58 protein-coding genes, 4 tRNA genes and 1 pseudogene (1 of these 63 cut by a window edge) are annotated in these 55,360 nt (G+C 63.6%); 53 read left to right on the forward strand and 10 right to left on the reverse strand.

Going from position 1 to position 55,360, the window contains the following annotated elements; translation table 11 throughout:
* Window positions 1-887: 887 nt before the first annotated feature.
* Complete coding sequence (locus AC1DKY_RS20080) at window positions 888-1,235, reverse strand: DUF2069 domain-containing protein (protein ID WP_441605581.1); 348 nt, start codon at window positions 1,233-1,235, stop codon at window positions 888-890.
* Window positions 1,232-1,834: an NAD(P)H:quinone oxidoreductase gene (gene wrbA / locus AC1DKY_RS20085; protein ID WP_441605580.1), complete on the reverse strand. Its 603-nt coding sequence runs from the start codon at window positions 1,832-1,834 to the stop codon at window positions 1,232-1,234. Before wrbA ends, AC1DKY_RS20080 begins: the two co-directional genes overlap by 4 nt.
* 126 nt (window positions 1,835-1,960) lie before the next feature.
* On the opposite strand from wrbA, the gene AC1DKY_RS20090 reads away from it, so the two are divergent.
* From AC1DKY_RS20090 to AC1DKY_RS20100, 3 genes are read left to right on the forward strand one after another with little or no spacing between them, the layout of a single operon-like run.
* On the forward strand, window positions 1,961-3,235 hold the full coding sequence (locus AC1DKY_RS20090) for a YihY family inner membrane protein (RefSeq protein WP_441605579.1): 1,275 nt from the start codon (window positions 1,961-1,963) through the stop codon (window positions 3,233-3,235).
* On the forward strand, window positions 3,232-3,711 hold the full coding sequence (locus AC1DKY_RS20095; protein ID WP_441605578.1) for a TlpA family protein disulfide reductase: 480 nt from the start codon (window positions 3,232-3,234) through the stop codon (window positions 3,709-3,711). The genes AC1DKY_RS20090 and AC1DKY_RS20095 overlap by 4 nt, the downstream gene beginning before the upstream one ends.
* A 2-nt stretch (window positions 3,712-3,713) precedes the next feature.
* A complete protein-coding gene (locus AC1DKY_RS20100; RefSeq protein ID WP_441605577.1) occupies window positions 3,714-3,980 on the forward strand; it encodes an acylphosphatase in 267 nt (88 codons plus the stop codon).
* 4 nt (window positions 3,981-3,984) lie between these two features.
* Here the strand turns inward: AC1DKY_RS20100 and AC1DKY_RS20105 are convergent, their stop codons facing one another.
* A complete protein-coding gene (locus AC1DKY_RS20105; RefSeq protein ID WP_441605576.1) occupies window positions 3,985-6,807 on the reverse strand; it encodes an EAL domain-containing protein in 2,823 nt (940 codons plus the stop codon).
* A gap of 208 nt (window positions 6,808-7,015) precedes the next feature.
* Here AC1DKY_RS20105 and AC1DKY_RS20110 point away from each other — a divergent pair, with 208 nt between their 5' ends.
* A complete protein-coding gene (locus AC1DKY_RS20110) occupies window positions 7,016-7,516 on the forward strand; it encodes a VOC family protein (RefSeq protein WP_441605575.1) in 501 nt (166 codons plus the stop codon).
* A 3-nt stretch (window positions 7,517-7,519) separates the two neighbouring features.
* On the opposite strand, the gene ppk2 is transcribed toward AC1DKY_RS20110, so the two are convergent.
* The 4 genes from ppk2 to hemA form a co-directional block, all read right to left on the reverse strand.
* The gene (ppk2, locus tag AC1DKY_RS20115; RefSeq protein ID WP_441605574.1) at window positions 7,520-8,299 is read right to left on the reverse strand and encodes a polyphosphate kinase 2; all 780 of its coding nucleotides are present in this window, start codon (window positions 8,297-8,299) and stop codon (window positions 7,520-7,522) included.
* A 93-nt stretch (window positions 8,300-8,392) separates the two neighbouring features.
* A complete protein-coding gene (locus AC1DKY_RS20120) occupies window positions 8,393-10,498 on the reverse strand; it encodes an O-linked N-acetylglucosamine transferase, SPINDLY family protein (RefSeq protein ID WP_441605573.1) in 2,106 nt (701 codons plus the stop codon).
* Window positions 10,499-10,556: 58 nt separating this feature from the next.
* Window positions 10,557-11,636, reverse strand: coding sequence for a peptide chain release factor 1 (gene prfA, locus AC1DKY_RS20125; RefSeq protein ID WP_441605572.1), 1,080 nt, complete (start codon window positions 11,634-11,636; stop codon window positions 10,557-10,559).
* Between the two features lie 68 nt (window positions 11,637-11,704).
* Complete coding sequence (gene hemA, locus AC1DKY_RS20130) at window positions 11,705-12,979, reverse strand: glutamyl-tRNA reductase (RefSeq protein ID WP_441605571.1); 1,275 nt, start codon at window positions 12,977-12,979, stop codon at window positions 11,705-11,707.
* Window positions 12,980-13,088: 109 nt separating this feature from the next.
* Between hemA and AC1DKY_RS20135 the strand changes: the two genes are divergently transcribed.
* The 8 genes from AC1DKY_RS20135 (at window position 13,089) to ychF (ending at window position 20,617) form a co-directional block, all read left to right on the forward strand.
* The gene (locus tag AC1DKY_RS20135; protein ID WP_441605570.1) at window positions 13,089-14,828 is read left to right on the forward strand and encodes a tetratricopeptide repeat protein; all 1,740 of its coding nucleotides are present in this window, start codon (window positions 13,089-13,091) and stop codon (window positions 14,826-14,828) included.
* Entirely contained in the window at window positions 14,825-15,454 is a 630-nt protein-coding gene (lolB, locus tag AC1DKY_RS20140) for a lipoprotein insertase outer membrane protein LolB (RefSeq protein ID WP_441605569.1), read from the forward strand. The genes AC1DKY_RS20135 and lolB overlap by 4 nt, the downstream gene beginning before the upstream one ends.
* 108 nt (window positions 15,455-15,562) lie before the next feature.
* Window positions 15,563-16,957, forward strand: coding sequence for a 4-(cytidine 5'-diphospho)-2-C-methyl-D-erythritol kinase (gene ispE / locus AC1DKY_RS20145; RefSeq protein ID WP_441605568.1), 1,395 nt, complete (start codon window positions 15,563-15,565; stop codon window positions 16,955-16,957).
* 16 nt (window positions 16,958-16,973) lie between these two features.
* Window positions 16,974-17,050: transfer RNA gene (locus tag AC1DKY_RS20150), tRNA-Gln, on the forward strand.
* Between the two features lie 53 nt (window positions 17,051-17,103).
* Window positions 17,104-18,042: a ribose-phosphate diphosphokinase gene (locus tag AC1DKY_RS20155; RefSeq protein WP_441605582.1), complete on the forward strand. Its 939-nt coding sequence runs from the start codon at window positions 17,104-17,106 to the stop codon at window positions 18,040-18,042.
* A 105-nt stretch (window positions 18,043-18,147) separates the two neighbouring features.
* Window positions 18,148-18,792: a 50S ribosomal protein L25/general stress protein Ctc gene (locus AC1DKY_RS20160; RefSeq protein WP_441605567.1), complete on the forward strand. Its 645-nt coding sequence runs from the start codon at window positions 18,148-18,150 to the stop codon at window positions 18,790-18,792.
* Between the two features lie 44 nt (window positions 18,793-18,836).
* The gene (pth, locus tag AC1DKY_RS20165; RefSeq protein WP_441605566.1) at window positions 18,837-19,418 is read left to right on the forward strand and encodes an aminoacyl-tRNA hydrolase; all 582 of its coding nucleotides are present in this window, start codon (window positions 18,837-18,839) and stop codon (window positions 19,416-19,418) included.
* A 107-nt stretch (window positions 19,419-19,525) separates the two neighbouring features.
* Window positions 19,526-20,617, forward strand: coding sequence for a redox-regulated ATPase YchF (gene ychF / locus AC1DKY_RS20170; RefSeq protein ID WP_441605565.1), 1,092 nt, complete (start codon window positions 19,526-19,528; stop codon window positions 20,615-20,617).
* Window positions 20,618-20,741: 124 nt separating this feature from the next.
* Here the strand turns inward: ychF and AC1DKY_RS20175 are convergent, their stop codons facing one another.
* A complete protein-coding gene (locus AC1DKY_RS20175) occupies window positions 20,742-23,687 on the reverse strand; it encodes a TonB-dependent receptor domain-containing protein (protein ID WP_441605564.1) in 2,946 nt (981 codons plus the stop codon).
* Between the two features lie 219 nt (window positions 23,688-23,906).
* Between AC1DKY_RS20175 and AC1DKY_RS20180 the strand changes: the two genes are divergently transcribed.
* The 38 genes and pseudogenes from AC1DKY_RS20180 to AC1DKY_RS20365 all read left to right on the forward strand — a co-directional run bounded on the left by AC1DKY_RS20180 (window position 23,907) and on the right by AC1DKY_RS20365 (window position 47,346).
* Window positions 23,907-24,386, forward strand: coding sequence for a GNAT family N-acetyltransferase (locus AC1DKY_RS20180; RefSeq protein WP_441605563.1), 480 nt, complete (start codon window positions 23,907-23,909; stop codon window positions 24,384-24,386).
* A gap of 75 nt (window positions 24,387-24,461) precedes the next feature.
* Window positions 24,462-24,950, forward strand: coding sequence for an acyl-CoA thioesterase (locus AC1DKY_RS20185; RefSeq protein WP_441605562.1), 489 nt, complete (start codon window positions 24,462-24,464; stop codon window positions 24,948-24,950).
* Window positions 24,951-25,054: 104 nt separating this feature from the next.
* Window positions 25,055-25,140: transfer RNA gene (locus tag AC1DKY_RS20190), tRNA-Tyr, on the forward strand.
* A gap of 17 nt (window positions 25,141-25,157) precedes the next feature.
* A tRNA-Gly gene (locus tag AC1DKY_RS20195) sits at window positions 25,158-25,231 on the forward strand.
* 29 nt (window positions 25,232-25,260) lie between these two features.
* Window positions 25,261-25,336: transfer RNA gene (locus AC1DKY_RS20200), tRNA-Thr, on the forward strand.
* Window positions 25,337-25,401: 65 nt separating this feature from the next.
* Window positions 25,402-26,407 (forward strand): annotated as a pseudogene (locus tag AC1DKY_RS20205) (elongation factor Tu).
* Between the two features lie 665 nt (window positions 26,408-27,072).
* Window positions 27,073-27,384 (forward strand): 30S ribosomal protein S10, encoded by a 312-nt coding sequence (gene rpsJ, locus AC1DKY_RS20210; protein ID WP_017461875.1) that lies wholly within the window; start codon window positions 27,073-27,075, stop codon window positions 27,382-27,384.
* A gap of 20 nt (window positions 27,385-27,404) precedes the next feature.
* Window positions 27,405-28,046 carry a 50S ribosomal protein L3 gene (gene rplC, locus AC1DKY_RS20215; protein ID WP_046972913.1) on the forward strand — a complete coding sequence of 214 codons (642 nt, stop codon included), beginning with the start codon at window positions 27,405-27,407 and terminating at the stop codon, window positions 28,044-28,046.
* Window positions 28,047-28,057: 11 nt separating this feature from the next.
* On the forward strand, window positions 28,058-28,660 hold the full coding sequence (gene rplD, locus AC1DKY_RS20220) for a 50S ribosomal protein L4 (protein ID WP_204634037.1): 603 nt from the start codon (window positions 28,058-28,060) through the stop codon (window positions 28,658-28,660).
* Window positions 28,657-28,950 carry a 50S ribosomal protein L23 gene (gene rplW / locus AC1DKY_RS20225; protein ID WP_046972911.1) on the forward strand — a complete coding sequence of 98 codons (294 nt, stop codon included), beginning with the start codon at window positions 28,657-28,659 and terminating at the stop codon, window positions 28,948-28,950. The genes rplD and rplW overlap by 4 nt, the downstream gene beginning before the upstream one ends.
* Before the next feature lie 18 nt (window positions 28,951-28,968).
* Complete coding sequence (rplB, locus tag AC1DKY_RS20230) at window positions 28,969-29,790, forward strand: 50S ribosomal protein L2 (protein WP_046972910.1); 822 nt, start codon at window positions 28,969-28,971, stop codon at window positions 29,788-29,790.
* A 12-nt stretch (window positions 29,791-29,802) separates the two neighbouring features.
* Entirely contained in the window at window positions 29,803-30,075 is a 273-nt protein-coding gene (rpsS, locus tag AC1DKY_RS20235) for a 30S ribosomal protein S19 (RefSeq protein ID WP_046972909.1), read from the forward strand.
* A complete protein-coding gene (gene rplV / locus AC1DKY_RS20240) occupies window positions 30,075-30,410 on the forward strand; it encodes a 50S ribosomal protein L22 (protein WP_046972908.1) in 336 nt (111 codons plus the stop codon). Before rpsS ends, rplV begins: the two co-directional genes overlap by 1 nt.
* Window positions 30,411-30,424: 14 nt before the next feature.
* Window positions 30,425-31,174, forward strand: coding sequence for a 30S ribosomal protein S3 (rpsC, locus tag AC1DKY_RS20245; protein ID WP_121881668.1), 750 nt, complete (start codon window positions 30,425-30,427; stop codon window positions 31,172-31,174).
* Between the two features lie 11 nt (window positions 31,175-31,185).
* The gene (gene rplP, locus AC1DKY_RS20250; RefSeq protein ID WP_019464892.1) at window positions 31,186-31,599 is read left to right on the forward strand and encodes a 50S ribosomal protein L16; all 414 of its coding nucleotides are present in this window, start codon (window positions 31,186-31,188) and stop codon (window positions 31,597-31,599) included.
* 1 nt (window position 31,600) lies between these two features.
* Window positions 31,601-31,786 carry a 50S ribosomal protein L29 gene (gene rpmC, locus AC1DKY_RS20255; RefSeq protein WP_046972906.1) on the forward strand — a complete coding sequence of 62 codons (186 nt, stop codon included), beginning with the start codon at window positions 31,601-31,603 and terminating at the stop codon, window positions 31,784-31,786.
* Window positions 31,787-31,798: 12 nt separating this feature from the next.
* Entirely contained in the window at window positions 31,799-32,059 is a 261-nt protein-coding gene (gene rpsQ / locus AC1DKY_RS20260; RefSeq protein WP_038620426.1) for a 30S ribosomal protein S17, read from the forward strand.
* A 14-nt stretch (window positions 32,060-32,073) separates the two neighbouring features.
* Complete coding sequence (gene rplN, locus AC1DKY_RS20265; protein WP_038620422.1) at window positions 32,074-32,442, forward strand: 50S ribosomal protein L14; 369 nt, start codon at window positions 32,074-32,076, stop codon at window positions 32,440-32,442.
* A 14-nt stretch (window positions 32,443-32,456) separates the two neighbouring features.
* Complete coding sequence (gene rplX / locus AC1DKY_RS20270) at window positions 32,457-32,771, forward strand: 50S ribosomal protein L24 (RefSeq protein ID WP_441605431.1); 315 nt, start codon at window positions 32,457-32,459, stop codon at window positions 32,769-32,771.
* Between the two features lie 10 nt (window positions 32,772-32,781).
* Complete coding sequence (rplE, locus tag AC1DKY_RS20275; RefSeq protein WP_441605432.1) at window positions 32,782-33,324, forward strand: 50S ribosomal protein L5; 543 nt, start codon at window positions 32,782-32,784, stop codon at window positions 33,322-33,324.
* 22 nt (window positions 33,325-33,346) lie between these two features.
* Window positions 33,347-33,652: a 30S ribosomal protein S14 gene (rpsN, locus tag AC1DKY_RS20280; RefSeq protein ID WP_441605433.1), complete on the forward strand. Its 306-nt coding sequence runs from the start codon at window positions 33,347-33,349 to the stop codon at window positions 33,650-33,652.
* Window positions 33,653-33,871: 219 nt separating this feature from the next.
* Window positions 33,872-34,267, forward strand: coding sequence for a 30S ribosomal protein S8 (gene rpsH, locus AC1DKY_RS20285; RefSeq protein ID WP_441605434.1), 396 nt, complete (start codon window positions 33,872-33,874; stop codon window positions 34,265-34,267).
* Between the two features lie 10 nt (window positions 34,268-34,277).
* Window positions 34,278-34,805: a 50S ribosomal protein L6 gene (rplF, locus tag AC1DKY_RS20290; protein WP_441605435.1), complete on the forward strand. Its 528-nt coding sequence runs from the start codon at window positions 34,278-34,280 to the stop codon at window positions 34,803-34,805.
* 83 nt (window positions 34,806-34,888) lie between these two features.
* Window positions 34,889-35,248: a 50S ribosomal protein L18 gene (gene rplR / locus AC1DKY_RS20295; RefSeq protein WP_441605436.1), complete on the forward strand. Its 360-nt coding sequence runs from the start codon at window positions 34,889-34,891 to the stop codon at window positions 35,246-35,248.
* 117 nt (window positions 35,249-35,365) lie between these two features.
* Window positions 35,366-35,875 (forward strand): 30S ribosomal protein S5, encoded by a 510-nt coding sequence (rpsE, locus tag AC1DKY_RS20300; RefSeq protein WP_046972899.1) that lies wholly within the window; start codon window positions 35,366-35,368, stop codon window positions 35,873-35,875.
* Entirely contained in the window at window positions 35,868-36,065 is a 198-nt protein-coding gene (gene rpmD / locus AC1DKY_RS20305; RefSeq protein WP_046972898.1) for a 50S ribosomal protein L30, read from the forward strand. Before rpsE ends, rpmD begins: the two co-directional genes overlap by 8 nt.
* Window positions 36,065-36,502: a 50S ribosomal protein L15 gene (rplO, locus tag AC1DKY_RS20310; protein ID WP_199045596.1), complete on the forward strand. Its 438-nt coding sequence runs from the start codon at window positions 36,065-36,067 to the stop codon at window positions 36,500-36,502. Before rpmD ends, rplO begins: the two co-directional genes overlap by 1 nt.
* A gap of 4 nt (window positions 36,503-36,506) precedes the next feature.
* Entirely contained in the window at window positions 36,507-37,832 is a 1,326-nt protein-coding gene (gene secY / locus AC1DKY_RS20315) for a preprotein translocase subunit SecY (RefSeq protein ID WP_441605437.1), read from the forward strand.
* 137 nt (window positions 37,833-37,969) lie between these two features.
* On the forward strand, window positions 37,970-38,326 hold the full coding sequence (rpsM, locus tag AC1DKY_RS20320; protein WP_046972895.1) for a 30S ribosomal protein S13: 357 nt from the start codon (window positions 37,970-37,972) through the stop codon (window positions 38,324-38,326).
* A 12-nt stretch (window positions 38,327-38,338) separates the two neighbouring features.
* Window positions 38,339-38,725, forward strand: coding sequence for a 30S ribosomal protein S11 (rpsK, locus tag AC1DKY_RS20325; RefSeq protein WP_007513384.1), 387 nt, complete (start codon window positions 38,339-38,341; stop codon window positions 38,723-38,725).
* 11 nt (window positions 38,726-38,736) lie between these two features.
* Window positions 38,737-39,363: a 30S ribosomal protein S4 gene (rpsD, locus tag AC1DKY_RS20330; RefSeq protein ID WP_046972894.1), complete on the forward strand. Its 627-nt coding sequence runs from the start codon at window positions 38,737-38,739 to the stop codon at window positions 39,361-39,363.
* A 16-nt stretch (window positions 39,364-39,379) separates the two neighbouring features.
* Window positions 39,380-40,378 carry a DNA-directed RNA polymerase subunit alpha gene (locus AC1DKY_RS20335; protein WP_441605438.1) on the forward strand — a complete coding sequence of 333 codons (999 nt, stop codon included), beginning with the start codon at window positions 39,380-39,382 and terminating at the stop codon, window positions 40,376-40,378.
* Window positions 40,379-40,680: 302 nt separating this feature from the next.
* Complete coding sequence (rplQ, locus tag AC1DKY_RS20340) at window positions 40,681-41,061, forward strand: 50S ribosomal protein L17 (RefSeq protein ID WP_121881660.1); 381 nt, start codon at window positions 40,681-40,683, stop codon at window positions 41,059-41,061.
* Between the two features lie 265 nt (window positions 41,062-41,326).
* Window positions 41,327-41,824, forward strand: a complete 498-nt coding sequence (locus AC1DKY_RS20345; protein WP_441605439.1) for a disulfide bond formation protein B — start codon at window positions 41,327-41,329, stop codon at window positions 41,822-41,824.
* Window positions 41,825-41,839: 15 nt separating this feature from the next.
* Window positions 41,840-43,225: a class II 3-deoxy-7-phosphoheptulonate synthase gene (locus tag AC1DKY_RS20350; protein WP_441605440.1), complete on the forward strand. Its 1,386-nt coding sequence runs from the start codon at window positions 41,840-41,842 to the stop codon at window positions 43,223-43,225.
* 232 nt (window positions 43,226-43,457) lie between these two features.
* On the forward strand, window positions 43,458-45,140 hold the full coding sequence (locus tag AC1DKY_RS20355) for an MASE1 domain-containing protein (protein ID WP_441605441.1): 1,683 nt from the start codon (window positions 43,458-43,460) through the stop codon (window positions 45,138-45,140).
* 221 nt (window positions 45,141-45,361) lie between these two features.
* A complete protein-coding gene (locus AC1DKY_RS20360) occupies window positions 45,362-46,066 on the forward strand; it encodes a c-type cytochrome (RefSeq protein ID WP_441605459.1) in 705 nt (234 codons plus the stop codon).
* Entirely contained in the window at window positions 46,063-47,346 is a 1,284-nt protein-coding gene (locus tag AC1DKY_RS20365) for a c-type cytochrome (RefSeq protein WP_441605442.1), read from the forward strand. Before AC1DKY_RS20360 ends, AC1DKY_RS20365 begins: the two co-directional genes overlap by 4 nt.
* Before the next feature lie 15 nt (window positions 47,347-47,361).
* Here the strand turns inward: AC1DKY_RS20365 and AC1DKY_RS20370 are convergent, their stop codons facing one another.
* Window positions 47,362-48,342, reverse strand: coding sequence for an NAD-dependent epimerase/dehydratase family protein (locus AC1DKY_RS20370; RefSeq protein ID WP_441605443.1), 981 nt, complete (start codon window positions 48,340-48,342; stop codon window positions 47,362-47,364).
* A gap of 90 nt (window positions 48,343-48,432) precedes the next feature.
* Here AC1DKY_RS20370 and AC1DKY_RS20375 point away from each other — a divergent pair, with 90 nt between their 5' ends.
* Window positions 48,433-49,326, forward strand: a complete 894-nt coding sequence (locus AC1DKY_RS20375) for a LysR family transcriptional regulator (RefSeq protein ID WP_441605444.1) — start codon at window positions 48,433-48,435, stop codon at window positions 49,324-49,326.
* Here AC1DKY_RS20375 and AC1DKY_RS20380 read toward each other — a convergent pair.
* Window positions 49,323-49,832, reverse strand: a complete 510-nt coding sequence (locus AC1DKY_RS20380; RefSeq protein WP_441605445.1) for a mismatch-specific DNA-glycosylase — start codon at window positions 49,830-49,832, stop codon at window positions 49,323-49,325. The two genes, AC1DKY_RS20375 and AC1DKY_RS20380, sit on opposite strands and share 4 nt — an antisense overlap.
* 168 nt (window positions 49,833-50,000) lie before the next feature.
* Between AC1DKY_RS20380 and rng the strand changes: the two genes are divergently transcribed.
* A complete protein-coding gene (rng, locus tag AC1DKY_RS20385; RefSeq protein ID WP_441605446.1) occupies window positions 50,001-51,488 on the forward strand; it encodes a ribonuclease G in 1,488 nt (495 codons plus the stop codon).
* A gap of 51 nt (window positions 51,489-51,539) precedes the next feature.
* Window positions 51,540-55,360, forward strand: partial view of a YhdP family protein gene (locus tag AC1DKY_RS20390; protein WP_441605447.1) — the 5' portion only. It continues 73 nt past the right edge of the window; only the first 3,821 of its 3,894 coding nucleotides appear in the window; the start codon lies at window positions 51,540-51,542; its stop codon lies beyond the right edge, outside the window.

Here is a 55,360-nt window from a genome sequence, read left to right on the forward strand (position 1 = left end):
GGCGGGCGTTTCGATCGGCTGCCGCCGCTCGAGTCACTTTTCTTTTGCTGGCCCAAAAGATCCCACGGGACTAGCTTCGCGTCGAAAGTAACCCAAAGAAAATGGCCTGATAACGCCCGCAGCATCGTGTTGGGATAAGCCCGAACGCTTGAGGTGCGTCGTGGTGGGACAACCTCCGAGGGTACACAGGGGGTAGTTCAAAGCGCTGCGCAACGCGCCCGAATCGCTGAGGACTTARAGCGGGGCCTCGCTTCGCATCGGCTTTGGGCATCGCTCATTTTCTCTCCAACGCCCGCTTGTCTGTGGGAGCGCACCCTGTGCGCGACAGCCACGCTGSGGTGTACCGCTCCGTAGGTTTGTCGCGCACAGGGTGCGCTCCCACAGACGAGCCGACCGGCAAGATTGATCCGCCATCCACGGACCTGCGYCCYCCTTGTAGGAGCGCACTTGTGCGCGACCGCACCACCTGGATGTACCGCTCCGTCGGCTGGTCGCGCACAAGTGCGCTCCTACAAAAAACACGCCCGGCGATGCCGCGCAACCCGACCGCGCACATGGAGGGCCACAGGTCCGGAAGGCGTGCCATCCGGGGTGCCGTTTCTTTTGCCTACTTTTCTTCACTCCTGGCATCCTGCCCCCCGCCCTTGGGGCTGGCTTCACCGTTCGCACGCGCTCCTGCGCATGCGTGGGCAAGCAAAGAAAAGTAACTCGAGCGGCGGCAGCGGCACGAACGCCCGCGGCAGGCGAGCCAGATCGCGCAGCCGCGCCAAGCGGAGACTGGCGAATCGGGGTGACCAGCCATTCGGCTGTGGAAAGGTGCCTCCGGCGTCCGGCGGGACGACAAGCCAAGCAGAGGCAGGCTCAAACGGAAGACAAGGCGCGCGTACTTACGCCGACCGCCGCCTCTTCACCCCCGCCCCCAACACCCCAATCAACGTCAACGTAAACACGATCTCCAGCCATCCCAGCCAACGCTCCCCAGGCGCACTCCAGGCCTCACTCACGCCATGGCAGAAATAGAACAGGCTGAGAATCCCGACCCACAGCAAGGCGCGACGCACGTCGCCAACAGCGAGCAGCGGCAGCAGCAAGGGGATCACCGTGATGGCGAGCACCAGCATCGGCGGCATGCTCTGCGCCGGAAACAGCCAGCCATGCCACACCAACTGGAGCAGCGTGAGCGCAGCCCAGGCGACCAGGCCCACGCGATAGTTGGCAGTCAGCGGCGTCGTCATGCAGCCGAGCCCAGGCGCCGCGCCACATCCGCCAGGCGGCGTCCCAGTGCGCGGGCGAGTTCGCGTTCGTGTTCGCTGATGGCGTTGTCGCCCTTGGCGCCGGACACGTGGCTCGCACCGTAGGGCGTACCGCCGCTCTGGGTGGAGGTGAGTGCGGGCTCGGTGTACGGCAGGCCCACCAGCAGCATGCCGTGGTGGAGCAGGGGCAGGGCCATGCTGAGCAGGGTGGATTCCTGGCCGCCATGCATGGTGCTGGTCGCGGTGAAGACGGCGGCAGGCTTGCCGGCGAGCACGCCGCTGGCCCATTCCGCGCCGGTGGAGTCGAGGAAGTACTTCAGCGGTGCGGCCATGTTGCCGAAGCGGGTCGGGCTGCCCAGCGCAAGGCCGGCGCATTCGGCCAGGTCGTCGCGGGTCACGTACGGTGCGCCTTCCTCCGGCTCCGGCGGCTGCGCCAGTTCGGTGACGGGCGCCACCGGCGGCACCTGGCGTAGCCGGGCGCGCATGCCGGGAATCTCCTCCACGCCACGCGCGATCAGTCGCGCGAGCTGGGCGGTGTGGCCGGAGCGGCTGTAGTAGAGGACCAGGATGTCTTGGCTCATGGCGTTGGGCGTGAGTGTCTCGATCGGTTAGTGTAACGGGCGTTCAAGCCCCTGTTGCCGCCTTGTTCACGCACCTGCATGAGCGATCGCGCCACCATAGAGCGTTCGACGTTGAAAGGAGTCACCATGGCCTTGCGTTTCGATCGCGACCGCTTGCGGAGCTTCAGCCGGTTCCTGTGGCAGCGGTTCATCGACGACAAGTGCTTCGAGACCGCCGGCGCACTGTCCTACACCACCCTGGTATCGCTGGTGCCCTTGATCGTGGCATCGCTGGCGATCTTTGCGGCCTTTCCCGCCTTTGCCGACGCACGCAGCACGCTGATCAGTTTCGCCTTCGACAATTTCATGCCGGCCGCCGGCGTACGCGTGCAGGAATACCTGGACGGTTTCGCCAACAACGCCAGCCAGCTCACTGGCATCAGCGTGCTGGTGATGTTCTTCAGTGCGTTGTCGATGATGGTCAGCGTCGAAGACCGCATGAACCGCATCTGGCGCGTGCAGCGACAACGCGGCTGGGTATCGCGCCTGCTGCTTTACTGGGCCGCGCTGACACTGGGCCCGATCCTGATCGTCGGCGGCATTGCGGTGGCGTCGTTTGCTACCGCGTTGCCCATGCTCAGCGATGCCGCGAACACGCTCAACCTGAAGGTACGAGTGGTGGCGGTGTTGCCCTTCGTAGTCACCTTCCTCACCCTGATGTTGATCTACATGGTGGTGCCCAACCGCCGCGTGCATTGGCGCAATGCTGCCATTGGCGCCCTGATGGGCGCGATCTTGTTCGAACTGGCGCGCTGGGGTTTCGCGCGCTTCATCCATCACGCGCACACCTATCAACAGGTGTATGGCGTACTGGCGGCGCTGCCGATCTTCCTGCTGTGGATCTACCTCTCGTGGGTGATCGTGATCCTTTGCGCGTCGATTGCGGCGGCCGTGTCTGCTTTCGATTATCTGCCGCCTTCGCAATTTCTTCCCGAACAAGCGGCCTTCCTGGGCCTGCTGGTGGTGCTGGGACATTTCATCGAGGCGCAGCGGGAAGGGCGCAAGATCAATCCCGATACGGTGCGCGCCTGTGAGCCGCGGCTGCATCGCTCCTCCATCGTGAATTATTTCGGCGACCTGCAGCGCGCGAAACTGATCCAGGGCGAAGTGGGCGCCGGCTGGCTGCTCACGCACAGTCTCGACAGCACTGACCTGATGCGCGTATATGCTCATTGCAGCTACCGCGTGCCATTGCATCCGGCCCAGGAAGCGAGCGTGAACGATTTGCGCCTGCCCGCGCACTTACTAGCGTTACTCGATGAGGCGGCGCAATCGCTGGAAGGCGTGCTGCACACCTCATTGCACCATGCTTATCCGCTGGGCCAATCGGCCTCGAATTTATCCAAGGACACATCGCGATGAAGTTGTTGAAAACGCTCGCCGTCATGGGTGGCTTGCTGGCCATGGCGGGCGCGGCGCATGCCGCCATGCCCGAGCAGCCCTCGATCAAGCTGACCACACTCGACGGCAAGCCCTACGATCTGGCTTCCCAGCGCGGCAAGTGGGTGATCGTCAATTACTGGGCCACCTGGTGCGTGCCGTGCATCAAGGAGATGCCGGACATTTCCAAGTTCGTCAGCGTGCACAAGGACAAGGTCAGCGCCATTGGCCTGGCGTACGACGATAGCGACCCGGCCGACATCAAGGCGTTCATCGCCAAGCATCCGGTGAGCTACCCGGTGGCCCAGGTCACCATGGACAAGCCGCTGAAGGATTTCGATGAGCCGCGCGGCCTGCCCACGACGTGGCTGATCGGTCCGGACGGCAAGGTCGCCAAGCGTTTCGTCGGCACCGTCAACGAAGCCTCGCTGGGCCAGGCCATCAACCTGGGTAAATGACCATGGCGGCCGTGCGCTTCTTCGTCAAAGGTCGGGTGCAGGGCGTGTTCTATCGCGCCAGCACCCGCGAACAGGCGATGGCGCTCGGCTTGTCCGGCTACGCCAGGAATCTGGAGGACGGGCGCGTCGAAGTGGTCGCCATCGGCGCGCCACCGTGCATCGAAAAACTGGAGCGATGGCTGTGGCAAGGCCCGTCCAGCGCGCAGGTCGACGAAGTCATTCGCGAAGCCTGCGAGGAACTGGACATCGAAGGCTTCCGCACGCGCTGATCGCTCACGCGTTGAACGCGGTAGGCGCGACTCCGCTCTCCTGCAGAAACGGGCGCGGCACGGACAGCACGAAGCCCTGCGCAAAATCGATGCCGAGCCGGTGCACGGCTGCGAGCAGTTCCGGCGTGCCGACGCATTCGGCAATCGTCTGCTTGCCGGTGACATGACCGATATTGTTGATCGCCTCGACCATCGCGTGGTCGATCGGGTCGTCGATCATGTCTTTGACAAAGCTGCCCTCGATCTTCACGAAGTCGACGGGCAGATGCTTGAGATAGGTGAACGAGGACATGCCGGCGCCAAAATCATCGAGCGAGAAGTAGCAGCCCAGCGCCCGCATCTCGTGGATGAAGGCGGTGGCGCGCGACAAACTCGAAATGGCGGCCGTTTCGGTGATCTCGAAACAGATCGACGAGGGTGCAATATCGAAGGCGATGAATTGCTGGCGCAGGAACACGGCAAAGCCGTCCTCGCACAGCGATGTGCCCGAAAGATTGATGGCGCATTGCGATGGAATATCGGGCAGTCCGCGATCCGTGGCATCGCGTAGCGCGGCAAATGCCGACTGCACGACCCAGCGATCGATGGACGGCATCAGGCCGTAGCGCTCGGCCGCGGGAATGAAGGCGCGCGGCGGGATCAGCTGGCCGTCTTCGCCCACCATGCGCAGCAGCAGTTCCACGTGGCGATGCGGGCTATGGCGACGCAGGTCGACGATGTCCTGTGCGTAGAGTCGAAAGCGGTGACTCGCCAACGCGGCCTGGATGCGGCTCACCCAGCACATCTCGGTCTGGCGCACGGCAACTTCGTCGTCGTCCAGATGATAGGTCTGCACGCGGTTGCGGCCTTTCTCCTTGGCCAGATGGCAGGCGGCATCGGCTGCGCCGAGGATGTCTTCGCGGGGCAGGCGCTGGTCGGCGCTCAGGCTGACCAGGCCGATGCTTGCGGTGGTGGCGAAACTGCGCTCACCGAACGCGAAATGCAGATCGCCGATCGCCACCCGCAGGCTCTCCGCCATGTTCAATGCGGCGTCCGCATCGCAGTCTTCCAGCAGCACCACGAACTCGTCGCCGCCCAGTCGCGCCACGGCATCGGTGGCGCGCACGTGGCCGATGAATAGCGCGCCGATCTGGCGCAGCAATTCATCGCCCGCCGCATGACTGCAGGTGTCATTGACCACCTTGAACTGATCCAGATCCAGATACAGCACAGTGAATGAGCGCCCGTTGCTCTCGGCGGCCGTCGTGGCGCGCGCAAGACGGCGTTCAAATTCGCGACGGTTGATCAGGCCGGTGAGCACGTCGTGGCTGGCCTGGTAGCTCAGCTGGGCCGCGTGTTCGCGGTCGCGGCTCACGTCGCGCATCACCAGCACGACGCCGTCCATATTGCCGTTGCGATCGCGGATAGGAGTGGCCGTCAGGTCGACTGCCGTGGTTGATCCCCCTGCATGCATCAGGACGAGCTTGTCGTGCTGGCTCCAGGCCGGCTGTCCTTGCAGCACCTGCATGACGGGGTCGGCGATGGACACGCCGCTGGTCTCTTCGACCAGCTGGCAGATGGCGCCCACCGCCAGGCCGCGGGCATGATCGGTGCTCCAGCGCGTGAGGCGTTCGGCGCTGGGATTGAGAAAGGCGATGCAACCCCTGGCATCCGTGGTGATAACCGCATCGCCGATCGACTGCAGGGTGACTTCGGCACGTTCCTTTGCCGCATACAGCATGGCATCGGCTTTGCGTCGTTCCGTGATCTCGGTGACTGAGCCGGCCATGCGCCGCGAGCTGCCGGTCGCGTCGCGGGACGAGGCGCCTCGCGCATGAAACCAGCGGGGTGCGCCATGGCGTTGCGGCACCCGAAATTCCACGTTCAGCGGGTGATTGCGCCACACGTGGGCGGCCACCGCGCGCATCACGCGACGACGATCCTGCGGATGGATGCAAAGGAACACCGAGGTGGCGGCGCCATCGTCCGTGACGTTGAGTCCGAGCATCTGCCGCAGGCGAGGGGACAGGTAGATGTGACCGGTGGTGCGATCCCAGTCCCACAGGCCATCGTTGCTGCCGGCCACCGCAAGCTGAAAGCGATCTTCGCTGGCGCGCAGTTCATCGGCGACGCGCACACGATCATCGAGCAGGCGCCGCGCGCGCCGTGTGGCAACCAGCACCATCACGGCCGCGGCGAGGCAGAGCCATACTCGCAACAGGTTGGAGGTCTCGCGCGAGGCGTTGCCCAGCGCGTCTGAGAAGGCGTATTCCAACGGCGTGAGGCGTTCATCAATGCGGCGCAAATGTGCGCTGGCCGCTGCTGCCCACGCGGCAGATCCCTGGTCGGTGTTGATGCGCCGATGCGCATCGGTGCCCAGGGCGAGCAGTTGATCGATGGAGCGATCGGCCTCCACCCATACATCGACCGCACGGCGAATGCTGCCCACGCCGTGAAAATAACGGTACAGGCGAGCCATGCCGGGAATATCGTCTTCCGGTGTGCCGCCGCGGCGAAAGCCGGCGGCGACGACGGTCATATCGGGCCACGTGCGATCGAGTTCCTCGCGTCCCGCGCGATCGCCCAGGGGTACGTCGATGGCGTCGAGAAACTGCCGGTAATCGGCCTCGTCATGGCTGGACAGATAGTGCTGAAGGCTGGAAACAGCGATCTTCTGGGCCTTGGACCAGCGACTTTCGCCGCCCACGAAGGCGCGCGCCGCCGACAGGAGGTCCAGGCTGGCGACGCACAATCCGATCATCACCACGACAACCATCACGAACGGCCACACGATATCGGCCGCACTATCCCCTTTGCCCAGCTCGGCCCCCCGGCCTGTTCCTGGCATAGACGCACTCCCGCTGCGCGTGCCTGGAGTTCAGGCAGTCGTCTTATCGGCTTGGCAGCTCAAAGCTTGAACCGCTGGCACGGCGCCCCCGTTCACGCGGCAGCGACATGGGTCGTAGGGGAGTAGGCGGCGTGTCGAAACCGGCCGACCTTATTCGTCTTCCTCATAAGGCCGACCTCTTGCCGTCCTTCACCAAGGAGACTGCCGCATGTCCACGCGATTCCAGCGCATCACGCCGTTCCTGTGGTTCGATCATCAGGCCGAAGAAGCGGCGCAGTTCTACGTGTCGATTTTTCCCAATTCGCGCATCCTCATGACCACCCGCTACACAGCGGCAAGCGCCGCAGCGTCCGGCTGCACCGAGGGCTCGGTGATGACAGTGGATTTCGAACTCGATGGCCAGAACATCACAGCCTTGAACGGCGGCCCCGTGTTTCGCTTCAACGAGGCGGTGTCGCTGGTCGTGCACTGCCGCTCGCAGGAAGAGATCGATCAGTACTGGGATGGCCTGCTGGCGGGCGCGGCCGACAAGAATGGCCAGTGCGGCTGGCTCAAGGATCGCTTCGGCCTGTCCTGGCAGGTGGTGCCCGACGAGATGATGCAGCTGCTGACCGGTGGTGACGCTGCCAGCGTGGCACGCGTCCATGCGGCCATCATGGGCATGAAGAAGCTGGACCTGGGCGAGATGCGGCGTGCGGCGGCGGGCTGAGCCTCACTCGCCGAACGTGTCGGGCACCCATTCCGCCTTGCGCGTGACCTGCTCGTCCTTGGGCTTGCCCTTGAGCTTGGGCATCTTGGGTTCGGGGATGGTCTCTTCGCTGCGCGGCACCTGTTCCAGCAGGTGCCGGATCAGGTTCACGCGTCCGCGCTTCTGATCATTGAAGTCGACCACGAACCATGGTGCATGCGGTCGACTGGTGCGTTCGATCATCAGGTCGCGCAGGTGGCCGATTTCCTCGTACTTATCGCGCGAGGCAAGGTCGGTGGAAGAGAGCTTCCAGCGCTTGAGCGGATCCTTGGCGCGTTCGTCGAAGCGTTCTTCCTGCTCCTCCTGATCCACTGCAAGCCAGTACTTGAGCAGGATGATGCCGTCGTCGCTGAGCAATTTTTCAAACGCAGGGACGGCGGCCATGAAGGCCTTGTACTGGGCCTTGCTGCAAAAGCCCATGGCCGGTTCGATCACCGCGCGGTTGTACCAGCTGCGATCGAACAGCACGATTTCGCCGGCGCTGGGGAGATGCTCCACATAGCGCTGGAAATACCATTGGGACGACTCGACCTCGGTAGGCTTGGCCAGCGCCGCAATGTGATAGCCGCGCGTATCCATGGACTCGGTGATGGCCTTGATGGTGCCGCCTTTGCCGGCTGCGTCGCGCCCTTCGAAAATCACCACCAGCCGGTGGCCGCTACGCTGCAACCATCGATGCAGGCCAGCGAGCTCCAGCTGCAGCTCGGCCATGGCGTGGCGATAGGTCTGTTTCTTCTTGCCCATGGTGCGACTCCTTGGGTAAAGACCCTTGGCATTTTCCCCAGTCAGGGCAAGGACGGAGTGAAGAAGCCGCCCCAACCCTGCCGCCGCCCGCGCTTACAGATCCAGATCGGCCGGCTTGCGTCCAATGCGGTAGCGCGCACTCATCGCCTGCACGGCACGTCGGAAGTCGCTGGCGAATCCCTGCATGTCGAACAGCGAGCTCTGCGTGCGCTGCTGCGACAGGTGCTGGCGCAGCGTGCGCAGCGCCTCGCGATCGTTGCCAAGCTGGGTCGCCATGGCGATGAAGGCTTCTTCGTCCTCGCAGATCAGCTCGGGCAATCCCAGCTGCTGCAGCAGGCTGGTGGCGACCCGTCCAGCGAAGGTGCGTCCCGTGCAGGTGAGCACGGGGCAGCCGGCCCACAGTGCATCGGAGGCGGTGGTATGCGCGTTGTAGGGCAGGGTGTCGAGGAACAGATCCGCATGGACGTAGCGCGAGAGATAGTCCTGATGCGGCATGCGCGGCAGGAAGACCAGCCGCTCCGGCGCGATGCCGGCCGCGCTGGCGGCGGCGCGCAGGCGGTCGTCGGCGCCATCCACGCCGCTGAGCAGCCACAGCACGCTGTCCGGCACCTGCTGCAGCACCAGCATCATGCGGGCAAACGAGGCGGGATTGATCTTGTAGCTGTTGTTGAAGCAGACAAACACCGTTCCCTGCTCGGGCAGGCCGCACTCGGCGCGCGATGGCGGTTGCGCCACCTCGCGGGTGTTGTCGTTGGGCTGGTAGCAACGCGGCAGGCGCAGCAGTTTTTCGCTTACCGTGGCGCGCTGATCGTCCGGCACGATGACCTTGTCGGCCACCAGGTAATCCATCCACGGGGCACCCATGCTGCCCGCATAAGCCAGCCAGTTCACCTGGATGGGCGCGGGGCGCAGGGCAAAAAGTTCGGCGTTGTCGCGCCCCGAGTAACCATTGAGGTCGACCAGTACTTCCACGCCGGTGTCGTGGATGCGCTGCGCGACCTGCGCGGCATTGAGCGCCGAGACGTCGTGCATGGTGGTCGCGGCAGCGAGGCGGCGGCGGATCGAGCCGCCATCGTCGCGCGTGGTGGCGAACAGGTGCAGATCCAGGTCGTCGTCGTTGGCGAGCGCCTCGAACATGGCCACCACCAGCAAGCCGGTGGCGTGATCGTTGAAGCCGTCGGCCACGAAACCGACGCGCACCGGACTGTCCGGCGCCGGCTTGGCATGGCTGAAGTCCTGCTGCTTGCGCAGCGCGGCAAGCTGCTGCTCGACCACGGCGGCAAACGCCTTGGCGGCCTTCAGCTGCAGCTCGGAATCGATGTCTTCGGACAGCGTGACAAAGGGGCTGACCACGGCGGTTTCGTCGGCAATCGCCTGCTGCAGCCGCTGGCTCAGTTCGTCCAGGTCATGCCAGTCGCACAGGCGGCGGCGCAGGAACAGCAATTGGCTGAGCGTGCGGCCGTCGTTCGGATTGAGTTGAAGCGCGCGCTCGTAGGCCTGCGCGGCCGCAGCCAGTTCGCCGCTGTCCTCCATCACCTGGCCGGCAGCGAACGGGTACTGCGGATTGCGCGGCGAAATGCGTTCGGCCGTCAGCCACGCCTTGGTCGCCTCGGCGCCGCTGCCCTGGGTCTGCAGGATGCGGCCGCGCAAGGCATAGGCAGCGTCGAAACGAGGATGCAGCTGCAAGGCTTCGTCGGTATGCGTCTTGGCCTGGTCGATGTTGCCCAGCTCCAGCTCGGCCGCCGCGAGGTTGAGGCGCAGGCCCGGATGGGCCGGCGCGCCATGGGTGCCCATGGCATAGGACTCGCGGGCGTGCTGGAAGCGGGCGGCCGCCATCAAGGCGTTGCCCAGGGTCAACAGGATGGCCGGGTGGCCGGGCGACTGGCGCAGGGCGGCGCGCAGGTGCTCGATGGCGCCGTCGGCGTCGCCATTGGCGAGCTGGGCGCTGCCGAGGTTGCACTGCACTTCCACGCTTTGCGGCGCCAGCTGGGCCGCCTGCTCCAGTATTTTCACGGCATCGGCCGGCCGCTGCAGCTGGAGCAGGGCCACGCCGCGCAGGCGCGCCAGTTCGCCGTCGTCGGGATACTGCGCGCACGCCTCGGCGGCAGCCTGTTCGCCATCATGGAACGCACCGCGCTCGAGCAATTGGACAATCTGCTGAGCGAGCACCTGAGAAGAGGGGGTAAAGAGGTCAGTCATCCCGCCAAACTAACGCAGGGTGGGCATGGCTGCCAATCCGTACGTACGGGTCGGCCGCTCAGCCGGCGGTGAGCGCCTTCAATTCGTCGGCCTGGTTTTCGCGGGTCAGCGTATCCACCAGCTCGTCCATATCGCCCTGCAGCACTTCCGGAAGACGGTAGAGCGTGAGGTTGATGCGATGGTCGGTGATGCGGCCCTGCGGGAAGTTATAGGTGCGGATGCGTTGGCTGCGGTCGCCGGAACCCACCTGCAGCCGGCGCGACTCGGCCTGCACCGCGGCCTGCTTGCTGCGCTCGTCATCCAGCAGGCGGGCCTTCAGCAGGCTCATGGCTCGCGCGCGGTTCTTGTGCTGGCTGCGCTCGTCCTGGCACTCCACCACGATGCCGGTGGGCAGGTGGGTGATGCGAATGGCCGAATCGGTCTTGTTGACGTGCTGTCCGCCCGCGCCCGAGGCGCGGAACGTATCGGTCTTGATGTCGGACGGACTGATCTCGATCTCGTCGATATCGTCCATCTCCGGCAGGATCGCCACCGTCGCCGCCGAGGTGTGGATGCGCCCCTGCGATTCGGTTTCCGGCACGCGCTGCACGCGATGCGTGCCCGATTCGAACTTCAGCCGCGAATACGCGCCCTTGCCCTCGATGCGCGCGACCACTTCCTTGTACCCGCCGTGCTCGCCGTGGTTCTCGCTCAATATTTCGACATGCCAGCGGCGACGCTCGGCGTAACGCGTATACATGCGGAACAGGTCGCCGGCGAAGATCGCCGCCTCGTCGCCACCGGTGCCGGCGCGCACTTCCAAGAACAGGTTGGCCTCGTCGCGCGGATCTTTCGGCAGCAGCAGGATCTGCAGCTCGTCGTCGAGTTCGGCCAGGCGTTGTTCGAGACGGCCGATATCGTCCCTGGCCATCTCGCGCAGCTCGGGATCGTCCAGCATCGCACGCGTTTCGCTGAGCTCCCGCTCGGCGCCATCGTGTTCGCGCAGCGAGTTCGTCACCGGTTCGAGCTGCGCGTATTCGCGCGACAGTTCGCGGAAGCGGTTGTTGTCCGCCTGCACATCGGGCTGCGCGAGCAGCAGTCCGATTTCTTCATGGCGTTCGGCGAGGGATTCGAGTTTGCGGCGGATCGAAGGAGTCATGGCGGAGGCACGCGAAGAGGTGAGGGACGAGAAACAGCGAGGTGACCCTTGGATTTTCTCGGGGCCCGCTACTCTTCGTTGACCTCAGGCTTCTCCGTAATGCCATAAAGACGGCCGGCTGCATGCAGCAGGTCCATGTCGCCGCTGAGGGCTGCCTCGCGCAGGCGCGCGCTGGGGTGGTGCAGCAATTTGTTGGTCAGCGTATTGGCCAGGTAGGCCAGCGCTTCGTCGGGCGACTTGCCGCGCGCAATCATGGCGCGTGCTTTTTCCAGCACTTCGTCGCGATAGCCTTCCGCATGCTGGCGCAGATCCACCGCCGGGTTGCGCAGCGACAGCGCGCGACGCCATGCCATGTATCGTTCCACTTGCAGGTCGATGATGGCGTCGGCTTCGCGCGCGGCGGCTTCACGCGAGCGGCGGTTGTCGTCGATCACCTGGCGCAGGTCGTCGATGCCGTAGAGGAAGACGTCGTCCAGTTCGCCGACCGCCGCTTCGATGTCGCGCGGCACGGCAATGTCCACCATGAACATCGGCTTGCGGCGGCGGGCCGTCACGGCCTTCTCCACCATGCTGCGCGTCACGATCGGCTGGCGGGCCGCGGTGGAGCTGATCACGATGTCCGCTTCCGCCAGGTGCTGCGGCAGGTCGCTCAGCGCAATGGCATAACCGCCATAGCGGGTCGCCAGTTCCTGCGCGTTTTCCAGCGTGCGGTTGGCCACGATGAGCCGGCGCACCTGCTTGTCCACCAGATGGCGTGCCGCCAGTTCGATGGTGTCGCCCGCGCCGATCAGCAACACGCAGGCCTGACGAAGATCGGTAAACACCTGTTCGGCCAGGCGCACCGCGGTGAACGCCACCGACACGGTGTGCGCGCCGATGCGCGTATCGGTACGCACGCGCTTGGCGACGGCAAAGGTGTGCTGCAGCAGGCGCTCCATCGGTGCGCGCAGGGCCTGCGCATCGCGCGCCTGCTGGTAGGCGTCCTTCACCTGCCCAAGAATCTGCGGTTCGCCCAGCACCATCGAGTCCAGTCCGGTCGCCACACGGAACATGTGGCGCACGGCTTCATCTTCGTCATGACGATAGAGGAACTCGTCCAGCTTGCCCGCAGTCAGATGGTGGTGTCGGCTCAGCCATGCCTGCGGAACGTCCTCGGCTCCTGCCGAAACGCTCACATAAAGCTCGGTACGGTTGCAGGTGGAGAGGATCATCGCCTCTTCCACGCCGGGCTCGCGGGCGAGCGCCTGCAGGGCCACACCGGCGGCCTCCGCATCGAATGCCACTTGTTCGCGCAAATTGACCGGCGCGGTGAGGTGGTTGAGCCCTAAGGCGATGAGCTTCATGGTTCAGGGCGATTCGAGGCGAAGGGCATCCGGCGTAAACTAGCGGTTAGCAACGACCGTTCTACATTGTGGATACGGCCGTGTCACGGACGGATGAGCGGAGAATAGTGTGCTGAGCAGGTGGTCCAAGTTCAAGCAACTGCGGCATTTTGCGGTCGGCGGTCTGGCGGCGCTGGCCCTGGCCGGGTGCGCCACCGTCTCAGGTTCGTCGGGACGTTCGCTGGCCAACGACAAGCAGCCGCTGGGTCGACTGGTGGTCGCGGTGCCCGATGAGGATCACGACCTGATGGCCCAGCTGCTTGCTGGCGAGATGGCGCTCACCCGCACCGATCTCAAGGCGGCGTCGGCGGCCTACAGCCGCGCCTCGCAGTTGTCGCTCGATCCCAAAGTGGCTGAGCAGGCGGCTGCGCTGGCGATCGCGGTGCGTGACACCGATAGCGCCAACGCGGCGATAGCCCGCTGGCAGGCCCTCGGCGGCAAGCCGGCGCCTTTGGCCCAGGCGCGCGCCCAGCTGGCACTGAGTCAGGGCGATACCCAGGAGGCACGCCGTCAGCTGGAAATCCTGGTCAATACCGGCGATCCGGATGCATGGCGGCAGTTCGGACGGGTACTGGTCAGCGGCCGCGACGCCGCCCAATCCGCCCAGTTGCTGGAGGCCGTGGCCACCCCGCAACGCCTGCCCAACGACCCGCAGGCCTGGCTTGCGATGAGCGAACTGGGCGACAAGCTGGGCCGTCATGCGTATGCGCTGCAGATCGCCGAGGCCGCCGTAAAGCGGTTCGGCACCGCCGAGACCTATGCCTGGCTTGGCCAGATGCGGTACCACGACGGCGACAAGAACGGCGCCAAGGCCTTGTTCGACAAGGCGCTGGCCAAGGACCCGAAGAACACCCAGCTACGTCTCGCCTACGCGACCCTGCTGGGGCAGGGCGGTGATTACGCCGCCGCCGCGCACATGCTCGACAGTGGCCCGCAGGACGCCGACACCTACGCCATGCGCGCCGCCTTTGCCGCACGCGCCCACGACACCAAGACCATCAATCGCCTGTATACCCAGCTGCAGCACTCGCCGGACGACGTGCGACAGGGCAGCGCCTACCTGCTGGGCCAGATGGCCGAGATGCTCGACAAGAAAGATGAGGCGCTGAAGTGGTACGACCAGGTCGCCGACGATGACGATCACGCCTTCGATGCCGACCTGCGCAGCGCCGTGCTGCTGCAGGATCTGGGCCGCAGCGCCGAAGCGCACGAGCAGCTCGCGCAGATGCAGACCGACTACCTCGACCAGCCGGCCATGCTGCGCCGCGCCTACGAGGTAGATGCCGAGCTGTATATGGACGAACAGCAGTACAGCCAGGCCGAGCGCGCTTTCAGCCGGGCGCTGCAGGTGACGCCGGATGATCCGGGCCTGCTGTATGGCCGCGGGCTGGCCTATGCCTCCGCCGGCCAGACCGACCAGGCGGTCAATGATTTCCGTCATCTGCTTCAGCTCAAGCCTGACGACACCGATGCCACCAATGCACTCGGCTACACGCTGGCTGACGCCAACCGCGATCTTCCCGAGGCCCAGCGCCTGATCGAGCAGGCCCGTGCAGCACGTCCGGACGACCCGGCCATCCTCGATTCCTGGGGCTGGCTGCAGTACCGGCTGGGGCATCTGGACCTGGCCGAAACCACGCTCCGCGGCGCCTGGACGGCGCACAAGGACGCGGACGTCGGCGTGCATCTGGGCGAAGTGCTGTGGAAACAGGGGCGCCAGGAAGACGCGCGCCGCGTCTTCGACGAAGTGCGTAAGATCGACCCGCAAAGCATCAACCTCCACAACACCCTCAAGCGCCTCAATCCATGAAGCTTCCTATTCGACTCCTCGCGGCAGCCTTGCCGCTGCTGCTGGCCGCCTGCGTCCATAAGGAAGCCATCCGTCCGCAACCCCAGGCCGATTACGCGGTGCTGCTCAACGAGCAGCGTGCCCGCGAGCATCTCTTGGAGAAGACCGATCATTGGGTCCTGCAAGGCAAGATCGGCGTGTCCGGCGAGGTCAATGGCAAGAAAGAGGGTGGCAGCGGCACGCTGACCTGGACGCAGAACGGCGACAATTACGAATTCGTGGTGCGGGGCCCGGTTGGCAGCAAGAGCTTCAAGCTGACGGTGACGCCGGTGAGTGCGGTGCTGGAAGGCCTCGATGGCGGTCCACAGCGCAGTCCTGACGTGGAGTCGCTGGTGCAGAACGCGCTGGGCTGGCAGGTGCCGTTCCATGACCTGCGCGCCTGGGTGCTGGGCACCCGCGCCGACAGCGGTCCGGCCGAGCTGAAATTCGGCGACGACGGCCTCCCGAAGACCCTGACCCAGGACGGCTGGACCGTGGCCTACCCCGGCTGGGACAACAAGCGCGAGCCGGCCCTGCCTACCAAGGTCTTCGCCAGCAACCCGACCAGTTCGGTGCGGCTGTCGATCGAGTCCTGGACCATCCAATAACCATCGCCCTCTCTTGTGGGAGCGCACCCTGTGCGCGACCCGATGGAGCGTAACCCTGGGCGCCCCGGTCGCGCCCAGCGTGCGCTCCTACAACCACCTGATGCTCCCATGACCTTCCACATCCAACGCGCCCACCTCGAACAGGTCGATGCCCTATGCGCCATCGAGCGCACGGCCGTCGAACTGTTTCGCGGCCACCGCGCGTGGCCGTCCTACCGCAATGTCTCCGTGCCGCCGGAAGTGCTGCGCGAAGCCATCGCGCGTGGATTGGTGTGGGTCGCCGTGATCGGCTCCGGCGAGCCGGTGGGCTTCATCTGGCTGGATGCGGAAGAGGGCGGCAACGCCATCGGCGTGGCCGAAATGGACGTGCTTCCTTCACACGGCCAGCGCGGCATCGGCGCGGCCCTGCTCGAACACGCCTGTGCCTGGGCGCGCATGGCCGGCTACCACCGCGTGGACCTGGGCACGCTCGCCGATGTGCCCTGGAACGCGCCGTTCTATGCGAAGCACGGCTTCCAGGTGATGGACAAGAACCTGCCCGAGTTTGATTTCGCCCGCGAACGCGATCGCGAGAACGGCTTTCCGGATGATCTGCGCGTTTTCATGAGCCGGCCGCTGGCGCCGCCCGATCCGGCCGATTGGACCGTCTGGCCCGCGCCCGCCAAGCTGAACCTGTTCCTGCGCATTGTCGGCCGTCGCCCGGATGGCTACCACGAGCTGCAGACCGTCTTCCGCCTGCTCGACTGGGGCGATGAGATCCGCCTGCGCGTCCGCCGTGACGGTGAGGTACACCGCCTGACCGAGGTCCCCGGCGTGGCGGCCGACACCGACCTGGTGGTGCGGGCTGCCCGGCTGTTGCAGCCCCAGGCGCCGGCAGGGGCGGGCGTGGATATCGAGGTGGATAAGCGCATCCCCATGGGCGGTGGCCTCGGCGGCGGCAGCTCGGATGCAGCCACCGTGCTGGTGGCCCTGAACCGCCTTTGGGGCGCCGGCCTGGACGACGACACGCTCGCCGAACTGGGCCGCCAGCTGGGTGCCGACGTCCCGGTGTTCGTGCGCGGGCGCTCGGCCTGGGCCGAGGGCATCGGCGAAAAACTGACGCCGCTGGGCCTGCCCCCGCGTTGGTACGTGGTGCTGGACCCCCACGAACACGTGCCGACCGGGGCGCTTTTTCAAGCGTCTGAATTGACACGAAATGCTCCGCCCGCCACAATTTCATCCTTTGCTTCGGGCGAAACGGTCGAGAACGCTTTCGCGCCCGTGGTCCGCGCGCGACATCCGCGTGTGGCTGCGGCGCTGGAATGGCTCGACGGCTTCGGCCGGGCAAGGCTTTCTGGCAGCGGTGCCTGCGTGTTCCTGGAGACAGGCGACGTGGAACGTGCCGAAGCCATCGCGGAGCGGTGTCCCGCCCATTTCACGGCCCACGTGGCCAGGGGCGAAGATGTTTCTCCGTTGCATGTCGCCCTGGCGCGCTATCGCGGTGTCGGCGGGAACGGCAAGTAGAAAATCCAGTTGTTACTGGGGCGTCGCCAAGCTGGTTAAGGCACAGGATTTTGATTCCTGCATGCGAAGGTTCGAATCCTTCCGCCCCAGCCATTCATATGGCTCACACAGGTTCTAGAGAAATGACTGTCGACATCTCCGGCCCGATGCTCTTCACCGGCAACGCGCACCGCGCCCTCGCCGAGGATGTGGCTCAACGCCTGGGTGTGCCGCTGGGCAAGGCGCTGGTCAGCAAGTTCAGCGACGGCGAAGCCCAGGTGGAAATCGAAGAAAACGTTCGCCGCCAGGAAGTCTTCGTGTTGCAGCCTACGGGCGCGCCGAGTGCGGAGAATCTCTTCGAGCTGCTGGTGCTGGTGGATGCGCTCAAGCGCGCCTCGGCCGCCAGTGTGACGGCGGTCATTCCGTATTTCGGCTATGCCCGCCAGGATCGTCGCCCGCGCTCGGCGCGTGTGCCGATCACGGCAAAGATGGTGGCCAAGATGATCGGCACCTCGGGCGTGGACCGCGTGCTCACGGTTGACCTGCACGCCGACCAGATCCAGGGTTTCTTCGACATCCCGGTGGACAACGTCTATGCCTCGCCGGTGCTGCTGGCGGACATCTGGCGCAACTACAGCATGGACGACCTGATCGTGGTCAGTCCGGACGTCGGCGGCGTGGTGCGTGCGCGTGCCATGGCCAAGCGCCTGGACGATGCGGATCTGGCCATCATCGACAAGCGTCGCCCGAAGGCGAACGTGGCCACCGTGATGAACATCATCGGTGAAGTCGACGGCAAGACCTGCGTGCTGGTCGACGACATCGTCGACACCGCCGGCACCCTGTGTGCGGCTGCTGCGGCTCTTAAAGAGCGCGGCGCCCGCAAAGTGGTGGCGTACTGCGTGCATCCGGTGCTGTCGGGTGCGGCGCTGAAGAACATCGAAGGCTCCCAGCTCGACCAGCTGGTGGTCACCAACACCTTGCCGCTGCGCCCGGAAATCGCCGCATGCAGCAAGATCCGTCAGCTCTCGGTCGCCGAGCTGCTGGCGGAGACGATCCGCCGCATCGCCTTTGGCGAGTCGGTGAGCTCGTTGTACATCGACTGAGTTTTCGCGGCGGGCGAGAGTCTGCCGCTGTTTCACGGCTCCTCTGGTCGCGGGGGAGTCGCATGACTGCCGCGAGGCAGCTCACTTTTGATAGGTAATGCCCACATGGCTACGACTCATGAAATCAAGGCTTCGGCCCGTAATGACGAGGGGAAAGGTGCGAGCCGCCGCCTGCGTCATACCGGCGTCGTTCCTGCTGTTGTCTACGGTGCCGGCCAGGCCCCGCAGAGCATCCAGATCGAACACAACACCATCCTGCTCGCTGCCAAGCACGAGTGGTTCTTCTCCTCGGTGCTCGACCTGAACATCGATGGCAAGGTGCAGAAGGTGCTGGTGCGTGACTGGCAGAAGCACCCCTACAAGCTGCAGATGCTGCACATGGACTTCCTGCGCGTCGACGAGAACGCCGCCCTGCGCGTCAAGGTGCCGGTGCACTTCCTGAACCAGGACAAGTCGCCTGCCTCCAAGACCTCGGGCGTGGTGATCTCGCACAACCTGACGGAAGTGGAAGTCTCCTGCCTGCCGAAGGATCTGCCGGAGTTCATCGAACTGGACCTGACCGACCTCAAGCCGGGCGACATCGTCCACTTGTCGCAGCTCAAGCTGCCCAAGGGCGTGGAAATCGTTGCCCTGCACCTGGGTGCGGACCACGACACGGCCGTCGTCACCGCCAACACGGTGAAGGAAGAAGTCGACGAGACCCCGGCCGAGGGCGAAGCCGCCCCGGCGCCGGAAGCTCCGAAGAAGTAAGTCGCTGCGGCCCATGTCCTCGCGGGCATGGGCCGTTCGATCTTATGGCGGGTCTTCGACTCATTGTCGGACTGGGCAATCCCGGTGCCGAATATCTCCGAACCCGGCACAACGCCGGGTTCTGGTTTGTTGACGCCCTGGCGTCAGGGCAGGGCGAGCGCTTCGGCTTCGACGGCAAGCTGCATGGCGAGACCTGCAAGGTCCGTATCGGCGGCGAGCCGGTATGGCTGCTCAAGCCCTCCACCTTCATGAACAAGAGCGGCATCGCCGTGGTTTCGGCGTTGCGCTACTACAAGATCGAGCCGGAAGAGTGCCTCGTCGCACACGACGAGCTGGATCTCGATCCCGGCACCGTGCGCTTGAAGTTCGACGGTGGCCACGGCGGCCAGAACGGTTTGCGCGACATCGTTGCGCACCTGGGTCACGCCAAATTCCATCGCCTGCGCGTCGGTATCGGTCATCCCGGTCACAAGGACAGGGTCACCTCCTGGGTGCTGGGGCGAGCGTCCGAGAAGGATGAGAACGCCATCGTCGACGGCATCTCGCGCGCGCTTGATGTGCTGCCGCTGGCGGTCGATGGGCAGTTTGATAAGGCGATGCAGAAACTCCATACACCGGTGGGTTGAGATCGCCCGCTGCGGCGCTTGGGCACCAAGCGGAAAGCGTTGCGCGGCATCGACCCTTTACCATTCACCACTTACTGGCGCGTCAGCGCCGAATCTACGGAATTTCAATGGGCATCAAATGCGGCATCGTCGGCCTGCCTAACGTCGGCAAGTCCACTCTGTTCAACGCGCTGACCAAGGCGGGCATCGCGGCTGCCAACTTCCCGTTCTGCACCATCGAGCCGAACGTGGGCGTCGTGCCGGTGCCCGATCTGCGTCTCAATGCGCTGTCGGACATCGTCAATCCGCAGAAGGTGATTCCCACCGCCGTCGAGTTCGTCGACATCGCGGGCCTGGTCGCGGGCGCGTCCAAGGGCGAAGGCCTGGGCAACAAGTTCCTCGCGCACATCCGCGAAGTGGACGCGATCACCCATGTCGTGCGCTGCTTCGAGCACACCGACATCATCCACGTGGCCGGCAAGGTCGACCCGATCGCCGATATCGAAACCATCGATACGGAACTGGCGCTGGCCGATCTCGATTCCGTCGAGAAGGCGCTGAACCGCGCCGAGCGCGCCGCCAAGGCCAACGACAAGGAAGCCATGGCCAGGAAGCCGGTGCTGCAGAAGCTTGCCGCCGGTCTCAACGAAGGCAAGTCCGCGCGCAGCCTGGGCCTGGACGAGGAAGAAAAGGCGCTTGTACGCGACCTGTTCCTGCTCACGCTCAAGCCGCTCATGTACATCGCCAACGTGCGCGAAGACGGCTTCGAAAACAATCCGCACCTCGACGCCGTGCGCGCTCGCGCCGTGACCGAAGGCGCCGAAGTCGTGCCGGTATGCGCGGCGATCGAAGAAGAGATGTCGCAGCTCGAAGATGCCGACCGCGACGAATTCCTCAAGGATCTGGGCCTCGACGAGCCGGGCCTCAACCGCGTCATCCGCGCCGGCTACAAGCTGCTCAACCTGCAAACCTACTTCACCGCCGGCGTGAAAGAAGTGCGCGCCTGGACGATCAAGCGCGGCTTCACCGCGCCGCAGGCAGCAGGTGTGATCCACACCGACTTCGAGCGCGGCTTCATCCGTGCCGAAACGGTGAGCTACGACGATTTCATCCAGTACAAGGGTGAGGCCGGCGCCGCCGCAGCAGGTCGTCTGCGCAAGGAAGGCAAGGAATACATCGTCAAGGACGGCGACGTGCTGCACTTCCTGTTCAACGTCTGATCGATTGGTCGATCCGTGAAAAAGCCGCGCATTGCGCGGCTTTTTTTGTGCGTGAGTGTTTGGGTCCGCAGAAAAAGACCGCGTGATTGCTCACGCGGTCTTTCGAAGTCCAGCGAGCTAACGATCAGAACTTGACCGTCACGCGTGCCCACCAGTAACGGCCCATCAGATCAAAGTCGCTCGGGTCGGTGTTGGCGTTCAACGTGTTGTTCGCGTACAGCATGGGCGGCTGCTTGTCGAACAGGTTGTTCACGCCGAAGTCGAGACGCGTGTTGATCATGGCCAGGTTGTAGCCGACCGACACGTCGTTGTAGACCGTCGCACCATACTTGAGGATCGTGCCCGGTACGCCGTTCGGAGCGCTATCCTGCGGCGAGCCCGCCGCACCGCCGTTCTCGAATCGACCGATATAGCGCATACGCCACTGGGCACTCCAGCCGCCACTCTGCCAATCCACGAAGCCTTGTCCTCGCCAGCGCGGGAACAGGCACACACCAGCGGCGTCCGGGCAAGCCGCGGCAGCCGAGGAGCCATTGGCCAGCAGGTGGCCGGCATTTTTGTAGGTGACGCCACCTTCGGCAGCCGACGCGGTGCTCTGGTCGTAGTACTTCAGGTAGGTCGCGTTGAGACCGATATTGATCTGGCCGATCGAGAACTGCGGCAGCTTGTAGTTGGCCGACCAGTCGATGCCTGAGGTGTTCAGGCTACCGATGTTGCCCACCGGTTCGACTGTCGATGACAGCAGCTGGCCAGCGTTTACGCCGGTACTGGAATCACGCTGGATGTACTGGCAGTAGACCGTCGAACCATTGGCGCAGAGGTTCAGCAGGCTTTGCAGACCGACTTGGGTGATGGTGTTATTGAGGTTCACGCGCCAAAAATCGATCGTGGTCGACAGGCCCGGAACGTAGGATGGGCTGTACACCAGGCCGAAGTCATACGACTTGCCATGCTCCGGTTTGACGTCAAAGCCGGCCACGCGCGAACCCTGGATGACGGCACCGCCCTGCGACGCGCCCGGTAGGGTGTACTGATCAACGAAGGTGCCGTTGATCGGGACGTTCTTACAAGCCAGGGCCAGTGGCGAACCCGCTGGAGCACCGGTGTAACCGTTACACGGATCGTCATGGACCAGCGGAGCATCCGAGCCGGAGGCATACAGTTCGCCTAGCGTGGGCGCGCGAAACACGTCTTGCATGGTGCCGCGGACGAGCAGGTCGTCGATCGGCTTCCACTCCAACGCGTACTTGAAGTTGTTCGTACTGCCGAAGGAACCGATCTTGGAGTATCGGTCGCCGATGGTCAGGTTCAGCGCCTGAATGCCGGTGATGCCGGAAAGGATAGGGATGAATGTCTCGGCGTACAGATCCTTGGTGGTGTAACCACCCTGCACGGCGCTCAAACACTGACTGCCCAAAGTACAGCTACCTGTCGACGGATCGATCGTCAGCTGCGGAGCAGGCGCGGTGTGCTGGTAATCCTTGCGCAACTCGAGTCCGGCAGCCAACTGCACCGCGCCGGCCGGCAAGCTGAAAAGCTCACCGCTCAGGCCAGCGTGATAGGTCTTTTCGATGGTATAGCTGTTGGATGGTGCCGTAACGCTGGCGGCCTTGACGGCGGCAATGCTGGCAGAAGTCGAGTTGGGCTCGAACGGATTGAACTGGCACGCGGCGACGCTTGGGCAGCCCTCGCCGGTAGCCACGCCATTCACGAGCGTCGAGGGGCCGGTATACAGCTGCGACTGATTCACAAGGCCGGCGGTGGTGGTCACCACACCCTCATGACCGTAGTTGAAGCCAACATCCCAGTTCCAGTTCTTGTCCAGAACAGTGAAGTCACCCTTGAAGCCCGTATTGATCTGGGCATCGGTACGACCGGTGAACGCTTCACGCACACCGTTGGAGGTCAGGCGCTGGGTGAATGAAAGGCTCTTGTTCGTGCCATTGCCATAACCGCCAGCCGGGTTAAACACGTTGAACGCGTTACCCGGGTCGACCGATGCGCCGGTGTTTGTCGAGCCATACACGGCCGGAGCCAGCTGGAAGTTGGCCGAGGTCTTCTCATAGACCGCGTCCACGTAAGCTGTCACGTGATCGCCCAGGCGATATTCACCATTGAGGAATCCGCCGGTCCGCTCTTGCGGAGTCATGATCAGGTTGACTGCCGCGTAGTTGTACTTGTCGGTGTTCGCGTTGTAGCAGTGATAGTTCGCGGAGTTGAATATCGTCGGATTGCCGCCGGCATTGAGCGAAACACGTCTGCCGTTGGAGGCGCAGTTGAGACCGGCTGCTGCAGCGGTGGCGGCGTCGACCTGGATGCGACCCACCGGGGTCGACGATGAGCCACCGACGTATGCCTTCGAGCCGGACAGGCTCAGCGCGTTCTTCGAGAAGGCGCGGCTGCCCGCCAGAACGCCGTCCTGCTTGTTGTAGTTGATGCCGGCCATGATGCTGCCCTTATCGGACGTCTGGCCGAACGTGAAGCCGTAGCCACTCTGGGCACCGTCGTTACGATCGGACTGGCCGACGTTCGCGGCAAAAGTGGCACCCTGGTAGTTCTTGCGCGTGATGAAGTTAACGACGCCGCCGATAGCATCCGAGCCGTACGTCGCCGACGCGCCGGTCGGCAGCACTTCAATGCGCTCGATGGCATCGGCCGGGATGGCGTTCGGGTCCTTGCTCAACAGGCGATGGCCGTCGATCAGGATCAGTGTGCGCCGCGAGCCCAGACCGCGAAGATTGATGGACGAGTTACCGGTGCCGCCGCCGTTGTTGACCTGCGGGTTGACGTTTCCGCCGGTCATCGCGGGCAGCTGCTGAATCAGGTCACCGAGTGTCTGCTTGCCCGTCGCCTGGATGGCAGCGCGATCGATCGTGACGACAGGGCTGGCCGTCTCGACGTCCACGCGGCGGATAAGCGATCCAGTGACGGTGACCGTTTCCAGCGTCTTGCTCTTGGCGTGATCCGCGCTGGCGTCCTGTGCAAAAGCCGCGGTGCCGCAGCTGCCGATGACGAGTGCACCCAGCGCCAGGCGCACCGAAGCGCAAAGTTTGTTCTTCCTAAAGTTCATCCGATCTCCCCGTCCAATTAGGTTTTGGTTAAGTGACGTGGACGGTACGCAGGACTCGGGAATTGCGATGTCAGGGCATTCCCGAGGCGTGGATCGGATGACTCCGATAGAACTTCGTCGCAAAGAGGTAGGGGCGGTCAGATTTCCCCCTGTCGAACGCAATCAGGAGCGCGCTCCGGTGCGCTTGTGGGTCCGGCAGCTGCGTGCTGTGATGCCCGCATGACTGCATTGCGCATGCGACTGGCGCACAAAGACGATGCACCTGCCGTGGCACGGCTGGCCCGTCGTGTTGTGCGTCGCTGGATTCTTCCCGATCAGCCTCCGATGGCCGTAATTGCCTTGGAGGAGTCGCTGCGAACGAGCGTCATCCGCGAGAAAATCGCGATGGGCCAGCGTTTCCATCTGGCCTTTGTCGATGGCGCGCTGGCCGGCGTGGCGGCGGTGCGCAACGACAGTCACGTGTTCCAGCTGTTTGTCGGTACGCGCTACCAGGGGCAGGGCATCGCCAGGAAATTATGGGAGCGCCTGCAAGGTGATTGCGTGCGTCAGGCGGGTACCCGGGCTTTTACCCTCAATGCCGCGCCCGGCGCCGTTCCGGTCTATCTTCACATGGGCTTTGAGATCGATCACGATCCCGCGCGCGTGCTCGGCAAGGTCATCGCCGTGCCGATGATTTATCGCGTCGACGACCATGCTTGAGCAAGATCGGCTGTGTGCGATTGCACGCCGCGGCGCATAATTGCCACTTAATCCCGTTCCTGGAGTCACCGGTCCATGCCCGGCAAGCAGCACGAAGTGAACTTCCGTTTCCTGGCCCAGCCGACCGACGTCAATTTCGGCGGCAAGGTGCACGGCGGCATGGTGATGAAGTGGATCGACCAGGCCGGCTACGCCTGCGCCGTGGCGTGGAGCGGTGCGTACTGCGTCACCGCGTCGGTCAGCGGCATCCAGTTCGTGAAGCCCATCCTCATCGGCGACCTGGTCACGGTGCGCGCCCGCCTGATCCACACGGGGCGCTCCAGCATGCACATGGCCGTGGACGTGCTGGCGAGCGACCTGCGCAAAGACGAGCACCGCCTGGCCACCAGTTGCGTGATGGTCTTCGTGGCGCTCGATGCGCCCGACGGCAGGCCCACGCCGGTGGCCGCCTGGGAGCCGCGCGACGACCACGAGCGCCAGCTGCAGGAGCAGGCCATGCGCCTGATGAATCTTTCCAAGGAGATGGAGCAGCTGGTGGACGCCAAGGTCGCCGAAAACATCTGACGGACGCGTCTGAAGCGGTGAAAAAAATCGCCAGAAAACGTCAATTTTCCCGTCAGAGGTGTTGACAGCTTCGAGGCTGATCCACACAATAGCCGTTCTTTGTTGGAGGGATACCCAAGCGGCCAACGGGGGCAGACTGTAAATCTGCTGGCTTACGCCTTCGGTGGTTCGAATCCACCTCCCTCCACCAGACGAGTTCCGCGCAGGGCGGGAGTAGTTCAATGGTAGAACATCAGTTTTCCAAACTGATTACGCGGGTTCGATTCCCGCCTTCCGCTCCATTGGCTCTCGTAGTTTTTGCTGTTGCAGTGCTCATGTAGCTCAGTCGGTAGAGCACTTCCTTGGTAAGGAAGAGGTCGCTGGTTCGATTCCAGTCATGAGCACCATCTCACCGCGGTCCGCGGGTATCACCTTACTTTTCAACATTTGACTCCATCGGGGTTTTAGACGTATGGCAAAGGGTAAATTCGAACGCACCAAGCCGCACGTCAACGTCGGCACGATTGGTCACGTGGACCACGGCAAGACGACGCTGACGGCCGCACTGACCAAGGTCGGCGCAGAGCGCTTCGGTGGCGAATTCAAGGCGTATGACGCGATCGATGCCGCAGACCCGCGAACACATCCTGCTGTCGCGCCAGGTGGGCGTGCCGTACATCGTCGTGTTCCTGAACAAGGCCGACATGGTGGACGACGCCGAGCTGCTCGAGCTGGTCGAAATGGAAGTGCGTGAACTGCTCTCCAAGTACGACTTCCCGGGCGACGACACCCCGATCATCAAGGGTTCGGCACTGAAGGCGCTGGAAGGCGACCAGTCGGAAATCGGCGTGCCGGCGATCATCGCCCTCGTCGACGCGCTGGACAGCTACATCCCGGAGCCGGTGCGTGCGATCGACAAGCCGTTCCTGATGCCGGTGGAAGACGTGTTCTCGATCTCCGGCCGCGGCACCGTGGTGACCGGTCGTATCGAGCGCGGCATCATCAAGGTCGGTGACGAAGTCGAAGTGGTCGGTATTCGTCCGACCCAGAAGACCACCGTCACGGGCGTGGAAATGTTCCGCAAGCTGCTGGACCAGGGCCAGGCAGGCGACAACGCCGGTCTGCTGCTGCGCGGCCTGAAGCGCGACGACGTCGAGCGTGGCCAGGTGCTGGCCAAGCCGGGCACGATCACCCCGCACACGGACTTCGAGGCTGAGGTGTACGTGCTGTCGAAGGACGAGGGTGGCCGTCATACGCCGTTCTTCAAGGGCTACCGTCCGCAGTTCTACTTCCGCACGACCGACGTGACCGGCGCCTGCCAGTTGCCGGAAGGCGTGGAAATGGTGATGCCGGGTGACAACGTGAAGATGGTGGTCAGCCTGATCCACCCGATCGCGATGGACGAAGGCCTGCGTTTCGCCATCCGCGAAGGCGGCCGCACCGTCGGCGCCGGCGTGGTGGCCAAGGTCATCAAGTAATACCCCTTGGGGAGCCACCTTCGGGTGGCAACCTGGAAAAAAGCCGGCCTCAGGGCCGGCTTTTTTTATGTGACTTGTACGGATTGCGCCCCTTGCTCGTCATTCCGGCGCAGGCCGGAGGCGTTCTACAACAGCCGAATGGCTGGTCATCCAGTAGCAGCATGGTTTGATGGTCGCGATAGGGGTGGATGCTTTGTTGGCTCGTTCGCGAACACCGCATTTGGTCGCCACTGGATCCCGGCCTGCGCCGGGATGACGATCAAAAAAACCAACGAATCATGCAAAAAGAACCGCTTAGGGCTTTTCTTCCGCCGAATAGTCAGCTATAGTCGCCGTCTTGCCTGTCGCCGGACCTTGGTTCGGGCGACCTTACAGCGAAATGAGGCACAGGAAGTGCTTCGAGTTCGCTGGCCTGGATGGCCAATACGCAAGAGAGGGCTCGGACGACGAAGCATGACGCTTTGTTGACCTGGCCATTTCGCGCGTTTTATACTTTTCCGTCTAGGCGGGCCCGTTTTGGGCCTGCCTAGTCTTTTAAGGTCGGTTTGAGGTGTGGCGTCAGCCACCCAAGAAACGACTGGTTGTTGGCAGTAAAGGGTTGTGCGGGTGGGCGAGAAGCTCACTCGAATCACAAGAATTGTTCTTTCGATAACAGGACACGGTTTATGGCGAACCAAAAGATTCGCATTCGGCTCAAGGCGTACGATCACCGTCTGATCGATCGCTCGGCCAGCGAGATCGTCGAGACTGCCAAGCGCACTGGCGCAACGGTGCTCGGCCCGATTCCGCTCCCGACCAAGATCGAGCGTTACACCATTCTGGTGTCGCCGCACGTCGACAAAGATGCCCGCGACCAGTACGAAACCCGTACCCACAAGCGCGTGCTTGACATCGTCGACCCCAACGACAAAACCGTGGACGCGCTCATGAAGCTGGACCTCGCCGCTGGCGTGGACGTTCAGATCAAGCTTGGTTGAGCGAGAGACAGGATACGAAGATGAGTATCGGACTAGTTGGCCGCAAGTGCGGCATGAGCCGACTCTTCACTGAAGATGGCCGTTCGATTCCGGTGACCCTCATTGAGGCCACCCCGAATCGCGTCACGCAGCTGAAGACGGAAGAAAATGATGGTTACAGCGCTGTGCAGGTCGCAGCCGGCGTCAAGCGCGCCAGCCTGCTGACGCAGCCGCTGAAGGGTCACTACGCGAAGGCCAAGGTTGAGCCGGGTCGTGGTCTGTGGGAGTTCCGCGTGTCTGCCGACGATCTCGGCAAGTACAGCGTGGGCGCCGAGATCAAGGCCGACGACGTGTTCCAGGCAGGTCAGATCGTTGACGTTGCCGGCGTGTCGAAGGGCAAGGGCTTCCAGGGCACCATCAAGCGCTGGAACTTCACCATGGGTGACGCGACCCACGGTAACTCGCTGTCGCATCGTGCGCCGGGTTCTATCGGTCAGCGTCAGACCCCGGGTCGCGTGTTCCCGGGCAAGAAGATGTCGGGCCACATGGGTGCGGTCAACCGCACGCAGCAGGGCCTGGAAGTGGTCAAGGTCGACGCCGAGCGTCATCTGATCGCGGTGAAGGGCGCGGTGCCGGGTGCTACCGGCGGCGACGTCGTCATCCGTCCGACGACCAAGGGCTGAGGAGAGACGCCATGGAACTCAATGTTATTGGCGCCAAGCCGCTCAACGTGTCGGACGAAGTGTTCGGCGGTGAGCTCAAGCAGGCCCTGATCCACCAGGTCGTCATCGCCTATCAGGCGGGCGGCCGTGCCGGTACCCAGTCGCAGCTGTCGCGCGGCGAGATGTCCGGCACCACCAAGAAGTTCAAGAAGCAGAAGGGCGGCGGCGCCCGTCACGGTGACTACCGTGCACCGATCTTTGTCGGTGGTGGCCGCACGTTCGCTGCCAAGCCGCGCAGCTACGAGCAGAAGGTCAACCGCAAGTCGTATCGCGTTGCCATCCGTTCGATCCTTGCTGAGCTGATCCGTCAGGACCGTCTGAAGGTGGTCGAGAGCTTCGGCATCGATACCCCCAAGACCAAGGCGATGGTTGCCAAGCTGGCTGAACTGCAGGTCTCGGGTCGCGTGCTGCTGGTGTCGGAAGACGCCAACGAAGCCACCTTCCTGGCCGCGCGCAACATCCCGTACATCCACGTCGTGGACGTGCTGGCTCTGAACCCGGTCAGCCTGGTCGGTTCGGACCACATCGTCATGACCGTCGATGCGGTGAAGAAGATCGAGGAGTGGCTGGCATGAGCAACGAACGCATTCTGAATACGCTGCGTGCGCCGCACATCTCGGAAAAGGCTGCACGCCTGGCCGAGAAGAACCAGTACGTATTCGTGGTTGCTCCCGAAGCAACCAAGGCCGATGTCCGCGCAGCGGTGGAACAGATGTTCGACGTCAAGGTCGAGCAGGTGAACCTCGTCAATGCCAAGGGCAAGGTCAAGTCCTTCCGTTTCCGCACTGGCAATCGCCAGGGCAAGCGTAAGGCCTATGTCCGCCTCGCCGATGGCCAGACCATCGACGTGTCGGCCAAAGCCTGAGCCAGGAGTTGAATTGAGATGGCACTGATCACTCACAAGCCGACCTCCCCCGGTCGTCGCGACGCAGTCAGCGTTCGCACCGAGGGCCTTCACAAGGGCGCGCCGTACGCGGCGTTGACCGAGGCGAAGACCAAGAACGGCGGTCGCAATAACTACGGTCGCATCACCGTTCGCCACCAGGGCGGCGGTCACAAGCAGCGTTACCGCATCATCGACTTCAAGCGCGACAAGGAAGGCATTGCCGCCAAGGTCGAGCGCATTGAATACGATCCGAACCGTACCGCGCATATCGCACTGCTGTGCTATGCCGACGGTGAGCGTCGTTACATCATCGCGCCCAAGGGCGTGCAGGCAGGCGATCGCCTGGTGTCGGGCAGCGATGCTCCGATCAAGGCCGGCAACAGCCTGCCGCTGCGCGCCATCCCGGTGGGTTCGACCATCCACTGCATCGAGATGCGTCCGGGCAAGGGTGCGCAGATTGCGCGTTCCGCCGGCGCTTCGGTCCAGCTGGTGGCTCGCGAATCGGGTTACGCCACGCTGCGTCTGCGCTCCGGCGAAATGCGCCGCGTGCCGGTCGATTGCCGCGCCACCATCGGTGAAGTGGGCAACGGCGAGCACAGCCTGAAGAAGCTCGGCAAGGCCGGCGCCAAGCGCTGGTTGGGTATTCGTCCCACCGTTCGCGGTGTGGTGATGAACCCGGTCGACCATCCGCATGGCGGTGGTGAGGGCAAGACCTCTGGCGGTCGTCACCCGGTTTCTCCGTGGGGTACGCCGGCCAAGGGCTACAAGACGCGCTCGAACAAGCGCACCCAGCAGTTCATCGTGCGTCGTCGCAAGTAATAGGAAACGATCATGCCGCGCTCTCTAAAGAAAGGTCCGTTTGTCGACCTGCACCTCGTAAAGAAGGTGGAAGCCGCCGTTTCCGCCAATAACAAGCGTCCGATCAAGACCTGGTCGCGCCGCTCGATGATCCTGCCGGAAATGGTCGGCCTGACCATCGCCATCCACAACGGCCGTCAGCATGTCCCTGTGCTGGTCAACGAGAACATGGTCGGGCACAAGCTCGGCGAGTTCGCGACGACCCGTACGTTCAAGGGCCATGGCGGCGACAAGAAGGGCAAGTGATGAGCACTGAAGCCAAAGCGATCCTGCGCAGCGCCCGCATTTCGGCGCAGAAGGCACGCCTGGTGGCTGACCTGGTCCGCGGCATGCCCGTGGGCCGAGCCAGCGACGTGCTCCAGTTCACCAACAAGAAGGCCGCAGCCCTTGTTCGCAAGGTGCTGTTGTCGGCTGTCGCCAACGCTGAGAACAATCTCGGCGCCGACGTCGACGACCTGAAGGTCGCGCGCATCTTCGTCGACGAAGGTCCGGCGATGAAGCGCATGTACGCCCGCGCCAAGGGTCGCGGTTCCCGCATCCTGAAGCGCACGAGCCACATCACTGTGGTCGTTGGCAACTAAAGAGGACGTAGACGATGGGTCATAAAGTTCATCCCACCGGTATCCGCCTCGGCATTGCCAAGGACTGGAACTCGAAGTGGTACGCCAATAAGGGCGAATACGCCCAGTACCTCGCTGCTGACCTCAAGGTCCGCGAGATGCTGCGCAAGAAGCTGGCCCAGGCCGGCATCTCCAAGATCCTCATCGAGCGTCCGGCCAAGACCGCACGCGTGACGATTCACACCGCCCGTCCGGGCGTGGTGATCGGCAAGAAGGGCGAGGATATCGAGAAGCTGCGTAAGGAAGTCAGTGACCTGATGGGCGTTCCGGCGCACATCAACGTCAGTGAAGTCCGTAAGCCTGAGCTGGACGCACAGCTGGTTGCCGAGTCGATCGCGCAGCAGCTGGAGCGTCGCATCATGTTCCGCCGCGCCATGAAGCGCTCGGTCGGCAACGCGATGCGCCTGGGCGCACTGGGTATCAAGATCAATGTCTCTGGCCGTTTGAACGGCGCTGAGATTGCTCGTTCCGAATGGAGCCGCGAAGGTCGCGTGCCGCTGCATACGCTGCGCGCCGACATCGACTACGGCACCGCCGAGGCTCATACGACCTACGGCGTCATCGGCATCAAGGTGTGGATCTACAAGGGCGAAATCTTCGACCTTGCAGCAGCCGGCCAGGAGTCGAAGGAAGAGCAGTCCCAGCCGCGCCGTGAGGGTGGTGAGGGTCGTCGTGAAGGGCGTCGCGAGGGCGGTGAAGGCCGTCGCGAGCGGACGGCGAAGTAAGGAGAGTTGCCATGCTGCAACCTAAGCGAACCAAATACCGTAAGCAGTTCAAGGGCCGTAACGATGGTCTGGCTTTCTCCTCGAACCTCGTCAGCTTTGGCGAGTTCGGTCTGAAGGCAACCACCTTTGGCGCCCTGACCGCTCGTCAGATCGAAGCCGGTCGTCGTTGCATCACCCGTTTTGTGAAGCGCGGCGGCAAGCTGTGGATCCGTGTGTACCCGGATAAGCCCATCACCAAGAAGCCCATCGAAGTTCGAATGGGTGCCGGTAAGGGTGGCGTCGAATACTGGGTCGCTCCGATCCAGCCGGGCCGCATGCTCTATGAAATCGAGGGTATCGACGAGGCGACGGCACGCGAGGCGTTCCGCCTGGCCGCCGCCAAGCTCTCGGTCCAGACCCAATTCGTGACCCGGGCGGTGATGTGATATGGCCATCAAAGATTTGACCACCAAGTCGGCCGACGAGCTGAACAAGCATCTGCTGGATCTGCGTAAAGAGCAGTTCAATCTGCGCATGCAGAAGGGCACCGGCCAGCTCAATCAGCCGCACCAGCTGCGCCGCGTTCGGCGCGACATCGCCCGCACGAAGTTCGTGCTCGGCGGAAAGAAGTAAGGGACGGCTGATATGAGCGACAACCAAAAGCAGACGCGCACCCTCGAGGGCCGCGTCATCAGTAACAAGATGGACAAGACCGTGACGGTCCTGATCGAGCGCCAGGAACAGCATCCGCTGATCGGCAAGATCATCCGTCGTTCGACCAAGCTTCACGCACAGGACGACCTGGGCGCGAACGAGGGCGACCTGGTCCGCATTGCAGAATGCCGTCCCTTGTCCAAGACCAAGCATCACCGCGTGGTCGAAATCATCACGCGCGCTAACGTCTAAGGGAGGGTGCAGACATGATCCAGATGCAAAGCACGCTATCCGCGGCCGATAACAGCGGTGCTCGCGAACTGATGTGCATCAAGGTGCTCGGCGGCTCCAAGCGCCGTTACGCCGCGATCGGTGACGTTATCAAGGTCACCGTGAAAGATGCCATCCCCCGCGGCAAGGTGAAGAAGGGCGAGGTGTACAACGCCGTGGTGGTTCGTACCGCCAAGGGTGTGCGCCGTCCCGATGGCTCGCTGATCCGTTTCGACGGCAACGCAGCGGTCCTCCTCAACAACAAGCTCGAGCCGATTGGCACCCGTATCTTCGGGCCGGTCACTCGCGAGCTGCGCAGCGAGAAGTTCATGAAGATCGTCTCCCTCGCGCCCGAAGTGCTCTGAGCGGAGACTAGACCATGAACCGTATCCGCAAGGGTGATCAGGTCCTCGTGATCACCGGCAAAAACAAGGGTCAGCGCGGCGACGTGCTGCGCGTTGATGGCGACCGCGTGTTCGTCTCCAACGTGAACCTGGTCAAGCGTCACACCAAGCCGAATCCGCAGGCCAACCAGGCCGGTGGCATCGTCGAGCGTGAGGCTTCGATCCACCTCTCCAACGTCCAGCTGTTCAACTCCGCCACGGGCAAGGGTGAACGCGTTGGCGCCAAGACGCTCTCTGATGGGCGTAAGGTGCGCGTGTTCAAGTCCTCCGGCGAAGTCGTGGACGCGTAAGGAATTAACTATGACGACGCGTCTCGAAAACTTTTACAAAGACCAGGTCATCCAGAAGCTCACCGAGCGCTTTGGTTACCAGAACGTGATGCAGGTTCCCCGCATCACCAAGATCACGCTGAACATGGGCGTGGGCGAAGCGGCGGGCAACAAGAAAGTGCTCGAAAACGCCGTGGCCGACATGGCCAAGATCGCCGGCCAGAAGCCGATCCAGACCAAGGCCCGCGTGTCGGTTGCCTCGTTCAAGATCCGCGACGGCTGGCCGATCGGCTGCAAGGTCACCCTGCGCCGCGCGCAGATGTGGGAATTCCTCGATCGCCTGATCAACATCTCGCTGCCGCGTACGCGCGACTTCCGTGGTGTGTCGGGTCGCGCTTTTGACGGCCGCGGTAACTACAACTTCGGCGTCAAAGAGCAGATCATCTTCCCGGAAATCGACTTCGACGCCGTCGACGCGATGCGTGGCATGGATATCTCCATCACCACCACCGCCAAGTCGGACGACGAAGCCAAAGCGCTGCTGGAAGCCTTCAGCTTCCCGTTCCGCAACTGATACACGCGAGAGATATCTATCCATGGCAAAGACCTCGATGGTCAACCGCGATATCAAGCGGACCAAGCTCGTCAAGAAGTACGCCGCCAAGCGCGCCGAACTGAAGGCGATCGTGCTGAGCCCCAACGCCTCGTATGACGAGAAGATGGAAGCCCAGACCAAGCTGCAGAAGCTGCCGCGCGATGCGAGCCCGTCTCGCCAGCGCACCCGCTGTGCTCTGACCGGCCGTCCGCGCGCCGTGTATCAGAAGTTCGGCTTGGGCCGCAACAAGCTGCGCGAAGCCACCATGCGTGGTGACGTGCCTGGCCTGCGCAAGGCCAGCTGGTAATACCCCAAACAGGGCGTTGACGGGTTTCGGCCCGTTGGCGTTCGATGCGGCGGTGGGCACAGCCTGCCGCCGTTGGCGCGATTTATGCGCTGCTGTTCGCAAAGTCGGAAAAAGCTGTTATAGTCGTCGGTCTGCGTTCCGCAGGTCGGCACTGTGCCGGCTCACAATTGAATTGATTTCCGGTTTTTCGGATATCGGTGCACTCTGAAGGATGTTTTCATGAGCATGACTGATCCCATCGCCGATCTGTTTACGCGCATCCGCAATGCCCAGCTCACGGGCAAGCAGACCGTAAACATGCCGTCGTCGAAGCTGAAGGTGGCCATCGCCAACCTTCTCAAGAATGAGGGCTATATCCTCGACGCCAAGGCCTCCTCCGTGGAAGGCAAGCCGGTGCTCGAGATCAAGCTCAAGTATTTCGAAGGCCGTCCGGCTATCGAAACCATTGCCCGTGTCAGCCGTTCCGGTCTCCGCGTCTACCGCGGCAAGGACGAGTTGCCGAAGGTCCTCGGTGGCCTGGGTATCTCGATCATCTCGACTTCCGCCGGTCTGCTGACCGACGCGCAGGCCCGTTCGAAGGGTCTGGGCGGCGAAGTCATCGGCCAGGTCGCATAAGGAGCCGACGATGTCCCGCGTAGCCAAACAACCGATCAACCTGCCCAAGGGCGTTGAAGTCAAGTCCGACGCCAACGGCATTTCCGTCAAGGGCCCGAAGGGCACCCTGGCGATCCATCACCTGCCGGGCGCCTCGATCAATATCGACAATGGCGTGGCCAACATTGTTCTCGCCGAAGGCGCGGACGACAAGTTCGGTGGCACCCTGCGCGCGCTGCTGGCCAACATGGTCAAGGGCGTGTCCGACGGTTACGAGCGCAAGCTCGAGCTGGTCGGCGTGGGCTACCGTGCTTCGATGGCCGGCAAGTCGCTGAACATTGCCCTGGGCTTCTCGCATCCGGTCGTGTTCGAAGCGCCCGAAGGCATCACCATCGAAACCCCGACGCAGACCGAAATCCTGATCAAGGGTTCGGACAAGCAGCGCGTGGGCGAGGTGGCCGCCAAGATCCGTGGCTTCCGTCCGCCGGAACCCTATAAGGGCAAGGGCGTGCGCTACTCCGGCGAGAAGATCACCCTGAAGGAAGCCAAGAAGGCGTAAGCGGTCCCTCGCGAAAGAGCAGCCATCCATGGCTGCACTCTTCAAAAAGGCTAAAGCTGCTTGTCGATCCGCTTCTAGGAACTATGACGATGAACAAGAACGAATCCCGCCTGCGTCGCGCCAAGTCGACTCGCTCCCACATCCGCAAGCTCGGTGTGGCTCGCCTGTCGGTGCATCGCACCGGTCAGCACCTGTACGCACAGGTGTTCGACGCTTCGGGCACGAACGTGGTGGCTGCTGCCTCCACCGTGCAGAAGTCGGTTGCTGAAGGCCTCAAGGGCACCAAGAACCTCACCGCTGCCGCCGCTGTCGGCAAGGCCGTGGCTGAGCGTGCGCTGGCCGCTGGTATCGAGTCCGTGGCGTTCGATCGCTCGGGCTTCCGCTACCACGGTCGCATCAAGGCGCTGGCCGATGCGGCCCGCGAAGCCGGCCTGAAGTTCTAAGGCCGCTTGGTATCGGGTGCCGGTTCGCCGGCACTTGATGCCAGCTGAAGTACCCACAACTCCAAGCGGCTCAGCCGCAAGTAAAAGTCCCGGTTTGCCGGGCACATGGAAAAAAACATGTCTTCTACCGATCGCGAAAATTCAGACGGCCTGCTCGAGAAGCTGATTGCCGTTAACCGCGTGGCCAAGACCGTCAAGGGTGGCCGCCAGATGAGCTTCACTGCGCTGACCGTGGTCGGCGACGGCGAAGGCCGCGTGGGTTTTGGTTATGGCAAGGCGCGTGAAGTGCCGGTCGCCATCTCCAAGGCCATGGAACGCGCCCGCCGCCAGATGGTGAGTATCGACCTGAACAACGGCACCCTGTGGTACGCCATCAAGGCCAACCACGGCGCAGCCCGCGTGTTCATGCAGCCGGCTTCCGAAGGTACTGGCGTGATCGCCGGCGGCGCCATGCGCGCTGTGCTGGAAGTGGTGGGCGTGAAGAACGTGCTCGCCAAGGCCGTTGGTTCGCGTAACCCGATCAACCTGGTCCGCGCGACCATCAAGGGCCTGCAGGCCGTTGCCTCGCCGAAGCAGATCGCTGCCAAGCGTGGCAAGACCCTGGAAGAGGTGCTGGGCAATGGCTAAGAACAACGAAACCGCCGCCACCGTGCGCGTGCGCCTGGTCAAGGGCCTGCGCGGTGTGCAGAGCCGCCATCGCCTGAGCGTGAAGGCGCTCGGCCTGAGCAAGCTCAATGACGTCCGTGAACTGAAGGACAGCCCGCAGGTCCGCGGCCTGATCAACACGGTCTATTACCTCGTGCGGGTTGAGGAGTAATCACCATGCGTCTTAACGACATCAAGCCGGCCGCCGGCTCCCGCAAGACCCGCCTTCGCGTGGGTCGCGGTATCGGTTCGGGCCTGGGCAAGACCGCCGGTCGCGGTCACAAGGGTCAGCACGCTCGCGCGGGCGGCACCCACAAGTACGGTTTCGAAGGCGGTCAGATGCCGCTGCAGCGTCGCCTGCCGAAGGTTGGCTTCCGCTCGCTGAAGAAGAAAGAAAGCCAGGAAGTGTTCCTGTACCAGCTGGCCACCCTGAAGGCTGACGTGATCGACACGATCGCGCTGCATCAGGCTGGTTTGATCGACAGCCATGCCAAGAAGGTGAAGGTTGTCCTCAAGGGCGAAATCGGCCGCGCCGTGAAGCTGTCGGGCGTGCTGGCTACGGCCGGCGCCAAGGCAGCGATCGAAGCTGCCGGCGGCAGCGTGGAGTAATCACGTGGCGTCAGCCCAGGGCACATCGCTCGGATCGCTCGGCAAGCTGACGGAACTGCGTCAGCGCATCTTCTTCGTGATTGGTGCGCTGATTGTCTTCCGTCTCGGTTCCTTCATCCCGGTTCCCGGCGTCAACCCGGAAGCCATGACGAACCTGATCGAGCAGGGCGGCGGCCTGATGAACATGTTCAACATGTTCTCGGGTGGCTCGCTGGCACGTTTCTCGGTGTTCGCGCTCGGCGTGGTGCCGTACATCTCTGCCTCCATCGTGGTGCAGATGATGGGTTCGGTGATCCCGAGCCTGCAGGCGCTGCGTAAAGAGGGTGAGTCTGGTCGTCGCAAGATGACCATGTACACCCGCTTTGGCACGGTAGGCCTGGCGGCATTTCAGGCGTTCAGCATCGCCATGGCGTTGCAGAAGCAGACCGCCCTGGGTGGCGCGCCGGTGGTGTATACGCCTGGCATGGGTTTCGTCATGTCGTCGGTGGTTGGCCTGACGGCCGGCACGATGTTCCTGATGTGGCTGGGTGAGCAGATCACCGAGCGCGGTATCGGCAACGGCATTTCGCTGCTGATCTTCGCCGGCATCGTCTCCGGCCTGCCCGGTGCGGTGGCGCACACGCTGAGCATGGCCAACAACGGTGAGCTCTCGGTCATCAAGATGCTCATGGTGGTTGCCGTGATCCTGCTGGTGACAGCGTTCGTGGTGTACATGGAGCGCGCCCAGCGGCGCATCACCGTGAACTACGCGCGTCGTTCCGGTGGGCAGCGGGCCTACATGAACCAGACCTCGCACCTGCCGCTGAAGGTCAATATGGCCGGCGTGATCCCGCCGATCTTCGCTTCGAGCCTGCTGTTGTTCCCGGCGACTGCTGCTACCTGGTTCGGCCAGGGTCATCAGGCGCGCTGGATCACCGAGCTGACCCAGGCGCTGACCCCGGGCGAACCGCTGTACGACATCGTCTTCGCGGTGCTGGTGATCACTTTCGCCTTCTTCTATACGGCGATCGTGTTCAACTCCCAGGAGACGGCGGACAACCTCAAGCGCTCCGGCGCCTTGATTCCGGGCATCCGCCCGGGCCGCTCCACGGCTGACTACATCGACAACGTGATGACCCGTCTTACCGGTGTCGGCGCGCTGTACCTGGTGCTGGTCTGCCTGGTTCCATCGTTTATGCAAAAAGCGTGGCACGTCCCGTTCTACTTCGGTGGCACCTCTCTGCTCATCGTCGTGGTCGTGGTGATGGATTTCACTGCTCAAGTGCAGGCGCACTTGGTCAGTCACCAGTACGAAAGCCTGCTGAAGAAGGCCAACCTCCGCCGCAACTGATGGCTGCTGGGGTGGTGTGAAGTTGGTCTAAGTCGGAGGGCGGCGGTACCCCAGGTACCGCAGGGCTTTCCTAATGGGTTGTTTAAGGTTAGAATTGCGCGTTTACCGCGCACGAAACGCATCGGAGAAAGTACATCATGGCGCGCATCGCGGGTGTCAATTTGCCGGTCCAGAAGCATGTCTGGGTTGGCCTGCAGAGCATTTACGGGATCGGCCGCAGCCGGGCCAAGAAGGTCTGCGCGGACGCTGGCGTGGTTCCCACCACCCAGATCAAGTCCCTGAGTGAAGGCGAGGTGGAGAAGATCCGCCACGAAATCAGCAAGTACGTCGTTGAAGGCGATCTGCGTCGCGAGGTGGGTATTGCCATCAAGCGTCTGATGGATCTGGGTTGCTACCGCGGTCTGCGTCACCGCCGTGGTCTGCCGGTGCGCGGCCAGCGCACGCGTACCAATGCACGCACCCGTAAGGGTCCGCGTCGCGCCATCAAGAAGTAACGGATTCCGAACATGGCTAAGCCTGTCAAGACCAAGAAGAAGATCAAGCGCGTTGTCACGGATGCCGTGGCCCACGTGCAGGCCTCCTTCAACAACACCATCGTCACCATCACCGATCGCCAGGGCAATGCCCTGTCGTGGGCGACTGCCGGCGGCGCGGGTTTCCGCGGCTCGCGTAAGTCGACCCCGTTCGCTGCCCAGGTTGCCGCCGAAAAGGCTGGCCGCGCTGCTGGCGACTACGGTGTGAAGACCGTGGAAGTGCGCATCAAGGGCCCGGGTCCGGGTCGTGAGTCCGCCGTGCGTTCGCTGAACGCGCTGGGCTACAAGGTGCTCAACATCATCGACGTCACGCCGATTCCGCATAACGGCTGCCGTCCCCCCAAGAAGCGTCGAGTCTAAGGAGCATACCCATGGCCCGTTATCGTGGAGCTACCTGCAAACTCGCCCGTCGTGAGGGTGCAGATCTCAGCCTGAAGAGCCCGGCGCGCGCGCTGGACTCCAAGTGCAAGCTGGAAAACAAGCCCGGCCAGCATGGCGCCAACAAGCGCATGCGCATGTCCGATTACGCTAACCAGCTGCGTGAAAAGCAGAAGGTCAAGCGCATCTACGGCGTGCTCGAGCGTCAGTTCAGCAACTACTACTCCAAGGCGTCGACCCTCAAGGGCAACACCGGCGAGAACCTGCTGCGCCTGCTCGAAAGCCGTCTGGACAACGTTGTTTACCGCATGGGTTTCGCGGTCACCCGCGCCCAGGCCCGTCAGCTGGTCAGCCACAAGGCTGTGCTGGTCAACGGCAAGAAGGTGAACATCCCCTCGTACCAGGTCCGTCCGGGCGACGCGGTTGCACTGACCGAGCGTGCGCGCACTCAGCTGCGCGTGCAGGAAGCGGCAACCGTGTTCGACACCATGGACCTGCGTCCGCAGTGGGTCGAAGTCGACAGCAAGAAGTTCGAAGGTACGTTCAAGTCGATGCCGGACCGCGGCGATCTGCCGACCGACATCAACGAGAGCCTGATCGTCGAGCTCTACTCGAAGTAATCAACCGGAGCCCTGCATGGCAGTTTCGTCAACTAGCGTGCTGCGCCCTCGCGGCCTCAGCGTCGAGCAACTCGGAGCCAACCGCGCCAAGGTGGTGGTCGAGCCGCTCGAGCGTGGTTTTGGCCACACCCTGGGCAACGCGCTGCGCCGCGTGCTGCTCTCCTCGATCCCTGGCTCTGCCATCGTCGAGGTGGAAATTGATGGCGTGCTGCACGAGTACACCACCCTGGAAGGCCTGCAGGAGGACGTCATTGAAGTCCTGCTCAACCTCAAGGACGTGGCGATTCGCCAGCATTCGGGTGATGAAGTCACCCTGACCTTGTCCAAGAAGGGCAAGGGCGTGGTCACCGCCGGCGACATCGCCGTCGACCACTCGGTGGAAATCATCAACCCCGAGCATGTGATCTGCCACCTGACCAAGGACATTGCCCTCAACATGCGTTTGAAGGTGCGTCGCGGCGTCGGCTACCAGCCGGCCAGCTCGCGCCAGCATCCGGATGACGAGGCTCGTCCGATTGGCCGCCTGCAGCTCGACGCGTCGTTCGCGCCGGTCCTGCGTGTTGCCTACGAAGTTGACGCCGCTCGCGTTGAGCAGCGCACCAACCTCGACAAGCTCGTGCTCGACATTGAAACCAACGGCACCATCGGTGCGGAAGACGCGGTTCGTAAGGCCGCTGAAATCCTCAACGACCAGCTGTCGGTGTTCGGTGACTTCTCGCGTCGCGAGAGCGCCACCGACAAGGCGGAGAAGGGCGGTTTCGATCCGCTGCTGCTGCGTCCGATCGACGATCTGGAGCTCACCGTGCGTTCGGCTAACTGCCTGAAGGCCGAGAGCATCTACTACATCGGCGACCTGGTGCAGAAGACGGAAGTCGAACTGCTCAAGACGCCGAACCTCGGCAAGAAGTCCCTGACCGAAATCAAGGACGTGCTGGGTGGTCGTGGTCTCGCGCTCGGTATGAAGCTTGAAAACTGGCCGCCGCCGGGTCTGTCCCACGGCATGCAGCTGGGTTAAGTGTTTTGGCGGTCGTTCGCGACTGCCGGCTGTAACGGCAAACTGGCGAGCGTACTTCGGTGCGCTCGCCAGCTGCTAAAGCGGTATCAAAACCGCATGATGTTTTGGGTGACTACTTTGGTCGCCGGTATTGGTGCTCTGACGAGTGTTCTACCCTCGGATTTTGCAGACACCTGAAACGGCCAGCTTGGCCGTCTTGCTCAATAAGAGCCCGTAGTACCAAGGGCTTCATCAGCGGGTAACCGCGGGAAGTCGGACCTAACCGCCGGCTTTTCATAACAACAGACATAGAGAGTATTGCCATGCGCCACCAGAAATCCGGTCGCAAGCTCAACCGCACGAGCAGCCACCGCGAAGCCATGTTCAAGAACATGGCCGCGTCGCTGATCAAGCACGAGCTGATCCGCACCACCCTTCCCAAGGCGAAGGAACTCCGTCGCGTCGCCGAGCCGCTCATCACGCTCGCCAAGACCGATGGCGTTGCCAACCGTCGTCTCGCTTTCGCGCGTCTGCGCGACAAGCAGGCCGTCGGCAAGCTGTTCGTCGAGCTGGGTCCGCGTTACCAGACCCGTCCCGGCGGCTACCTGCGCATCCTCAAGTGCGGCTTCCGCCCGGGCGACAACGCTCCGATGGCGTACGTCGAGCTGGTCGATCGCCCGCAGACCGACGAAGCTGCCGAGTAATCGGTAGCAACAAGTGTTTTGCAAAACCCTGGCAGGGCAACCTGCCGGGGTTTTTGCTTTTTGGGGCAGGGAGTGGGAGTGCTGCCATGGGACGCGCAAGCGCCTCGGCGTGGCATTTCAGCTGACCGCGGCCGCGGGGAGTTGCGGTTTGGCGAGCACGCCGCCGACCTGCGACTGCGCCACCAGCGCGTGGGTGAATCGGCAGGGCTGACAGGGGCGGGGCAAGCGGGTAATGTCCGCTTTCGCATTGCAGCACAGTCAGGTCATGAACCCTTTCCGTTGGTCGTATCGCGCCACCTGCTTCGCCGGTTTCTTCATCTGCGTGGCTCTGCTGGGCTTTGCCCTGTACGCCGAGCACGTGCTCAACATGATCCCGTGTCCGCTGTGTATTTTTCAGCGCATCGCCTTCATGGTGATGGCCGTGTTTTTCCTGCTCGGCGGCTTGCATGCACCGCGCGGGGGCGCGCGCTGGATTTATACCGGTGGCGTCCTGCTGGGCGCCCTGGGCGGCATCGTCACGGCGGCGCGCCATCTTTGGCTGCAGACGCTGCCTGCCGATCAGATTCCCGCATGTGGCCCGAATCTCGGCTACATGATGGATACGTTCCCGTTCGCCAAAGTGCTAAAACTGGTGTTCACCGGCTCGGGCGAGTGCGCCAAGATCGAACCGGTGCTTGGCCTGCCCATGCCGGCGTGGACGCTGATGTGGTATGTGCTGCTGGTGATCGCGGCGGTCGTCGCCGCCACACGCAAGCGAGTCTGAGCAAGGTCGTTTTCTATGTCGCAGGTCATGCCCGTCAAGCCTTCACCCTCTGCAGATCTGGAAGGCTGGTCGCCACAAAGTTGGCAGGGCCGCCAGGCGTTGCAGCAGCCGCTCTATGAGGACGCCGCCGAACTGGCGCGCGCCACCGATCAGCTGGCCACGCTGCCTCCGCTGGTCACCTCGTGGGAAGTGCTGTCCCTCAAGAAAGCGCTGGCCGAAGCGCAGGAAGGGCAACGTTTCCTGCTGCAGGGCGGCGATTGCGCCGAGAGTTTCGCCGACTGCACCAGCCCGATCATTTCCAACCGGCTCAAGGTGCTGTTGCAGATGAGCCTGGTGCTGGTGCATGGGCTGAAGAAGCCGGTGCTGCGCGTGGGCCGGTTTGCCGGCCAATACGCCAAGCCGCGCTCGACCGATCACGAGACGCGCGATGGCGTGACCCTTCCGAGTTTTCGCGGCGACGTGGTCAATGGACCGGAGTTCACGCCTGAAGCGCGTCGAGCCGACCCGCAGCGCCTGATTCAGGGGCATGCGCATTCGGCGCTGACCATGAATTTTGTGCGTGCGCTGATCGATGGCGGTTTTGCCGATCTGCACCATCCTGAATACTGGGATCTGGCCTGGGTCGAGCACTCGCCGCTGGCGGCCGAATATCGCCGCATGGTCGCGGCCATCGGAGATTCATTGCGTTTCATGGAAACGCTGGCCGGGCCGATTGCCGGTTTCTCCCGCGTGGATTTCTTCACCTCGCACGAAGCGCTGTTGTTGCACTACGAGCAGGCGCTGACGCGCAAGGTGCCGCGGCACCAGGGTTGGTTCAACCTGTCCACGCACTTTCCGTGGATCGGCATGCGTACCGCGGCGCTCGATGGCGCCCATGTTGAATATTTCCGTGGCATTCGCAATCCGATCGCGGTGAAGGTGGGGCCCTCGGTCACGCCGGATCAATTGCTGCCCGTCATCGATGCCTTGAACCCGGAAGACGAGCCCGGCCGCCTCACCTTGGTCCACCGCATGGGCAATGGTCTCATCGGCAGTGCACTGCCGCCGTTGCTCGAGGCCGTCAGGCGGGAAGGGCGCCGTGTGCTGTGGGTGGCCGATCCCATGCATGGCAATACCGAAACCACCTCCAATGGGTATAAGACGCGCCGTTTCGACAATATCCGGGGCGAGCTGGACCAGGCCTTCGATATCCATGCGGCCTCGGGAACGCGACTGGGCGGCGTGCATCTGGAATTGACCGGCGAAGACGTGACCGAATGCATGGGTGGCGCCCGCGATCTCAACGAGGCGGATCTTGATCGCGCCTACAAGTCCATGGTCGACCCGCGGCTCAACTACGAGCAGTCGCTGGAGCTGGCCATGTTGATCGTGCGCAAATCCGTCGGCTCGTCGCCGCGCTGACCGGCTGTGCGCGTGAACCTGCAAAAAAAGATGTGAAAATCAGCGCCCGGCCCCGTCGCCGGGCTTTGTTTTTGCATGGAGAACGGCAAAGGCCCGCGACTGCCGCGATGCAGCGCGTTGCGTAGGACGTTTCCTGCGACAATCGGCGACTCGCTGACGGCCCGATCTCACCGCTCCGCAACGCCTGGATCGGTCTCACGCGTTTATTGAAACAGGGGTTTGGCACCACTCGATGGGCACGGCAACGAAAGAATACGGCGACGCAGGGAAACGTGCGGCGCTCCACGCAAAGCTTCGCCAGGTCGGCGTTGTCGTCGCTTATGCGGTGGGTTTCTCGCTGCTCAAGGAAATCTCCACGTCCCACTGGAACATGATTGCCGGCCTGCGCCTGCTGTGTCTGCTGGTGGTGCCGTATCGCTACTGGCCGGCCATGATCATCGGCGAGACGATCCCCCTGATCGGGCTGGGTTGGGCCTACCATGACCGTTTTGGAACACTCTGGGCACTTTCGGTCACTGTGTCGCCGATGCTGGTGACCGCACCGGTCATTGCCTGGTGCCGGCGCCGCGTGCCTGTGTGGGCGGACGGCCGGGTGAACATCACCGCGATCATGACCTGCATTCTTGCCGGCAGTACCGTCAGCGCTCTGGTCAATAGCGCTTCGTTTGCCACGATGACGTTCCGGGCAAGCGAAAAACCGCATCCGCTGACCGTGCACACGGTGCTCGAGTATTTCCTGGGCAGTTACCTTGGTGCGCTGACCCTGGTTCCGCCAGTATTCGCCTGGCTGAGTTGGTCGGGTCGGCAGGTGGTGGGTGCCCCCTCGATTAAGCGAGATGCATTGATCGATTGCCTGAAGGGCGTGGTGCCGTCGCTGCTGCTGCTGATCTGGCTGGCCTCGACCCAGCTTGGCGATGAGGTGGTGGCCGTCGCCCGCATGGCCATGTTCCTGCCAGTGGCATGGCTCACCCTGCGCCTGGGCTGGCAGGGTGCGGCCATCGGTGGCCTGCTCGCCAGCATCGCCGTCGAGCTCACCATGACGGTGGAGCGCGACCCGGCCGTCATGCAGGCGCAGGCACTCATTTCCTTCGCCGTCTCCAGCTTGATCATGCTGGGCGCACGCCTGGCGCCGAAGTCGGTCGGTGATCAGGACGGGCGCCTGGAAAGCAACGAGAGCCTGCGTGGATTCCTGTTGGCGCAGCAAGGCCTTTATCAGGAGGAGTTGCGCCTGCGCCACGTGGCCGAGTCGCTCGATCGCCTGGGCCAGTCGATGCGCGATGGCCAGCACCGCATGATGGAGCGCCTGCGGCCGGTGCTGCCGGCCAGCATGGAGCAGACCTATGCACGGCATCTGGATCTGACCCAGCTGGAAATGCAGCGCCTCGCCGACGCCCTGCATCCGCGCGCGTGGCGTGAACATGGTTTGGCGGCGACCTTCGAGAGCGGTCCATTGTCGAAGGCCGCCTCGCTGGTGGGCGCGGCCTACAGCTGCACGCTCACCGGCAGCGGCCTCAACCTGCTGGCGCCCGACGTCCACATGATGCTCTACCGCCAGGCCTGCGAAGTGCTGGTGTACATGCTGGCGCGCGAGCCGATGAAGCGCGTGCGCGTACATATTCGCGGCGGCTGCTCGCACGGCCGGCGCTGGGTAGTGTTGCGCATGAGCGCCGTTCGCTCGGCGCCTGCGCAGCGCGGTCGGCCAGTACCCGAATGGCGCCAGCTCGTATCGCTGCTCGGCACCAATGGACAGGGCATGGCCACCGTGCGCGAACGCGCGCTCATCTACGGTGGCGTGGTGCACGAACGCGAGAGCCAGGATCATCTTGGGGTGACCCTGCTGTTGCACGACGCGTTGCGCGTCGACACGCCGGCTTCGCTGCAGATGCCGCCGCTGGATCGAGCGGTGTCGGCCTGACCCACACGGGAAATCGACAGCACCGGGATCAAGCTTGTGCGGCATGATGTCGCTAAATCGCGCCGTCTGATGGTTTGATCCTGCACAGCGTGGATGCGCGCCTATAATCGACCACCGTTGCGGCGCGGCACGTTCTCGCCGCGCACTCACGCGTAGGTCGGGGAAACATGAAAACCCTTTCAGCGAAGTGGTCGCAGGCCGGGCGCGCATGGGGCGCATGGATGGCGTTGATCTTGTTGGCGCATGTTGGCCTGGCCCACGCACAGGACGCGCCGCATCCTGTTATTCCCGACACGCTGCAGCAACGCATTGCTGCATGCACCGCCTGCCACGGCGCGCATGGTGAAGGCACGCCGGAAAGCGGATTTTTTCCGCGCCTGGCGGGTAAGCCCGCCGGCTATCTCGCGCGCCAGCTGAAGGATTTCCAGCTGGGCCTGCGCAAGTACGGTCCGATGGAATACACCGTGCGGCAGCTCAGCCCCGAATACATGCACGAGATTGCCGAGTACTTCGCCGCGCAAGAGGTTCCTTACGCGCCTTCACCGTTGCCCCGCATCACCGCGCAAGCGCAAGAGCGCGGCGAAACGCTGGTGCTGCATGGTGATCCGTCGCGCCAGATTCCCGCTTGCCAGTCTTGCCATGGCAGTCAGCTCACCGGCGTGCAGCCCGATATTCCGGGACTGGTCGGCTTGCCGTACGACTACCTGAGCTCGCAGCTCGGCTCATGGCGGACAAAAACGCGAGCGATGACGGCACCGGACTGCATGGCGGAAATCGCCAATCGCCTGAGCGACTCGGACATCACCGCCGTGTCGGCATGGCTGGCCAGCCGTGCACTGCCGGCCGACATGCACGCGCAGGCGCCAGGGTCGGTGACGCCGCCGCTTCGTTGTGGCGTGCTTGGCGACAAGGGAGACGGCGCATGAAGCGCATGGCAATCATCGTTGTCGTGGTTCTGCTGCTGGCCGGTGGCTGGTGGTGGTTCCAGCATGAGGCGCAGCCTTCCGTGGCGCCATCCACCAGCAGGGCCGATACAGCGAGCTTGAAGGATCCGGCGCTGATCGCGAAGGGCGAATACCTCACAGCGGTGGGTGATTGCGCGTCGTGCCACACCGCCCAAGGTGGCGAGCGTTACGCAGGTGGACGCGTGCTGCCGACGCCGTTCGGCAATATTCCCTCGCCCAATATCACGCCTGATCACGCGACTGGGTTGGGTGACTGGAGCTTCGAGGATTTCTGGCAGGCGCTGCACAGCGGCAAGGGACGCCAGGGTGAATTGCTGTATCCGGTGTTCTCCTATACCTCCTACACCAAGGTGTCGCGCGACGATGCGTTGGCGATGTTCGCCTATCTGCAATCGTTGGCGCCCGTGCATGCGCCAGCGCAACAACCGACGCTGGAATTTCCATACAGCGTGCGCAGCGGGCTGAAGGCGTGGCGCGCGTTGTATTTCCATGAAGGCGAGTTCCAGCGCGATGCGTCGAAATCCGATGCATGGAATCGCGGTGCATATCTCGTGCAGGGCTTGGGCCATTGCAACGAATGCCATGCACCGCGCGATTCCTTGGGCGGGCAGGAAGGCAAGGCTTCGCTGGCCGGCGGACAGATTCCCGCGCAAAACTGGTACGCGCCGGATCTGAGCATGCAAGCCAATGGCGGCCTTGCCGGCTGGAGCGAGCAGGACATCGTCGATCTGCTGAAGACGGGTCAGTCCGCGCGCGGCACGGCGTTTGGCCCCATGGCCGACGTGGTGATGCAGAGCACGCAGCATCTGCACGATGAAGACCTGCGTGCGATCGCCACCTATCTGCAATCCTTGCCGCCGCGGGCCGCAACAAAGTCGCAGGAATCGTTGCTCGACACGCACGCCATCATGGCGCAGGGCGCGAAGGTGTACGAACAGCGTTGCGCGGATTGCCACGGCAAGGACGGCAACGGCGTGGCGGGTGTCTATCCGCCGCTCAATGGCAATTCTTCGGTGAATGAGCCGACCGCCATCAATGCGATGCGCGTGGTCCTGCTGGGCGGATTTGCGCCTGTGACCAAGGGCAATCCGCGGCCTTATTCGATGCCGCCGTTCGCGCAGCAATTGAGCGACGCCGATGTTGCGGCGGTGGTGACCTACATCCGCAGGTCGTGGACGAACTCCGCCTCGGTGGTGATGGAGCGCGACGTCGGCAAATACCGCCACACGCCGATCGACTGATCGGCGCTGCGCGTATCACGCCGGCGCATCTGCGTGGCCGGCGACCTTGCTGATGCAGCCGGCACCGACAAGTGCTGCGCGAACCGCCTGGTCGAATGGCGTATAGAGCTCGTTTCCAAGGAACGCCTTGAGCTTGGCATCGTCGAGCTGGACGCGGTCGCGCCACAGATAGCGCATCTTGCAGAGCTCGCGCATGGTTTCGTTGAACGGCGAGGCGAGCTGCGCCAGCCACCAGGGAAAACGCCCAGCCTTGATCGTGTCGTCGCCGGCGGCATGACGCACGGCGTCGAGCATGGCGTGCCCGTCGACCCAGTAGCCGCCGAAATGAAAGCGCTCAAACGGTGCCAACTCCGCTTCGCGATCGAGGAGGCGTGCCAGCGTCTGAGCGACATCCGGCAAATAGGCCCAGCTATGGCCGATGCTGTAGTCGCCGGGATAAGCGATGCGCGTGACCGGCTTGCCGGCCTGCAGCAAACCCTGCGCGAACCAGTTGTTGCCGGCGCGCGGTCCAAAGAAGTCACCGCAGCGAAGCACCAGCACGTGGGCACCTGTCTGCGCGGCGGCCTGCAAACGGCGCTCCATCTCGACGCGGATCTCGCCCTTGCGGGTGCGTGGATGCTGCGGCGCCTTCTCGCCAAGCAGGGGAAAGGCGTCCGGACCGTAGTTGTAGACGGTGCCCGGCAGCACGATGCGGGCGCCATTCGCCTGGGCGGCGGCGATGGTGTTGTCCACCATGGGCAGCACCAGTCGGTTCCAAGCCTTGTAACCCGGTGGATTCACGGCGTGGACGATCACCGCCACGCCGGCCGCGGCCTCGAGCACGTCGGCGCGCTGCATGGCGTCGCCGATGCGCCAGTCGATGGTGTTCGGACCCGCTTCCGGGACCTGGCGGACCAGAGCGCGCACGCGCCAGCCGCGTCGCAGCAGGGCCGTGCAGGTTTCCTGGCCAATCCCGCCGTTGGCGCCGATCACTAGAGCCGTACGCTGTGATTGCATGACAAGTCCTCGTTGGGGAGGGCCACAGCTTGCGAGCCCGGCAGCTAAAAGAAAATTGCCGATCGGCGAAGATCTGCTATAAAAATATGCATGGCCAACGTGGAACCCGGTTGGGAGCTTTATCGGTCTTTTCTCGCCGTGATGCGGGAAGGCAGCCTGTCGGGTGCGGCCCGCGCGCTGGACATGACCCAGCCCAGCCTTGGGCGCCACATGCGTGAGCTGGAATCGACGCTGGGCGCGGCGCTGTTTGCCCGGTCGCCGCAAGGCCTGGTGCCCACGGAGCTGGCGCGGGAGCTGCTGCCGCACGCGCAGGCCATGGCCTCGGCCTCGGCTGCGCTGCAGCGTACGGCCTCAGCTGGTCGTGGCGAGGTCAGTGGCACAGTGCGGCTGACGGCGAGCGAGGTGATCGCCGCCGAGGTGCTACCGTCGATGCTGGCCGACTTCCGCGAACGCCATCCGGGCATCGTGATCGAGCTGGCGCCGTCCAACCAGGCCGCCGACCTGCTGCGACGCGATGCCGACATCGCCATCCGCATGCACCAGCCCACCCAGGACGCGCTGATCGCCCGTCACGTGGGGCGCGTGGAATTGGGCATGTTCGCCCATAAGCGCTACCTGGAATCGCACGGCTTTCCGCAGACGCTGGCGGAACTGCCCGGGCATGCGTTGATCGGCTTCGATACCGAAACACCCTATATCCGTCGGCTGCGTCCCCAGGGCGTGCCTTATGCGCGGGAACACTTCGCCCTGCGCACGGACAGCGATCTGGCCGCCCTGGCCGCGATTCGCGCGGGCTTCGGCATCGGCATCATGCAGGTGAACCTGGCGAAGCGGGATGCACAGTTGATCCGGCTATTCCCGGCCGACGTGTCGCTGGCGCTGGAGACCTGGGTGGTGATGCACGAGGACCTGCGTCCCAGCCTGCGTGTGCGGCGCCTGTTCGATCATCTGGCGTCGGCGCTGGAGAGCTACACGCAGGCCTAGCGCGCCCTTACCAGGGCAGCGAGCGCGCGCCAGGGGGCAAGATCCCAATGGCCTCTCGCCTGGCCAGACGGGGAGGGCAGCACAAACAGCTGCGTCGGCCCGTAGCGTTCTTCCTGCAGGCCATAGTCAGCCGCGCGCCCGAGCGCGGCACGTGCGGCGGCCTTGCTGGTGAAGGCCAGCACGCGGGGCGCATGGCGTTCGATGCGCTCGCGCAGTGCTGCTGCATCAAAAGCGTCCCGCGGCAGCTCATCGTCATTGCCCACGTGATGCTTGGCCAGATCGGTCAACCCGATGCCGAGCGCAGGGAGCTGCGGATACTCGGCCGGCGCAAACAGCCGCGGCGTCAGCGCCACGGCGTGCAGCGCGCGCCAGAACAGGTTGCCCGGATGAGCGTAGTAGGCCGCCTGCTCGGCCGAGCGTCGCCCGGCAGCGGTGCCGCAGAACACCAGGTCCAGGCCGGGTCGCAGCAGATCAGGAAGGATGGGATCGGGCATCCGGACAAGCATAGCCCGCCGATTCCTGCGCAGCTAATGGAACACTCGCCGGTACATGAAATCCCGTGATTTGCGCGCTGGTTGGCGACGTGGCGGAGCTCGCGCGGCCTAGCCTCTTTCACGCATCGACAGTGTGCGCATGCAGCCGTTATAAAGATCGTCCATGCATTGGAGTCACCGGTGAGCGAAGAAATCCTGATCAACGTGACCCCTCGCGAGACACGCGTCGGCGTGGTTGAAAACGGCATGTTGCAGGAGGTGCACGTCGAGCGGGCCTCCCGCCGCGGCTATGTGGGCAATGTGTACAAGGGGCGCGTGCAGCGGGTGATGCCCGGCATGCAGGCGGTGTTTGTCGATATCGGACTGGAGCGTGCGGCTTTTCTGCATGCCTCGGACATCGTGCGTCCGCCCGTGCCGGCCGCCGCCGAAGGGGCGGAGGTGGCGGCAAGCGGCAACGGTCATACGCCTTCGATCAGCGAACTGGTGCACGAAGGCCAGGAGATCGTGGTGCAGGTGGTCAAGGACCCGATCGGCACCAAGGGCGCCCGGCTGTCCACCCACTTGTCGATTCCTTCGCGCTACCTGGTGCTGCTGCCGTATGCGCGCACGCTGGGCATTTCGGCCCGGGTCGAGGAGGAGGCCGAGCGCCAGCGCCTCAAGGAAGTGCTCACCTCGCTGATTGGCGAGAACCCGCTGGGCTATATCGTGCGCACCAATGCGGAAGGGCAGACCGCCGAATCGCTGGCCTTCGATGTCACCTACCTGGGCAAGGTCTGGCGCGTGGTGCAGGAGAACATCGTCAAGGCCAAGGTCGGCGAGCGCGTCTACGAAGAGCTGTCGCTGCCGCTGCGCAGCCTGCGCGACATGCTCAACGACGATATCGAAAAGGTGCGGGTGGATTCGCGCGAGACCTTCGAGAAGGTCGTCAAGTTCGTGCACAAGTTCATGCCGCAGCTGGACGACCGCATCGAGCACTATTCGGGCGAGCGCCCGATTTTCGACCTCTATGGCGTCGAAGATGAAATCCAGCGCGCCCTGAAAAAAGAAGTACCGCTCAAGTCCGGCGGCTACCTGATCGTCGACCAGACCGAGGCGATGACCACCATCGACGTGAATACCGGCGGTTACGTCGGTACGCGAAATCTGGAGGAAACCGTTTACCGGACGAATCTGGAAGCAGCGCAGGCCGCCGCACGCCAGCTCCGACTGCGCAACCTGGGTGGCATCATCATCATTGACTTCATCGACATGACCGACGAGGAGCACCGGCGCCAGGTGCTGCGCATGCTCGAAAAGGGGCTGCTGCGCGACCACGCCAAGACCACGGTCTACCCCATGTCGGCCCTGGGCCTGGTGGAAATGACGCGCAAGCGCACCACCGAAAGCCTGGAACGCCAGCTGTGCGAACCCTGCCCGGCCTGCAGCGGGCGGGGCACGCTCAAGACCGCCGAAACCGTGACCTACGAGATCTTCCGTGAGATCACCCGGGCCGTGCGCCAGTTCAACACCGAAAAACTACTGGTGATGGCCAGCCCGAACGTGGTCGGCCGCATCCTGGAAGAAGAGTCCGCCGCAGTGGCCGAACTGGAAGAGTTCATCTCCAAAAGCATACGCTTTCAGGCCGAGGAGCATTATTCGCAGGAACAGTTCGATGTGGTTCTTCTGTAAGACGCGCCGCCCCGCGCTTCGCGTCGCGAGCCAGTCGTGAGCGCACCCTGGTTGAAACGTACTCATTTCTGCGCCCGGGCTGTCGCCTGGGTGGTCGGCGTGGCCGTGATTTCGCTGGCCGTGCTGATGGGACTGGCCCAGCTGCTGTTGCCGCTGCTGGCCAAGCACCCTGCATGGGTGGAGACGCAGCTGGCCGCCAAACTGCATCGTCCGGTGACCTTCGAGTCGATGGAAGGTCGCTGGCAGCCGTCCGGTCCCATGTTCGTCATGCGTGGCGTCACCATCGGGTCGGGCGACGGCGGTGCGCCGCTGCAGATTCCCGAAGCGGAACTCAAGCTTGATCCGGGTGGTTGGTTGCTGCCATCGCGCCATGTGGTGAACCTGCATGCGCGTGGCCTGCAGTTTGACCTCAGCCGCGATACCGATGGCACCTGGCACGTCAACGGCTTTGGCCTGGCGGGCGGTGGCGAGCGACAGAAGCCGGGCTTCAACCAGTTGTCGATCGGTTTGTCGCTGAGCGATACGCGGCTGGATATCACAGATAACCGCATCAATCGTCATTTCACCTTGCTGGCCGACCAGCTGCGCCTGAGTCGGCAGGGCAGCCGCATTCGCGTCGGCGCCTTGTTGCGTCGTGAAGGGTCGCCGGGCCAACTGCGTGGCGCCGGCAATTTCAGCGACGACGGTTCGGACGGCAAGCTGTGGATCAGCGGCAGCAATCTTGACCTGCACGCCTTGTCCACCGGCATCGATATGGCCGGCTATACGGCCGACAGCGGCAGCGGTTCGTTCGAAAGCTGGCTGGATTGGCGCGATGCGCGCGTGGTGCGCAGCCTCACGCGTTTTCATCTGAGCGATCTGAAACTTGGCAATCCCGATGGCGCCACCGCCAGCGCGGAGGGCCTCGATGGACTGGCCGAAGTGGCCATCGGCAAGGACAGTTACACCATACGCTGGGCGGCGGATGACGGCGGTATCGCCGTAGCTGCGCTGAAGGGCATGAACACCGATCAGGCCAGCGTCGATGTCGTTGCGCGCAACCTGCAACTGGCGCCGCTGGTGCCCTGGCTGGCGCTCAAGCCGCAGTTGTCGCCGGGCCTGGCGCAGTGGGTCGGGACGGGAAAGCCGCGCGGCCAGATCACACAGGCGCAGTTCGGCTGGAATCACGCTGAAGGTTTGCGCTCGCTCGACGTCTCCTTCGACAACGTGGCGATCAACCCGGTCGGCAAGTTGCCCGGTATCGATGGCATCCACGGCGAGTTTCGTGGCGATACGCAGGCGATGGCCGTCTCGCTGCCGGCGCAGGCCACGGTAGTGCGCTTTCCGCACACCTTCCGCGAACCGTTCGTGATGTCGAAGCTGGGCGGCGATGTGGCGTTCTGGCGCGATGACGACGCGTTGCATATCGGCACGCAGGCATTTGCATTCGAAGGCGCGGGGTTCGGCGGCGAAGCGCGTGGCGAAGTGGCGTTGCCCAATGAGGGTGGACGTCCATTCATGGATCTGTACGCCACCATCTCCCATGCCGATATCGTCGCCGCCAAGCTGTTCTGGCCCGTGGATTCGATGTCGCCCGCCGCTGTGCAGTGGCTGGACCAGGCATTGGTCGACGGCAAGATGGATCATGCCGATGTGCTGGTGCGCGGCGACCTGAAGGATTGGCCGTTCCACCACAACGAAGGGCGCTTCGAGGGACGTGCCGAGCTCAGCGGGTTGGAGCTCAACTATGGCCGGGACTGGCCGCATGCGCAGAACGTCACGGCGGTCGCCAACTTCATCAACGGCGGCATGTTGGTCGAAGCCAGTGCCGGCGAGTCGCTGGGCAACAAGGTCGAACGCGCGGTGGCGATCATTCCGGAACTTGGCCACAGCGTGCTCGACCTCAATGTGAGCGGCAACGGCACGGGCGCCAGCATGATGGACTTCGTGCAGCGCAGCCCCATCGGCATCCATCACGCGGACACCTTGTCCAAGCTGCGGCTGGGCGGCAGCGGCGATTTCGATTTCCACCTGTCCTTGCCGGTGGCGGACTCCAGCAACTTCATCCTCGATGGTCGTGCGCAATTGAAGGGCGTGGATTTCGACGCGCCGGAGTGGAACCTCAAGCTCGACAAGCTCACCGGCCCGGCGACTTTCGACAAGGCCGGTTTCCACGCGGGGCCGCTTGATACGAGTTTCCGCGGTCAGCCGGCCAAGCTGGATCTGGCCATCGCCGGCGCCACCGGGCAGCCCAATACGGTGCTCTCGGCCAAGCTCGCTGGCCGTTTCAGCATGGCCGAGCTCACCCAGGGTTACAAACAGCTCGACTGGCTGAACCAGGTAGCGGATGGGCGTAGCGACTTTACCGTCGGTTTCAACATCCTCACGGCGCCGGGCTCGGCCGCCAGCACGCAGCAATTGAGCGTGGATTCGATGCTCAATGGCATGACGCTCGATTTCCCCACGCCGTTGAAGAAGTCGGCCGAGGGGACGCTGCCGCTGCATGTAGAGATGAATCTGCCCATGCAGGGCAGCGACGTGCAGCTGAGCGTGGGGCAGGTCGTACGCGCACGCTTGCGTCTTCCCCAGAACGACAGCCAGTCGCTGGCAGCCACCTTCGCCTTTGGCACGAAGGCGCCCGATTCGGTACCCGACAAGGGTATTCGCATACGAGGCCGACCCGGCAAGCTCGATGTGACTGGCTGGACGCAGTACGCCTCGTCGGGCAGCAGTGCCAACGGCCCGGGGCTGGAGAGCATCGATGTGACGGCCGAACAGGCGATGGTGTTTGGCCATCCGTTTGCCGATATGCACCTGCTCGCCAGCTCGCAGCCGGATGGCCTGGTCGTGGACGTCGACAGCGCCGGGCTGGCGGGTCGTTTCAATATTCCGCTGGCCGATCTCACGCGCCGCGGCGTAACTGCGCGATTGCAGCGCCTGTACTGGCCCAAGGATGTAGTGACGCCGAAGAAGCCTGCCGGTGGCGCCACCGATGCAACGTCGGCGCAGAGTACGGCTGCACAACCGGGCGCCAGCGCGTCAGCCGCGCCGCCCAATCCAGCCGTCACCGGCATCACGCCGTCGGCGCTGCCGCCGTTCCATCTCTGGGTGAACGACCTGCGTTTCGGTGATTCCAAACTCGGCGAAGCCCGGCTGGAAACGTGGCCGACCGACAAGGGCATGCATATCGACCAGCTACGCACCTTGTCGCACGGCGTGCAGATCAACGGTGTCGGCGACTGGAACGGCACGGCGAACGACAGCCACTCGCACATGCGCTTCGATTTTGCCGCCGAGAACATGGGCGACATGCTCGGTGCCTTCGGCTATGAAGGATTGCTAGCCGGCGGCAAGGTCCGTTCGCAGCTCGATGCCACCTGGCCGGGCGCACCCTCGGCGATGGAGCTGGGCAATATGGACGGCAAGCTGAGCATCAACATCACTGACGGTCGCATGCCTGAAGTGACGCCCGGCGTGGCGCGCCTGTTCGGCCTGGTGTCCGTGCTGGAACTGCCGCGTCGCCTGTCATTCGACTTCGGCGATGTGTTCGGCAAGGGTCTGGCCTTCGACGCCATTTCCGGCGATTTCAAATTGGGCGATGGGAACGCGAACACCGACAATCTGCAGATACGCAGTCCGGCAGCGGAGATCTCCATCACCGGGCGCACAGGCCTGCGTGCCAAGGACTATGACCTGCAGGTGCTTGCCATACCGCATGCCGGCAACAGCTTGCCGGTGGTCGGCGCGTTTGTCGGTGGGCCGATCGGTATTGCCGCCGGCTTCGTGGCTCAGGGGTTGCTGGGGCACGGCATCAATCGTTTCGCCAGTGCGCGATACAAGGTCACCGGCAGCTGGGACAAGCCCACGATCACCTTGATCGAGAAGAAGGATGT

The sequence above is a fragment of the Dyella sp. 01N448 genome (genome assembly GCF_056399225.1).

Coding starts and splice junctions, on each gene's coding strand:
- AC1DKY_RS20080 (WP_441605581.1), bottom strand. CDS start 1,235: ATGACGACGCCGCTGACTGCCAACTATCGCGTGGGCCTGGTCGCCTGG.
- wrbA (WP_441605580.1), bottom strand. CDS start 1,834: ATGAGCCAAGACATCCTGGTCCTCTACTACAGCCGCTCCGGCCACACC.
- AC1DKY_RS20090 (WP_441605579.1), top strand. CDS start 1,961: ATGGCCTTGCGTTTCGATCGCGACCGCTTGCGGAGCTTCAGCCGGTTC.
- AC1DKY_RS20095 (WP_441605578.1), top strand. CDS start 3,232: ATGAAGTTGTTGAAAACGCTCGCCGTCATGGGTGGCTTGCTGGCCATG.
- AC1DKY_RS20100 (WP_441605577.1), top strand. CDS start 3,714: ATGGCGGCCGTGCGCTTCTTCGTCAAAGGTCGGGTGCAGGGCGTGTTC.
- AC1DKY_RS20105 (WP_441605576.1), bottom strand. CDS start 6,807: ATGCCAGGAACAGGCCGGGGGGCCGAGCTGGGCAAAGGGGATAGTGCG.
- AC1DKY_RS20110 (WP_441605575.1), top strand. CDS start 7,016: ATGTCCACGCGATTCCAGCGCATCACGCCGTTCCTGTGGTTCGATCAT.
- ppk2 (WP_441605574.1), bottom strand. CDS start 8,299: ATGGGCAAGAAGAAACAGACCTATCGCCACGCCATGGCCGAGCTGCAG.
- AC1DKY_RS20120 (WP_441605573.1), bottom strand. CDS start 10,498: ATGACTGACCTCTTTACCCCCTCTTCTCAGGTGCTCGCTCAGCAGATT.
- prfA (WP_441605572.1), bottom strand. CDS start 11,636: ATGACTCCTTCGATCCGCCGCAAACTCGAATCCCTCGCCGAACGCCAT.
- hemA (WP_441605571.1), bottom strand. CDS start 12,979: ATGAAGCTCATCGCCTTAGGGCTCAACCACCTCACCGCGCCGGTCAAT.
- lolB (WP_441605569.1), top strand. CDS start 14,825: ATGAAGCTTCCTATTCGACTCCTCGCGGCAGCCTTGCCGCTGCTGCTG.
- ispE (WP_441605568.1), top strand. CDS start 15,563: ATGACCTTCCACATCCAACGCGCCCACCTCGAACAGGTCGATGCCCTA.
- AC1DKY_RS20155 (WP_441605582.1), top strand. CDS start 17,104: ATGCTCTTCACCGGCAACGCGCACCGCGCCCTCGCCGAGGATGTGGCT.
- AC1DKY_RS20160 (WP_441605567.1), top strand. CDS start 18,148: ATGGCTACGACTCATGAAATCAAGGCTTCGGCCCGTAATGACGAGGGG.
- pth (WP_441605566.1), top strand. CDS start 18,837: ATGGCGGGTCTTCGACTCATTGTCGGACTGGGCAATCCCGGTGCCGAA.
- ychF (WP_441605565.1), top strand. CDS start 19,526: ATGGGCATCAAATGCGGCATCGTCGGCCTGCCTAACGTCGGCAAGTCC.
- AC1DKY_RS20175 (WP_441605564.1), bottom strand. CDS start 23,687: ATGAACTTTAGGAAGAACAAACTTTGCGCTTCGGTGCGCCTGGCGCTG.
- AC1DKY_RS20180 (WP_441605563.1), top strand. CDS start 23,907: ATGACTGCATTGCGCATGCGACTGGCGCACAAAGACGATGCACCTGCC.
- AC1DKY_RS20185 (WP_441605562.1), top strand. CDS start 24,462: ATGCCCGGCAAGCAGCACGAAGTGAACTTCCGTTTCCTGGCCCAGCCG.
- rpsJ (WP_017461875.1), top strand. CDS start 27,073: ATGGCGAACCAAAAGATTCGCATTCGGCTCAAGGCGTACGATCACCGT.
- rplC (WP_046972913.1), top strand. CDS start 27,405: ATGAGTATCGGACTAGTTGGCCGCAAGTGCGGCATGAGCCGACTCTTC.
- rplD (WP_204634037.1), top strand. CDS start 28,058: ATGGAACTCAATGTTATTGGCGCCAAGCCGCTCAACGTGTCGGACGAA.
- rplW (WP_046972911.1), top strand. CDS start 28,657: ATGAGCAACGAACGCATTCTGAATACGCTGCGTGCGCCGCACATCTCG.
- rplB (WP_046972910.1), top strand. CDS start 28,969: ATGGCACTGATCACTCACAAGCCGACCTCCCCCGGTCGTCGCGACGCA.
- rpsS (WP_046972909.1), top strand. CDS start 29,803: ATGCCGCGCTCTCTAAAGAAAGGTCCGTTTGTCGACCTGCACCTCGTA.
- rplV (WP_046972908.1), top strand. CDS start 30,075: ATGAGCACTGAAGCCAAAGCGATCCTGCGCAGCGCCCGCATTTCGGCG.
- rpsC (WP_121881668.1), top strand. CDS start 30,425: ATGGGTCATAAAGTTCATCCCACCGGTATCCGCCTCGGCATTGCCAAG.
- rplP (WP_019464892.1), top strand. CDS start 31,186: ATGCTGCAACCTAAGCGAACCAAATACCGTAAGCAGTTCAAGGGCCGT.
- rpmC (WP_046972906.1), top strand. CDS start 31,601: ATGGCCATCAAAGATTTGACCACCAAGTCGGCCGACGAGCTGAACAAG.
- rpsQ (WP_038620426.1), top strand. CDS start 31,799: ATGAGCGACAACCAAAAGCAGACGCGCACCCTCGAGGGCCGCGTCATC.
- rplN (WP_038620422.1), top strand. CDS start 32,074: ATGATCCAGATGCAAAGCACGCTATCCGCGGCCGATAACAGCGGTGCT.
- rplX (WP_441605431.1), top strand. CDS start 32,457: ATGAACCGTATCCGCAAGGGTGATCAGGTCCTCGTGATCACCGGCAAA.
- rplE (WP_441605432.1), top strand. CDS start 32,782: ATGACGACGCGTCTCGAAAACTTTTACAAAGACCAGGTCATCCAGAAG.
- rpsN (WP_441605433.1), top strand. CDS start 33,347: ATGGCAAAGACCTCGATGGTCAACCGCGATATCAAGCGGACCAAGCTC.
- rpsH (WP_441605434.1), top strand. CDS start 33,872: ATGAGCATGACTGATCCCATCGCCGATCTGTTTACGCGCATCCGCAAT.
- rplF (WP_441605435.1), top strand. CDS start 34,278: ATGTCCCGCGTAGCCAAACAACCGATCAACCTGCCCAAGGGCGTTGAA.
- rplR (WP_441605436.1), top strand. CDS start 34,889: ATGACGATGAACAAGAACGAATCCCGCCTGCGTCGCGCCAAGTCGACT.
- rpsE (WP_046972899.1), top strand. CDS start 35,366: ATGTCTTCTACCGATCGCGAAAATTCAGACGGCCTGCTCGAGAAGCTG.
- rpmD (WP_046972898.1), top strand. CDS start 35,868: ATGGCTAAGAACAACGAAACCGCCGCCACCGTGCGCGTGCGCCTGGTC.
- rpsM (WP_046972895.1), top strand. CDS start 37,970: ATGGCGCGCATCGCGGGTGTCAATTTGCCGGTCCAGAAGCATGTCTGG.
- rpsK (WP_007513384.1), top strand. CDS start 38,339: ATGGCTAAGCCTGTCAAGACCAAGAAGAAGATCAAGCGCGTTGTCACG.
- rpsD (WP_046972894.1), top strand. CDS start 38,737: ATGGCCCGTTATCGTGGAGCTACCTGCAAACTCGCCCGTCGTGAGGGT.
- AC1DKY_RS20335 (WP_441605438.1), top strand. CDS start 39,380: ATGGCAGTTTCGTCAACTAGCGTGCTGCGCCCTCGCGGCCTCAGCGTC.
- rplQ (WP_121881660.1), top strand. CDS start 40,681: ATGCGCCACCAGAAATCCGGTCGCAAGCTCAACCGCACGAGCAGCCAC.
- AC1DKY_RS20345 (WP_441605439.1), top strand. CDS start 41,327: ATGAACCCTTTCCGTTGGTCGTATCGCGCCACCTGCTTCGCCGGTTTC.
- AC1DKY_RS20350 (WP_441605440.1), top strand. CDS start 41,840: ATGTCGCAGGTCATGCCCGTCAAGCCTTCACCCTCTGCAGATCTGGAA.
- AC1DKY_RS20355 (WP_441605441.1), top strand. CDS start 43,458: ATGGGCACGGCAACGAAAGAATACGGCGACGCAGGGAAACGTGCGGCG.
- AC1DKY_RS20360 (WP_441605459.1), top strand. CDS start 45,362: ATGGCGTTGATCTTGTTGGCGCATGTTGGCCTGGCCCACGCACAGGAC.
- AC1DKY_RS20365 (WP_441605442.1), top strand. CDS start 46,063: ATGAAGCGCATGGCAATCATCGTTGTCGTGGTTCTGCTGCTGGCCGGT.
- AC1DKY_RS20370 (WP_441605443.1), bottom strand. CDS start 48,342: ATGCAATCACAGCGTACGGCTCTAGTGATCGGCGCCAACGGCGGGATT.
- AC1DKY_RS20375 (WP_441605444.1), top strand. CDS start 48,433: ATGGCCAACGTGGAACCCGGTTGGGAGCTTTATCGGTCTTTTCTCGCC.
- AC1DKY_RS20380 (WP_441605445.1), bottom strand. CDS start 49,832: ATGCTTGTCCGGATGCCCGATCCCATCCTTCCTGATCTGCTGCGACCC.